This is a genomic window from Streptomyces toxytricini (genome assembly GCF_014649915.1).
Lineage (GTDB): Bacteria > Actinomycetota > Actinomycetes > Streptomycetales > Streptomycetaceae > Streptomyces > Streptomyces toxytricini.
In genome coordinates this window covers 110,565-151,034 of record NZ_BMTY01000022.1, presented here as the reverse complement: position 1 = coordinate 151,034, position 40,470 = coordinate 110,565, and the positions used below count along the sequence as shown (strand labels likewise).

General features: G+C 73.4%; 37 protein-coding genes, 2 pseudogenes and 2 riboswitches (1 of these 41 cut by a window edge). Of the genes and pseudogenes, 27 read left to right on the top strand and 12 right to left on the bottom strand.

What is annotated here, in order from left to right; all coding sequences use genetic code 11:
• Positions 1-152 precede the first annotated feature (152 nt).
• From clsA to IE170_RS25895, 10 genes are all read left to right on the top strand, one after another.
• The gene (gene clsA, locus IE170_RS25940; RefSeq protein ID WP_189811842.1) at positions 153-743 is read left to right on the top strand and encodes a cardiolipin synthase ClsA; all 591 of its coding nucleotides are present in this window, start codon (positions 153-155) and stop codon (positions 741-743) included.
• Positions 744-842: 99 nt separating this feature from the next.
• Positions 843-3,338, top strand: a complete 2,496-nt coding sequence (locus tag IE170_RS25935; RefSeq protein WP_189811841.1) for a mannose-1-phosphate guanyltransferase — start codon at positions 843-845, stop codon at positions 3,336-3,338.
• A gap of 120 nt (positions 3,339-3,458) precedes the next feature.
• Entirely contained in the window at positions 3,459-4,370 is a 912-nt protein-coding gene (locus tag IE170_RS25930) for a DUF881 domain-containing protein (protein WP_189811840.1), read from the top strand.
• Complete coding sequence (locus IE170_RS25925; RefSeq protein WP_114056669.1) at positions 4,367-4,699, top strand: small basic family protein; 333 nt, start codon at positions 4,367-4,369, stop codon at positions 4,697-4,699. Before IE170_RS25930 ends, IE170_RS25925 begins: the two co-directional genes overlap by 4 nt.
• A gap of 5 nt (positions 4,700-4,704) precedes the next feature.
• Positions 4,705-5,592, top strand: coding sequence for a DUF881 domain-containing protein (locus IE170_RS25920; RefSeq protein ID WP_189811839.1), 888 nt, complete (start codon positions 4,705-4,707; stop codon positions 5,590-5,592).
• A gap of 81 nt (positions 5,593-5,673) precedes the next feature.
• Positions 5,674-6,618, top strand: coding sequence for an FHA domain-containing protein (locus IE170_RS32900; protein WP_223856611.1), 945 nt, complete (start codon positions 5,674-5,676; stop codon positions 6,616-6,618).
• Positions 6,619-6,692: 74 nt separating this feature from the next.
• Positions 6,693-7,445: a transcriptional regulator FtsR gene (ftsR, locus tag IE170_RS25910; protein WP_189811838.1), complete on the top strand. Its 753-nt coding sequence runs from the start codon at positions 6,693-6,695 to the stop codon at positions 7,443-7,445.
• Positions 7,446-7,496: 51 nt separating this feature from the next.
• The gene (locus IE170_RS25905; RefSeq protein WP_114056665.1) at positions 7,497-7,970 is read left to right on the top strand and encodes a bifunctional nuclease family protein; all 474 of its coding nucleotides are present in this window, start codon (positions 7,497-7,499) and stop codon (positions 7,968-7,970) included.
• 177 nt (positions 7,971-8,147) lie between these two features.
• Entirely contained in the window at positions 8,148-8,786 is a 639-nt protein-coding gene (locus IE170_RS25900) for a MerR family transcriptional regulator (RefSeq protein ID WP_189811837.1), read from the top strand.
• A gap of 52 nt (positions 8,787-8,838) precedes the next feature.
• A complete protein-coding gene (locus IE170_RS25895) occupies positions 8,839-10,308 on the top strand; it encodes a DNA polymerase IV (protein WP_189811836.1) in 1,470 nt (489 codons plus the stop codon).
• Positions 10,309-10,311: 3 nt separating this feature from the next.
• On the opposite strand, the gene IE170_RS25890 is transcribed toward IE170_RS25895, so the two are convergent.
• Positions 10,312-10,692, bottom strand: a complete 381-nt coding sequence (locus IE170_RS25890) for a PRC-barrel domain-containing protein (protein ID WP_229885156.1) — start codon at positions 10,690-10,692, stop codon at positions 10,312-10,314.
• A gap of 113 nt (positions 10,693-10,805) precedes the next feature.
• Positions 10,806-10,903: riboswitch (glycine riboswitch) on the top strand.
• A riboswitch (glycine riboswitch) is annotated at positions 10,904-11,039 on the top strand.
• 61 nt (positions 11,040-11,100) lie between these two features.
• On the opposite strand from IE170_RS25890, the gene gcvP reads away from it, so the two are divergent.
• A complete protein-coding gene (gcvP, locus tag IE170_RS25885) occupies positions 11,101-13,986 on the top strand; it encodes an aminomethyl-transferring glycine dehydrogenase (RefSeq protein ID WP_189811835.1) in 2,886 nt (961 codons plus the stop codon).
• Positions 13,987-14,107: 121 nt separating this feature from the next.
• Here the strand turns inward: gcvP and IE170_RS25880 are convergent, their stop codons facing one another.
• Both IE170_RS25880 and IE170_RS25875 read right to left on the bottom strand, forming a co-directional pair.
• Positions 14,108-14,308 carry a DUF5999 family protein gene (locus IE170_RS25880; protein ID WP_281277949.1) on the bottom strand — a complete coding sequence of 67 codons (201 nt, stop codon included), beginning with the start codon at positions 14,306-14,308 and terminating at the stop codon, positions 14,108-14,110.
• Positions 14,309-14,579: 271 nt separating this feature from the next.
• Positions 14,580-15,206: a hypothetical protein gene (locus IE170_RS25875; protein ID WP_189811834.1), complete on the bottom strand. Its 627-nt coding sequence runs from the start codon at positions 15,204-15,206 to the stop codon at positions 14,580-14,582.
• A 494-nt stretch (positions 15,207-15,700) separates the two neighbouring features.
• Here IE170_RS25875 and IE170_RS25870 point away from each other — a divergent pair, with 494 nt between their 5' ends.
• Both IE170_RS25870 and IE170_RS25865 read left to right on the top strand, forming a co-directional pair.
• Positions 15,701-17,239 carry a glutamate-cysteine ligase family protein gene (locus IE170_RS25870; RefSeq protein WP_189811833.1) on the top strand — a complete coding sequence of 513 codons (1,539 nt, stop codon included), beginning with the start codon at positions 15,701-15,703 and terminating at the stop codon, positions 17,237-17,239.
• 166 nt (positions 17,240-17,405) lie between these two features.
• On the top strand, positions 17,406-18,152 hold the full coding sequence (locus IE170_RS25865; protein WP_189811860.1) for a CPBP family intramembrane glutamic endopeptidase: 747 nt from the start codon (positions 17,406-17,408) through the stop codon (positions 18,150-18,152).
• Between the two features lie 12 nt (positions 18,153-18,164).
• Here the strand turns inward: IE170_RS25865 and IE170_RS25860 are convergent, their stop codons facing one another.
• Positions 18,165-18,989 carry a PhzF family phenazine biosynthesis protein gene (locus IE170_RS25860; protein WP_189811832.1) on the bottom strand — a complete coding sequence of 275 codons (825 nt, stop codon included), beginning with the start codon at positions 18,987-18,989 and terminating at the stop codon, positions 18,165-18,167.
• Positions 18,990-19,048: 59 nt separating this feature from the next.
• Complete coding sequence (locus IE170_RS25855) at positions 19,049-19,477, bottom strand: type II toxin-antitoxin system Rv0910 family toxin (RefSeq protein WP_189811831.1); 429 nt, start codon at positions 19,475-19,477, stop codon at positions 19,049-19,051.
• Between the two features lie 173 nt (positions 19,478-19,650).
• Between IE170_RS25855 and IE170_RS25850 the strand changes: the two genes are divergently transcribed.
• Positions 19,651-20,667, top strand: coding sequence for an EamA family transporter (locus IE170_RS25850; protein ID WP_189811830.1), 1,017 nt, complete (start codon positions 19,651-19,653; stop codon positions 20,665-20,667).
• A 164-nt stretch (positions 20,668-20,831) separates the two neighbouring features.
• Positions 20,832-21,845: a DMT family transporter gene (locus IE170_RS25845; protein WP_189811829.1), complete on the top strand. Its 1,014-nt coding sequence runs from the start codon at positions 20,832-20,834 to the stop codon at positions 21,843-21,845.
• On the opposite strand, the gene IE170_RS25840 is transcribed toward IE170_RS25845, so the two are convergent.
• Complete coding sequence (locus IE170_RS25840) at positions 21,827-22,522, bottom strand: pyridoxamine 5'-phosphate oxidase family protein (protein WP_189811828.1); 696 nt, start codon at positions 22,520-22,522, stop codon at positions 21,827-21,829. The genes IE170_RS25845 and IE170_RS25840 overlap by 19 nt on opposite strands.
• 35 nt (positions 22,523-22,557) lie before the next feature.
• Here IE170_RS25840 and IE170_RS25835 point away from each other — a divergent pair, with 35 nt between their 5' ends.
• Entirely contained in the window at positions 22,558-23,883 is a 1,326-nt protein-coding gene (locus tag IE170_RS25835; protein ID WP_189811827.1) for an aminotransferase class I/II-fold pyridoxal phosphate-dependent enzyme, read from the top strand.
• 196 nt (positions 23,884-24,079) lie between these two features.
• Positions 24,080-24,340, top strand: coding sequence for a transposase (locus tag IE170_RS32895; RefSeq protein ID WP_229885160.1), 261 nt, complete (start codon positions 24,080-24,082; stop codon positions 24,338-24,340).
• Here IE170_RS32895 and IE170_RS25825 read toward each other — a convergent pair.
• Positions 24,225-24,659 (bottom strand): annotated as a pseudogene (locus IE170_RS25825) (transposase); the annotation flags it as partial. The gene IE170_RS32895 and the pseudogene IE170_RS25825 sit on opposite strands and share 116 nt — an antisense overlap.
• A 35-nt stretch (positions 24,660-24,694) precedes the next feature.
• Between IE170_RS25825 and IE170_RS25820 the strand changes: the two are divergent.
• Positions 24,695-25,171 carry a hypothetical protein gene (locus IE170_RS25820; RefSeq protein ID WP_189811826.1) on the top strand — a complete coding sequence of 159 codons (477 nt, stop codon included), beginning with the start codon at positions 24,695-24,697 and terminating at the stop codon, positions 25,169-25,171.
• A 98-nt stretch (positions 25,172-25,269) separates the two neighbouring features.
• Here IE170_RS25820 and IE170_RS25815 read toward each other — a convergent pair whose 3' ends face one another.
• Both IE170_RS25815 and IE170_RS25810 read right to left on the bottom strand, forming a co-directional pair.
• Positions 25,270-26,169, bottom strand: coding sequence for a transposase family protein (locus IE170_RS25815; RefSeq protein WP_223856585.1), 900 nt, complete (start codon positions 26,167-26,169; stop codon positions 25,270-25,272).
• A gap of 101 nt (positions 26,170-26,270) precedes the next feature.
• On the bottom strand, positions 26,271-26,870 hold the full coding sequence (locus IE170_RS25810; protein WP_189811825.1) for a GNAT family N-acetyltransferase: 600 nt from the start codon (positions 26,868-26,870) through the stop codon (positions 26,271-26,273).
• An 84-nt stretch (positions 26,871-26,954) separates the two neighbouring features.
• On the opposite strand from IE170_RS25810, the pseudogene IE170_RS32890 reads away from it, so the two are divergent.
• Positions 26,955-27,250 (top strand): annotated as a pseudogene (locus IE170_RS32890) (hypothetical protein); the annotation flags it as partial.
• On the opposite strand, the gene IE170_RS25805 reads toward IE170_RS32890, so the two are convergent.
• On the bottom strand, positions 27,219-28,172 hold the full coding sequence (locus IE170_RS25805) for a DMT family transporter (protein ID WP_223856584.1): 954 nt from the start codon (positions 28,170-28,172) through the stop codon (positions 27,219-27,221). The pseudogene IE170_RS32890 and the gene IE170_RS25805 sit on opposite strands and share 32 nt — an antisense overlap.
• Before the next feature lie 74 nt (positions 28,173-28,246).
• Here IE170_RS25805 and IE170_RS25800 point away from each other — a divergent pair, with 74 nt between their 5' ends.
• Positions 28,247-29,167 carry a LysR family transcriptional regulator gene (locus tag IE170_RS25800; protein WP_189811823.1) on the top strand — a complete coding sequence of 307 codons (921 nt, stop codon included), beginning with the start codon at positions 28,247-28,249 and terminating at the stop codon, positions 29,165-29,167.
• An 18-nt stretch (positions 29,168-29,185) separates the two neighbouring features.
• Here the strand turns inward: IE170_RS25800 and IE170_RS25795 are convergent, their stop codons facing one another.
• Complete coding sequence (locus IE170_RS25795) at positions 29,186-29,611, bottom strand: pyridoxamine 5'-phosphate oxidase family protein (RefSeq protein ID WP_189811858.1); 426 nt, start codon at positions 29,609-29,611, stop codon at positions 29,186-29,188.
• A gap of 116 nt (positions 29,612-29,727) precedes the next feature.
• Here IE170_RS25795 and IE170_RS25790 point away from each other — a divergent pair, with 116 nt between their 5' ends.
• Positions 29,728-30,399, top strand: a complete 672-nt coding sequence (locus tag IE170_RS25790; protein WP_189811822.1) for a cysteine hydrolase family protein — start codon at positions 29,728-29,730, stop codon at positions 30,397-30,399.
• A 3-nt stretch (positions 30,400-30,402) separates the two neighbouring features.
• On the opposite strand, the gene IE170_RS25785 is transcribed toward IE170_RS25790, so the two are convergent.
• Positions 30,403-31,506, bottom strand: coding sequence for a PP2C family protein-serine/threonine phosphatase (locus IE170_RS25785; protein WP_308428429.1), 1,104 nt, complete (start codon positions 31,504-31,506; stop codon positions 30,403-30,405).
• Positions 31,507-31,660: 154 nt separating this feature from the next.
• On the opposite strand from IE170_RS25785, the gene IE170_RS25780 reads away from it, so the two are divergent.
• The 6 genes from IE170_RS25780 to IE170_RS25755 form a co-directional block, all read left to right on the top strand.
• On the top strand, positions 31,661-32,653 hold the full coding sequence (locus IE170_RS25780) for a cyclase family protein (protein ID WP_189811820.1): 993 nt from the start codon (positions 31,661-31,663) through the stop codon (positions 32,651-32,653).
• A 97-nt stretch (positions 32,654-32,750) separates the two neighbouring features.
• Positions 32,751-35,585, top strand: a complete 2,835-nt coding sequence (locus IE170_RS25775) for a SpoIIE family protein phosphatase (RefSeq protein ID WP_189811819.1) — start codon at positions 32,751-32,753, stop codon at positions 35,583-35,585.
• A 147-nt stretch (positions 35,586-35,732) separates the two neighbouring features.
• The gene (locus tag IE170_RS25770; protein WP_189811818.1) at positions 35,733-37,298 is read left to right on the top strand and encodes a sugar ABC transporter ATP-binding protein; all 1,566 of its coding nucleotides are present in this window, start codon (positions 35,733-35,735) and stop codon (positions 37,296-37,298) included.
• Entirely contained in the window at positions 37,295-38,353 is a 1,059-nt protein-coding gene (locus IE170_RS25765) for an ABC transporter permease (protein WP_189811817.1), read from the top strand. The genes IE170_RS25770 and IE170_RS25765 overlap by 4 nt, the downstream gene beginning before the upstream one ends.
• Positions 38,354-38,446: 93 nt before the next feature.
• Positions 38,447-39,607 (top strand): substrate-binding domain-containing protein, encoded by a 1,161-nt coding sequence (locus IE170_RS25760; RefSeq protein ID WP_189811816.1) that lies wholly within the window; start codon positions 38,447-38,449, stop codon positions 39,605-39,607.
• A gap of 9 nt (positions 39,608-39,616) precedes the next feature.
• Positions 39,617-40,470, top strand: partial view of a HipA family kinase gene (locus IE170_RS25755; protein WP_189811815.1) — the 5' portion only. 34 nt of this gene lie beyond the right edge of the window; 854 of the gene's 888 nt are visible here — the first part of the coding sequence; it begins with the start codon at positions 39,617-39,619; its stop codon lies beyond the right edge, outside the window.

The following is a 40,470-nucleotide window of genomic DNA, read 5'->3' as shown; positions in this document are numbered from 1 at the left end:
GTGGGAGAGTAGGACGCCGCCGAACAATCATTGTGGGTTAGCCCCGCACCAGCTCTGGTGCGGGGCTTTCCTGCGTTCAGCGGGCAGTGCCGATTCCTGTAGGGTCGGGTGGCATCGTTCGTACGTTCAACGGCAACAGTGGAGGCCCCCGGGTGGAGGTCCAGGAGACTCGGGTTCAGACGGACCGAATTTTCACCATTCCGAACATCCTGAGCATGGCTCGGCTCGCCGGCGTGCCGCTGTTCCTCTGGCTGATCCTGGCAGAGTACGACCTCTGGGCGCTGGTCGTGCTCATGCTGAGCGGCATCACGGACTACCTCGACGGGAAGCTCGCGCGCCGGTGGAATCAGATCAGCAGCCTCGGCCGGCTCCTGGATCCGGCCGCGGACCGCCTGTACATCCTCTCCACGCTCTTCGGACTGACCTATCGGGACATCCTGCCGCTGTGGCTCACCGCAGCCCTGCTGGCCCGCGACCTCGTGCTGCTCGTGATGGTCGGCGTCCTGCGCCGGCACGGCTATCCGCCGCCCCAGGTCAACTTCCTCGGCAAGGCCGCGACGTTCAACCTCATGTACGCCTTCCCGCTCCTCCTCCTCAGTGACGGCACGGGCTGGTTGGCCTGGATGGGGGCAGTTTTCGGATGGGCGTTCGCCGGATGGGGTACAACCCTCTATTGGTGGGCAGGAATCCTTTACGTGGTGCAGGTCCGCCGGATCGTCAAGGCGGACACCACGGCCGATTGAATCCCCCCGCGCAGGCCGCGACGCGGACGGTCGCGACGCAGCCGTACGGGAGGGACGAGACCGGTTGGAACGTCGTCTCCCGAGGAGGACCCTTCCGACATGAAGGCCGTCGTGATGGCCGGCGGCGAAGGCACACGCCTTCGCCCGATGACCTCGAGCATGCCGAAGCCGCTCCTGCCGGTGGCCAACCGGCCGATCATGGAGCATGTGCTCAGGCTGCTCAAGCGGCATGGGCTGAACGAAACCGTGGTCACCGTCCAGTTCCTGGCGTCGCTCGTCAAGAACTACTTCGGTGACGGCGAAGAGCTCGGAATGGAGCTCACCTATGCCAATGAGGAGAAGCCACTCGGCACCGCCGGCAGCGTGAAGAACGCCGAGGAGGCGCTGAAGGACGACGCATTCCTCGTCATTTCCGGGGACGCCCTCACCGACTTCGACCTCACCGACCTCATCCGCTTCCACAAGGAGAAAGGCGCACTCGTCACGGTGTGCCTGACCCGGGTGCCCAACCCCCTCGAATTCGGCATCACCATCGTCGACGAGGAGGGAAAGGTCGAGCGCTTCCTGGAGAAGCCGACCTGGGGGCAGGTGTTCTCCGACACCGTCAACACCGGCATCTACGTCATGGAGCCGGAGGTCTTCGACTACGTCGAAGCCGACGTCCCCGTCGACTGGTCCGGCGACGTCTTCCCGCAGCTGATGAAGGAAGGCCGGCCCATCTACGGCTACGTGGCCGAGGGCTACTGGGAGGACGTCGGCACCCACGAGAGCTACGTCAAGGCCCAGGCCGACGTCCTCGAAGGCAAGGTCCAGATCGACATGGACGGCTTCGAGATCTCGCCCGGCGTGTGGATCGCCGAAGGAGCCGAAGTCAGCCCCGACGCCGTCCTGCGCGGCCCGCTCTACATCGGCGACTACGCCAAGGTCGAAGCCGGGGCCGAGATCCGCGAGCACACGGTCGTCGGATCCAACGTCGTCGTCAAGAGCGGCGCCTTCCTGCACAAGACCGTCGTCCACGACAACGTCTACATCGGCCCCCACAGCAACCTGCGCGGCTGCGTCGTCGGCAAGAACACCGACATCATGCGGGCCGCCCGGATCGAAGACGGCGCCGTCATCGGCGACGAATGCCTCGTCGGCGAGGAATCCATCGTCCAGGGCAACGTCCGCGTCTACCCCTTCAAGACGATCGAGGCCGGCGCCTTCGTCAACACCTCCGTCATCTGGGAGTCGCGCGGGCAGGCCCACCTCTTCGGGGCCCGTGGCGTCAGCGGCATCCTCAACGTCGAGATCACCCCCGAACTCGTCGTCCGACTCGCCGGCGCGTACGCGACGACCCTCAAGAAGGGCGCGATCGTCACCACCGCCCGTGACCACTCGCGCGGCGCCCGCGCGCTCAAACGGGCAGTGATCTCCGCACTCCAGGCCAGCGCCATCGACGTCCGCGACCTGGAGAACGTGCCGCTGCCGGTCGCACGGCAGCAGACCGCCCGCGGCAGCGCCGGCGGGATCATGCTGCGGACCTCGCCCGGTGTCCCCGACTCCGTCGACATCATGTTCCTCGACGAGCGCGGAGCGGACCTCTCCCAGGCCCAGCAGCGCAAACTCGACCGGGTCTTCGCCCGCCAGGAATACCGGCGCGCCTTCCCCGGCGAGATCGGCGACCTCCAGTTCCCGTCCAGCATCTTCGACTCCTACACCGGATCCCTGCTGCGGCGCGTCGACACCACCGGCATCGCCGACTCCGGACTCAAGGTCGTCATCGACGCGTCCAACGGCAGCGCCGGCCTCGTCCTGCCCAGCCTGCTGGGCCGGCTCGAAGTGGACGCCCTCACCATCAACCCCGGCCTCGACGAATCCCGGCCGACGGAAACCCCCGAATCCCGCAGGGCCGGACTCGTCCGGCTCGGCGAGATCGTCGCCTCCGCGCGGGCCGCCTTCGGTGTCCGGTTCGACCCCGTCGGCGAGCGGATCTCCCTCGTCGACGAACGCGGCCGGATCATCGAGGACGACCGGGCCCTGCTCGTCCTCCTCGACCTCGTCGCCGCCGAGAAGCGCAGCGGCAAGGTGGCGCTGCCCGTCACCACCACGCGCATCGCCGAACAGGTCGCCGCCTACCACGGCACCCAGGTGGAATGGACGACGACCTCGCCCGACGACCTGACGCGCGTCGGCCGGGCCGAGAACACGATCTTCGGCGGGGACGGCCGGGGCGGGTACATCGTCCCCGAGTTCAGCAGCGTCTTCGACGGATCGGCCGCGTTCGTGCAGCTCATCGGGTTGGTCGCGCGGACGCAGCTCACCCTGAGCCAGATCGACGCGCGGATACCGCGAGCCCACGTCCTCAAGCGCGACGTGCCCACCCCCTGGGCCGTCAAGGGGCTCGTCATGAGGCGCGTCGTCGAGGCGGCCGGAGACCGCCAGGTGGACACCACGGACGGCGTGCGGGTCGTCGAGGCCGACGGCCGGTGGGCGCTCGTCCTGCCCGACCCGGCCGAAGCCGTCACACACCTGTGGGCGGAAGGGCCCGACGACGCCTCCGCCCAGGCCCTGCTCGACGAATGGGCGGACGTGGTCGACGGCGCCGGACGCTGACCGGACCACCCGGCCCGGACCACCGGCCCGGCCCGCCGCAGCGGCAACGCCGCCGCGGCGGGCCGGGCCGCACGTCCACCCGTCGGGCGCATTCGGTACCGGCGCCGCCGACGTGCGACGATGAGCGGCATGTCGCAGCCGCCACCCCACCGCGGACCGGCGCCGGTACCGCCCGCGCGCCCGGACGCGTCCATGTCGCTGCTGACGCACGTGATGGACCACAGCCTCGACGAGGGCTACGCGGAGGCGGCGGCCCGCCGCCGGGCGGACGGCACCGCCGGCCTGCCCCGCACCGTCAAGGCCAAGCTCGTACTGGCCGCCGGACTCGTGCTCACGGCCGCGGTCGTCACGCTCGGCGCGGCCCGCACCCAGATGTCCGCGCCCGTCCTCGCCAAGGAGCGCCAGGAGCTCATCGACCGCGTCCACCGCGCGGACGACCGGGCCGACGGCCTCGAACGCGACATCGAGCGGCTGCGGGGCGCCGTCGCCGGACGGCAGCGCGAGGCGCTCAAGCAGCACGGCGGCGACCAGGGGCAGCGGACGGCCCTGCTCTCCGGCGCCACCGAAGTCCGCGGACCCGGGCTCAAGCTCACCGTCGACGACGCCAAGGGATCCTCCTCCGCGGCCGGGGGCAAGCCGCGCGAGAACAGCGGGTTCTCCGACACCGGCCGGCTGCGGGACCGCGACATGCAGCGGATCGTAAACGGGCTCTGGCAGGCCGGAGCCGAAGCCGTCTCCATCAACGGGCAGCGGCTGACCGCCCTGTCGGCGATCCGCGCGGCCGGCGACGCGATACTGGTCGACAACCGGCCACTGGTCCCGCCGTACGAGGTGCTCGCGGTGGGCGACAAGAAGCGGCTCCCGGCCGCGTTCCAGGACTCCGTGGACGGCCAGTACCTGCGCGTGCTCCAGGAGAGCTACGGCATCCGGTACACGATGTCCCCCGCGGACGAGGTACGGCTGCCCGCCGCGTCCAGCCTGACCGTACGGACAGCCACAGCAGCAGAAGAGCCGAAGAAGGGTGCATCGTGATCGCGGTACTGGGCCTGCTGGCCGGAGTGGTGGTCGGACTGCTGGTCCGGCCCGAAGTGCCGGCCGTCGTCGAGCCGTATCTGCCGATCGCCGTCGTCGCGGCGCTCGACGCGGTGTTCGGCGGCCTCCGCGCGATGCTGGACGGGATCTTCGACGACAAGGTCTTCGTGGTGTCGTTCCTGTCGAACGTGGTCGTCGCCGCGCTCATCGTCTTCCTCGGCGACAAGCTGGGCGTCGGCTCGCAGCTGTCCACCGGCGTGGTCGTCGTCCTCGGCATCCGCATCTTCTCCAACGCCGCGGCCATCCGCCGCCACGTCTTCCGGGCGTGAGGCCGATGAGCACGAACGACACCCCGCCCGAGGAGCCGAAGGCCCCCCTCCCGCCGAAGCAGGACGAGCCGGCCCCGCAGCCCCGCGACACGGCCCCCGCACCACCGGAGACGCCCGGGCAGCCGGAAACCCCTGCGCAGCCGGCCGGCGCCGGGCGGTCAGGCGGCCCCGACGGGGCGGGCCGACAGCGGCTCGCGGCCGGGCTGTGGCCGCCGCGGTTCAGCCGGGCCCAACTGATCGTGGCCCTGCTGCTGTTCGTCCTCGGCCTCGGACTGGCCATCCAGGTGCGCTCCAACAGCGACTCCGGTGCGCTGCGCGGCGCCCGGCAGGAGGACCTCGTCCGGATCCTCGACGAGCTCGACGGGCGGACGCAGCGCCTGGAGGACGAGAAGCAGCAGCTGGAAGACCAGCGGCGCGAGCTCGAGAACAGCTCCAACCAGGCCGAGGAGGCGCGTCGGCAGACGGTGGAGAAGGAGCGCCAACTGGGCATCCTGGCCGGTACGGTGGCGGCGCAGGGCCCCGGCATCACCCTGCGGATCACCGACCCGAAGGGCCAGGTCCAGTCCGACCAGCTGCTGGACACCCTCCAGGAGCTGCGGGCGGCCGGCGCCGAGGCGATCCAGATCAACGGGGTGAGGGTCGTCGCGGGCTCGTACTTCTCGGACGAGGGCGGGGGGATCGCCATCGACGGTAAGAAGATCGCACAACCCTACGAGTTCAAGGTCATCGGCAAGCCCCAGGACCTCGAACCGGCGCTCAACATCCCGGGCGGGGTCGTGCAGACGCTGGAAAAGGAACAAGCCACCGTGGCCGTCACACGGTCGGCGAAGATCGTTGTGGATGCCTTGCGGGCTGCGAAGCAGCCTGACTACGCTCGGTCGTCATCGTCGTGACGCAGGACGGGGGGCCGACGGCTCACGCGGGCTTCCGCCTGCGGGGGGTCGGCGCACCGAACTCGTGGTGCGTGGTGGAAACTGTCTGGTGGTTGCGGACGTTGTGAGGATGTCCGGGTCGGCAGGTGTGTGCATTCGGAGTTCGTCCTGCCCCACGGGCGGGTCTGTTTCGTTCAAGGGGAATCGCCCGTGAAGTTGTTTGAGAAGTTGTTCGGAAAGAAGAAGCGCGAGGAAGACGGTGCGGCGCAGCACCGCGCGGGCCGGGGGGAGGCGCAGGCGCCGGCGGACCGGCCGCTCTTCCGTGACGAGGTCGCGGGCGCGGGCGAGGTTCCGGGCGCGCCCGGCGCGTCGTCTGTTGACCCTGCCGGTACCGCCCGCATAGGTTTCGGTGACGCATCAACCTCGAGTACGGGTGGAGGGTTTGCTCCCGACCCGTATGCCACCAACGCCTCCGCGGGGCAGCCGCGGCACGAGGAGCCGTCCATGTCGGCCGAGCAGGTCTGCAGCAGGTGCGGGCACCGCAGCGATGCGGCCAGCCGGTTCTGCTCCAACTGCGGGGCGCCGCTGCGGGCGGGTCTGACGCCGGAGCGCGCCTCGGAGACCACGTCCACGATCTCCATCTCGGGCCTCGAGGCCTACGAGGCCGAGGTGTCGGGACAACAGCACGTGTCGTCGTCGCTGTCCCCCGAGGCCCAGGCCGCGGTGGAAGCGCTGCCGCCGGGTTCCGCGCTGCTCATCGTGCGGCGGGGCCCCAACTCCGGGAGCCGCTTCCTGCTGGACGGTGAGCTGACCACGGCGGGCCGGCACCCGCAGAGCGACATCTTCCTGGACGACGTCACGGTCTCCCGGCGGCATGTCGAGTTCCGCAGGAGCCAGGACGGCGGTTTCACCGTCGCCGACGTCGGCAGCCTCAACGGCACGTACGTCAACCGCGAGCCCATCGACTCGGTGCCGCTGCACAACGGCGACGAGGTCCAGATCGGCAAGTACCGGCTGGTCTTCTACGCGAGCCTGCGGGGCGCCTGACACCCCCTGGCGCCGTCCGGGGCCGGCACCCGCCGCCCCCGGACGGCGCTCCGGGGATCCCCAGGGAAGGTTCCATGCTGCGCACTCCGACGGGCGGTGCCGCGAACGGCTCCGCAGGCCAGGCCGACCGGCTCGTGAGCATCGGCTCGGTGATCACGATGCTGCGGGACGAGTTCCCCGAAGTCACCATCTCGAAGATCCGCTTCCTGGAGGCGGAGGGGCTCGTCGAGCCCCGGCGCACCCCCTCCGGATACCGCAAGTTCAGCACGGCCGACGTGGAGCGGCTGGCCCGCGTCCTGCGGCTCCAGCGCGACCACTACCTGCCGCTGAAGGTCATCCGCGAACAGCTGGACGCGATCGACCGCGGCGACCAGATCCGCATCCCCGCACCCACGGCCCACGGGGAGTCTGCGGACGCGGCGCCGCCGCAGGCCGCCGCCGGCGCAGAGCCGGCGGCCCCCGCCCGCGTGGGGCGTGCCGAGCTGATGGCCGCCGTCGAGGCGGACGAGGAGCAGCTGGCCGCCTGGGAGGCGTACGGGCTGCTCGCCGAGGACCCCGGCGGGGGCTTCGACCAGGATGCGCTCACGGTGGCCCGCCTGCTCGCCGACCTGGGGCGGTTCGGGCTGGAGCCGAGGCACCTGCGGGCGCTGAAGGCCGCCGCGGACCGGGAGGCGGGCCTGGTGGAGCAGGTGGTGGCACCGCTGCGCCGCCACCGCAACCCGCAGACCCGGGCGCACGCGGAGGCCACCGTGAAGGAGCTGGCGGGGCTGTCCGTACGGCTCCACGAGGCCCTGGTGCAGAGCGCCCTCGGGGTGCGGCTGCACTGACCGGACGGGCCCGACTACCCAAACCTGCCGGGCAGGTCCTAGGGTTGCTGTGTGAACGAGCTCGACGTTGTGGGTGTCCGGGTGGAAATGCCCTCGAACCAACCGATCGTGCTCCTGCGTGAAGTGGGAGGCGACCGGTACCTCCCCATCTGGATCGGACCGGGGGAGGCGACCGCGATCGCCTTCGCGCAGCAGGGGATGGCTCCCGCCCGTCCGCTGACGCACGACCTGTTCAAGGACGTGCTGGAGGCGCTCGGTGAGGAGCTCACCGAGGTCCGGATCACGGATCTGCGGGAGGGCGTCTTCTACGCGGAGCTGGTCTTCGCCAGCGGGGTCGAGGTCAGTGCCCGCCCGTCCGACGCGATAGCGCTGGCCCTGCGGACCGGTACGCCGATCTTCGGCAGCGACGGCGTGCTGGACGACGCCGGAATCGCCATTCCGGACGAGCAGGAGGACGAGGTGGAGAAGTTCCGCGAGTTCCTCGACCAGATCTCTCCGGAGGACTTCGGCACGGGGCCGCACTGAAAGGGCGGTTCCCTGAATCGGGGAGCCGGCAGCCCATTCGGGCACTCATTCCCGGCCTTGGGGCACGGGAAACCACTCTCAGGGTGATTATCACTCGGCGTGCCGAGTGTGGCGATCGTTGACGCACCCCGGGCGACTGCCTACCTTCGAGGGGGCAGGCAAGGACGGAGGGTCGGCGTGAGGATCACGGGCGACGGTACGACCGGGGGCATCCCCGCACGGAGTGACGCTGGGCCGTACCCGCTCCACGGCAGTGCGGCGGGCTCCGCCCACCGTCAGCCGGAGACCACGCCGGGCACCGCGCCGGCGGCGCCCCCGGCGGCCGAGGTCGTCGGCTACCGCGGCCCGACCGCCTGCGCGGCGGCCGGGATCACCTACCGGCAGCTCGACTACTGGGCCCGCACCGGGCTGGTGGAGCCGACGGTGCGGCCCGCGTACGGATCCGGGACGCAGCGGCTCTACAGCTTCCGCGATGTCGTCGTCCTGAAGATCGTGAAGCGGTTCCTCGACACGGGCGTGGCACTGCAGAACATCCGCAACGCCGTGCAGCACCTGCGGGAGCGCGGCTTCTCCGACCTCGAGCGCGTGACGCTCATGAGCGACGGCGCCACCGTCTACGAGTGCACCTCGCCCGAGCAGGTCGTCAGCCTGCTCCAGGGCGGCCGGGGCGTCTTCGGCATCGCCGTGGGCGTCGTCTGGCACGACGTGGAGAAGGCGCTGTCCCAGCTGCACGGAGAGCGGGTCGACACCGGCGAGACCGTCGTCGGCCACAACCCCGCGGACGAGCTGGCCGCGCGCCGCAACCGGGCGGGCTGACCGCCGCACGCCGGCCGCCGCCTTGTCAGAGGCATAGGGCAGCATCGGGGCCGTGAGATCCGCGCCGACCATCCTGCACCTGGACATGGACGCCTTCTACGCCTCCGTGGAGCAGGCGTCGAAGCCCAGCCTGCGCGGGAAGGCCGTGATCGTCGGCGGGCTCGGCCCCCGAGGGGTCGTCGCCACCGCCTCGTACGAGGCGCGCCGCTTCGGGGTCCACTCGGCCATGCCGACGGCGCAGGCCAGGCGCCTCTGCCCGAACGGCGCCTACCTGGTGCCCCGCTTCAGCCTGTACCGGGCGGTCAGCGACACCGTCATGGGGCTGCTGCGGGAGCTGTCGCCGCTGGTGGAGCCGCTCAGCCTGGACGAGGCCTTCGTCGACCTGGAGGCGGGTGGTACCGCCTGGGACGCCGCCTCCGCGCGGGCGGCGGGGGAGCGGCTGCGCGCGGACATCGCGGCTGCGACCGGCCTCAGCGGGTCGGTGGGGCTGGCCGGCTCCAAGATGCTGGCGAAGGTGGCCTCGGAGGAGGCCAAGCCGGACGGGCTGCTGCTGATCGAGCCGGGCACCGAGCGTGCGCTGCTCGCCCCGATGCCGGTGCGCACGCTGCCGGGGGTCGGCCCGGCCACCGGGGAGCACCTGCGGCGGGCCGGGATCACCACGGTCGGAGAGCTGGCCGAGGCCGGCGAGGACGAGCTCGTACGGCTCGTGGGGCGTGCGCACGGCGTGGGCCTGTACCGGATGGCCCTGGGGCTGGACGACCGTCCGGTGGTCGCCGAGCGCGACGCGAAGTCGGTGTCCGTCGAGGACACCTTCGACGTGGACCTGCACGACCGGGTCCGGATCCGGACGGAGGTGCAGCGGCTCGCCGACCGGTGCGTCGGGCGGCTGCGCGCATCCGGGCACTCGGGGCGGACGATCGTGCTGAAGGTGCGCCGGTACGACTTCTCGACGCTGACGCGCTCCGAGACGCTGCGCGGGCCCACCGACGACCCGGCGGTGGTGCGGGAGGCGGCGGCGCGCCTGCTGGAGGGCGTGGACACCACCGGCGGGGTGCGGCTGCTCGGCGTCGGGGTCAGCGGGCTGGCGGACTACACCCAGGAGGACCTCTTCGCGCAGTCCCTCGCCGGCGCGGCGGCCGGGGCGGAGGGCGCCGGCCCCGGTGTGCAGGGGGCCGTACAGCCGGCCGCCGGTGCCGAGGGGGCGGGAGGGTCGGAAGCGGCTTCCGAGGGCCCTGGGGCCGCCGGTGCGGACCGGGCGGCCGAGCCCGCCCACGAGCGGCACTGGCCCGCCGGGAGCGACGTCTCGCACGCCGTGTACGGGCCGGGCTGGGTGCAGGGCAGCGGCGTCGGCCGCGTGACCGTACGTTTCGAGCAGCCGGGATCCGCGCCGGGCCGGGTCCGCACCTTCCGCGTCGACGACCCGGACCTGGCCCCCGCCGACCCGCTGCCCCTCGTGGGGCACGGCGAAGCCCCCTCCGCGGAGACCGCCGAGGGGGCCGGATCCGGGCCGGGCACCCCGTAAGGGCTACTCCTCGTCCCGGTCGCCGGGGGCCAGGTGGCCGACATCACGCCGGAACGCGATCTCCGACGGCAGGGTCACGTCCAAGCCGTAGTGGTGGTACAGCTGGAGCTCCTGCTCGGGCGAGAGGTGCCGACCCACGCCGAAGTCGGGGGCGTTCCTGATCAGGGAGCGCTCGAAGGGGACCCGGAGGATGTCGTCGACCACCTCGCTCGGCTCCAGGGGGACGAAAGCGTCCCGGCTGAACAAACCGGTCCGGACGGCCGCCCACTCGGGGACGCCCGTCGCGTCGTCGAGGTAGACCTCGTCGACGGTGCCGATCTTCGCGCCGTTGCGGTCGAACGCCTTGCGGCCGATCAGGGAGCGCGGGTCGATGTCGGTCTGCACGGTCACCTCCACGAGGTCGCAAGTCTCCGCTATGACAACAAAAGGGCATTTCCGGGTGGGGGGCCACTCGAAGGAGGCCCGGGAAGCGCGCTGGTAGGCTGGGTATCGGCTGACGACCCTGTGCGGGAGAGTCCTCCACCGAGCTCGACGGAGGCGCCGAAGGAGCAAATCCTCCCCGGAATCTCTCAGGCATACGTACCGCACGGACGAGGCCACTCTGGAAAGCAGGAGCGGGTCCCGGGCGCGTGCCGGTTCCCCCTCCTCACCGACGGTGAAAGCCGGATCCCCGCGGAGCAGTCCGCAGGGGCCCGGTGAAGCTCTCAGGTTGAGATGACAGAGGGGGAGGCCGTCCGGGCGCCCGCGCCGTGGTGCCCCTCGCAGGTCGTACGACCCAGGAGGCCTCCGTACATGACCGCCAACCGCATTCCGCTCTCCCAGCTGGAGCGAGGCATTCCCTTCGAGCAGCGCCACATCGGCCCGGACGCCGAGGCGCAGGCCAAGATGCTCGCCCACGTGGGCTTCGGCTCGCTGGACGAACTGACCGCTGCCGCGGTGCCGGATGTGATCAAGAGCGCGGCCGCGCTGGACCTCCCCGAGGCGCGGACCGAGGCCGAGGTGCTGGCCGAGCTGCGGAGCCTCGCCGCCCGCAACGAGGTCCTCGCCCCGATGATCGGCCTCGGCTACTACGGGACGTTCACCCCGCCGGTGATCCTGCGCAACGTCATGGAGAACCCCGCCTGGTACACGGCGTACACCCCGTACCAGCCCGAGATCTCCCAGGGCCGCCTGGAGGCGCTCCTGAACTTCCAGACCGTCGTCGCCGAGCTGACCGGCCTGCCGACCTCCGGCGCCTCGCTCCTCGACGAGGGCACCGCGGCCGCCGAGGCCATGACCCTCGCCCGCCGCGTCGGCCGCGCCAAGGGCAGCGTCTTCCTCGTAGACGCCGACGCGCTGCCGCAGACCATCGCGGTCATCGAGACCCGTGCGGAGCCGATCGGCATCGACGTCGTCGTCGCCGACCTCTCCGAGGGCATCCCCGCCGAGATCGCCGAGCGCGGTGTCTTCGGCGTGCTGCTCCAGTACCCGGGTGCCTCCGGCGCCGTCCGCGACATCAAGCCGCTCATCGACCGGGCCCACGAGCTCGGCGCGATCGTCGCCGTCGCCGCCGACCTGCTCGCCCTGACCCTGCTGGCCTCGCCCGGCTCGCTGGGCGCCGACATCGCCGTCGGCACCACGCAGCGCTTCGGCGTCCCGATGGGCTTCGGCGGACCCCACGCCGGCTACATGGCCGTCCAGGACAAGCACGCCCGCTCGCTGCCCGGCCGCCTCGTCGGCGTCTCCGTCGACGCCGACGGCAACAAGGCCTACCGCCTGGCGCTGCAGACCCGCGAGCAGCACATCCGCCGCGAGAAGGCCACGAGCAACATCTGCACCGCACAGGTGCTGCTCGCCGTCATGGCCGGCATGTACGCCGTCTACCACGGCCCCGAGGGCCTGCGGACGATCGCCCGCCGCACCCACCGCTACGCGGCGCTGCTCGCCGCCGGCCTCCGGGCCGGCGGGGTCGAGCTCCTCCACGGCTCCTTCTTCGACACGCTCACCGCGCGGGTCCCCGGCAAGGCCGCCGAGGTCGCCGCCGCCGCCCGCCGCCACGGCGTCAACGTCTTCCAGGCCGACGCCGACCACGTCTCCGTGTCCTGCGACGAGACCACCCTGCGCGCCCACGTCGAGGCCGTCTGGGCCGCCTTCGGCGTCACCGCGGACATCGAGGCCCTCGACGCCGCCACCGCCGACGCGCTGCCCGGGGAACTGCTCCGCTCGGACGCGTACCTGACCCACCCGGTCTTCCACCAGCACCGCTCCGAGACCGCGATGCTGCGCTACCTGCGCAAGCTCGCCGACAAGGACTACGCGCTGGACCGCGGCATGATCCCGCTGGGCTCCTGCACCATGAAGCTCAACGCGACCACCGAGATGGAGCCGGTGACCTGGCCCGAGTTCGGCCAGCTGCACCCGTTCGCCCCGGTCGAGCAGGCCGAGGGCTACCTCACGCTCATCCGCGAGCTGGAGGAACGTCTCTCCGAGGTCACCGGCTACGACAAGGTCTCCATCCAGCCGAACGCCGGCTCCCAGGGCGAGCTCGCCGGGCTCCTCGCCGTCCGCGCCTACCACCGCGCCAACGGCGACGAGCAGCGCACGGTCTGCCTCATCCCTTCCTCCGCGCACGGCACCAACGCCGCCAGCGCCGTGATGGCCGGCATGAAGGTCGTCGTCGTCAAGACCGCCGACGACGGCGAGGTCGACACCGAAGACCTGCGCGCCAAGATCGAGCAGTACCGCGACGAGCTCGCCGTGCTGATGATCACCTACCCGTCGACGCACGGCGTCTTCGAGGAGCACGTCGCCGACATCTGCGCCCAGGTCCACGAGGCCGGCGGCCAGGTCTACGTCGACGGCGCCAACCTCAACGCCCTCGTCGGCCTCGCCAAGCCGGGCCACTTCGGCGGCGACGTCTCGCACCTGAACCTGCACAAGACGTTCTGCATCCCGCACGGCGGCGGCGGCCCCGGCGTCGGCCCGGTCGGCGTCCGCGCCCACCTCGCCCCCTACCTGCCGAACCACCCGCTGCAGCCCACCGCCGGCCCCGAGACGGGCGTCGGCCCGATCTCGGCCGCCCCGTGGGGCTCGGCCGGCATCCTGCCGATCTCCTGGTCGTACGTGCGCCTCATGGGCGGCGAGGGCCTCAAGCGGGCCACGCAGGTCGCGGTGCTCGGTGCGAACTACATCGCCAAGCGCCTGGAGCCGCACTTCCCGGTCCTCTACACCGGCCCGGGCAACCTGGTCGCGCACGAGTGCATCATCGACCTGCGGCCGCTGTCGAAGGCGACCGGCGTCAGCGTCGACGACATCGCCAAGCGCCTGATCGACTACGGCTTCCACGCGCCGACCATGTCCTTCCCGGTGGCCGGCACGCTGATGATCGAGCCGACCGAGTCCGAGGACCTCGCCGAGATCGACCGGTTCTGCGACGCCATGATCGCGATCCGCGCCGAGATCGAGAAGGTCGCCTCCGGCGAGTGGCCGGCCGGCGACAACCCGCTCGCCAACGCCCCGCACACCGCGGCGGCGCTGGGCGGCGAGTGGAACCACCCGTACACCCGCGACGAGGCCGTCTTCCCCGGCGGCGTCACCGCCGCGGAGAAGTACTGGCCGCCGGTGCGCCGCATCGACGGCGCCTTCGGCGACCGCAACCTCGTCTGCTCCTGCCCTCCGCTGGACGAGTACGACAACTGAGGCACCCGCCCGCGCGGCCCCGGCCCGGGGTCGCGCGGACCTGACACAAAGGCCGGCCCGGGAGCGACGCTCCCGGGCCGGCCGTCTACCGTCGGTTCCGTGCTGATCCGCGCCGTTCCGGCTAGGCCGCGGCCTGCGCCGCCGCGAGCGGGCGGTGCGGGGCGATGATCTGGCCGTCCGGCAGCAGCTCACCGGTGTCCTCGAAGAGCAGGACGCCGTTGCACAGCAGGCTCCAGCCCTGCTCCGGGTGGTTCGCCACGGGCTTGGCGGCCTCCCGGTCGGCGGAGTCGGCTGACGGGCACGCTGGCTGGTGCTGGCACATGGATGCGTTCTTTCGCTGCGGTGTGGTCTGTGTGCTGCGGCTCGATACCTGGTTCATGGCCGCCCCCCGTTGTCGACGACTAGATGCGGTCAGGGTCCCAGTGTTGCCCCACGGACTCGAGTCCGCAGGGATTTCCGGGAGCTGTCCTCACAGATTGATGACGCATCACTCGTGCGGGCGGTTCAGCCCAACTCCCCTGTCAATCCGGATGGTTCGCAGGTGGCCCGGCTGGGCTAGGCCGAATGGGCCATACGGGCCGGGGCCGGCTCCGTCAGGCGGCCGGAGCGGCCGGAGTGGCCAGTGGGGGGCGTACGGGCGGGGCCGGCGGGGTCAGCCGGTGGATCATCACCGGCAGCAGCTCCGACACCGGGTGCGGCCGGTAGGCGGCGATCCCCGGAGGGGCGGGCGCGAGCGGGACCAGCAGGTCGGAGGCGGCCGGCAGGCCCGAGGATGCGTCGGCGCCGACCGCCCCGTGCAGCCACAGCGTCAGCATGTACAGCTCCGGCACCGACAGCAGCCGGGGCTGGTAGCCCTTGCCCAGCGACTCCGCCTGGCGCAGGGCCCGTTCCGTGGCGGCGACGTACGGGCCCTCGAAGAAGTGCGAGAAGGCCCAGCCGTCCGCGGTGAGCCGGACGTCCGCCGCGGCGATGTGCCGGTCGCCGCCGCGGATCAGGAAGCGCCACCCGACGAGCCGGGTCCGCGGCGGGCGGGCCGGCGTGCCCGGCTGGGAGACGCCGAGCCGGTCCAGCACGTGGACGGGCAGCGGCAGTTCGGCGGTCAGCGGACCCTGCTGGGCGCGCAGGGCGGGGGTTCCCGCCGCGACGGCTGCGGGGGAACCGAGTGCCGCGAGGACGCTGCGCAGGGCGGGCGCGGGAGCCGGGGGGACATGCAGCGGCATGGTGGGTCGCCTCTCGGTTGGGAGACCTGTGGATCGGGGCGGGGTGCGGGGACGGCGCTGTCGCATTCTGGGGTCAGAGGGGGGCTGAGGGGCAATGGCCGCGCGCCAACTCTCTGCCTCGTTTGCGGAGTTTATACGACATGTGTTCACACAGTGTTTCGGCTAGCCGTCCGGGCTATTGCCGGCAAGGCGCTTACCGGTCCCACTGAGATGGCATTCATGCCGCCTGCGCGCGAACACGTCGCGCTGACCTCGGAGGTTACCGGACGGGGGCTCGGCTGGAAAGCGCCGATTAACCGCAACCGGCAAAGACGATGCGGAATTTGCATACAGTGCCTTGCCAGGCGAATGTGCCATGGCGCCCTTCGGCCAATCCGGCGCACGCCTCCCGCCCGGCTGCCGCCGCCGCGTTATCGATCACGCCTCCGGGGCATCATCGACCGTACACGTGCGCCCGGGACCCGGGCGGCGCCCACTCGAGGAGGGACGCTCCGATGGGGGAGAAGGTCGTGGCGGGCGGATTCGACCTGTCCGATCGACGGCGGTACCGGAGGAAGCTCCACGAGTGCCTGGAGGGGCTGGAGCGGCTCTTGGCGGAGAAGAGGTTCGACCGTCCCAGGAACATGATGGGACTGGAGATCGAGCTGAATCTCGCGGGGTCCGACGGGATGCCGCGCATGGTGAATGCGCAGGTTCTCGAGCGCATTGCGAGCCAGGATTTCCAAACGGAACTGGGAATGTTCAACCTGGAGGTGAACGTCCTCCCGCACCGGCTCGGCGGCCGGGTATTCGACCAGCTCGCCGAGGAGCTGAGCGCGGGCCTCGGGTACGCGCACCGGCAGGCGGCGGACATGGACGCCGGGGTCGTGATGATCGGCATCCTGCCCACCCTCGCCCGCTCCGACCTCGTCACCGCCAACCTCTCCGCGGTGGACCGCTACTCGCTGCTGAACGAGCAGATCCTGATGCTGCGCGGGGAGGACTTCCTCCTCGACATCGACGGGGTGGAGCACCTGGTCTGGAGCACTGGGTCGATCGTGCCGGAGGCGGCCTGCACCTCCGTCCAGCTGCACCTGCAGGTGACGCCGGGCCGGTTCGCGGACGTGTGGAACGCCGCGCAGGCCGCGACCGCGGTCCAGATAGCCGTCGGCGCCAACTCGCCGTTCCTCTTCGGCCACGAGCTGTGGCGCGAGTCGCGGCCGCCGCTGTTCACGCAGGCCACCGACACCCGGCCGCCCGAGCTCCAGGCGCAGGGCGTCCGGCCGCGTACCTGGTTCGGGGAGCGGTGGGTGGAGTCCGTCCACGAGCTCTTCGCGGAGAACGTCCGCTACTTCCCGGCGCTGCTGCCCATCTGCGACGCGGAGGAGCCGCTGCGGGTCCTCGCCGAGGGCGGGGTGCCGGGCCTGCAGGAACTCGTCCTGCACAACGGGACCGTGTACCGCTGGAACCGGCCCGTCTACGGGGTCGTGGACGGGGTGCCCCACCTGCGCGTGGAGAACCGCGTCCTGCCGGCCGGCCCGACCGTCGCCGACGTCGTCGCGAACGCCGCCTTCTACTACGGGCTCGTACGGACCCTCGCGGACGAGCAGCGGCCGGTGTGGACGCGGCTGCCGTTCGCCGAGGCGGAGGCCAACTTCGACGCGGCCTGCCGGTACGGGATCGACGCGCGCCTGCGGTGGCCGCGGCGCGGCCGCGGCGCGGGCCTGGCGGCCGTGCCCGCCGTACGGCTCGTCCTGGACGAGCTCCTGCCGATGGCCGCGGCAGGGCTGGACGCCTGGGGCATCGAGCCCGCCGACCGCGACCACTACCTCGGCATCATCGAGGAGCGCTGCCGGCGGCGGGTGAACGGGGCAACCTGGCAGGTGGACACCTACCACCGGGCCCTCGCGGCCGGGATGGACCGCGACGCGGCGCTGGCCGCGATCACCCGCCGCTACAGCGAGCTGATGCACAGGGGCGACCCCGTGCACACCTGGCCCGTCGGGCTCGTGGAGGAGGAGCCGCGGGCCCCGGTCCCGGCGCAGCGGGGCTGAGCCGCCGCCCGCCGGCGCTGCCGTTCCGCCGAGCCTCGGGTGATCCCGCCGCGCCCCCGAGGAGGCACTATGGGGTCGTCGGAAGCACAGGGCGGAACGGGAGACTCACGTGCGGGCGCAGCCGGAGCCGGTGGTCGGAACGCTGCAGGAGGACGGGCTGCGGCGGATGCTGCGGACCGAGACGCTGCTGGTGCTCGCCCTGTCCCTCGGGGCGAGCGCCGTCTCGTCGCTGATCAGCTTCATCGGCGCGCTGACCAGGCCCGGCGCCCTGAAGGACCAGGCCGCCACCCTGAACGGCTCGTACGCGCCGGGCCGGCCCTGGCTGGATCTGGCCTGGCAGCTGTTCGGCATCACCACGGCCCTCGTGCCGGTGCTGCTCGTCGCCCACCTGCTCACCCGCGAAGGGGTGCCGGGGCTCCGCGTCCTCGGCTTCGACCGGACCCGGCCAGGCGGCGACCTGGCCCGCGGGGCGCTGGTCGCCGCCGGGATCGGCAGCGCGGGGCTGGCGTTCTACCTGGCCGCGCAGGCGGGCGGGTTCAACCTCACCGTGCAGCCGGAGGCGCTGCCCGACGTGTGGTGGAAGTTCCCCGTCCTGATCCTCTCCGCGGTGCAGAACGCCGTGGTGGAGGAGGTCATCGTGCTGGCCTACCTGCTGCGCCGGCTGGACCGGCTGGGCTGGTCGCCGTGGGGCGCGCTCGCCGCCAGCTCGGCGCTGCGCGGCTCGTACCACCTCTACCAGGGCATCGGCGGGTTCGTCGGGAACATGGTGATGGGCGCCGTGTTCGTCCTCCTGTACCGGCGGTGGGGGCGGGTCGGGCCGCTGGTCGTCGCGCACTCCCTGCTCGACATCGTGGCGTTCGGCGGGTACGCGCTGCTCGCCGGCAAGGTCGGCTGGCTGCCCACCCCCGCGTAGCGGTCCGGGCCGTCAGGGGCGGGCGAGGAGCTCGCCGTCGACGACGGTGACCGCGTGCCCGGCCAAGAGGGTGCGCCCGCCGGCGAGGGTGACGCGGACGAGGCCCTGGCGGGCGCCGCCCTGGAGGCCGGTCAGCCGGGTGCGGCCCAGGCGGGCGGCCCAGAACGGGGCGAGGGCGGTGTGGGCGCTGCCCGTCACGGGGTCCTCGTCGATGCCGAACGCGGGGAAGAAGCCCCGCGAGACGAAGTCGTACCCGCGGGAGGGGTCCTCGGCGGGCGCGGTGACGACGACCCCGCGGCGGGCGTAGGCGCGCAGCGCGGCGAGGTCGGGGGCGAGTCCGCGGACGGCGGCCTCGTCGGCGAGCTCGACGAGGAGGTCCCCGATGTGCTCCGAGGTGTCGTGGACGGAGCGGATCTCGGCGCCGAGCGCGTCGCGTACGGCGGCGTCCGGCTCGACCGGGGTCAGGGCCGAGGTGGGGAAGTCCAGCGTGATCGTCCCGTCCCCGGAGGTGTCGGCGGTGAGGACGCCGCAGCGTGCGCCGAACCGGATCGGGCCGCCGCCGCCGGCGAGGCCGTCCGAGGCGAGGACGTGCGCGGTGGCCAGGGTGGCGTGGCCGCACATGTCGACCTCCGCGGTCGGGGTGAACCAGCGCAGCGCCCAGTCGGCGTCGCCGCCCGGCGGCAGCGGGTGGGCGAAGGCGGTCTCGGACAGGTTCACCTCGGCGGCGACCTGCCGGAGCCAGACGTCCGGCGGGAAGCCGTCGTCCAGGAGCAGGACGCCGGCGGGGTTGCCGCGGAAGGGGCGGTCGGTGAAGGCGTCGACGATTCGGAGGCGCATGCGGCGACGGTACGGCCGGCCGCCGCCCCACGCCAAAGGCCGGTCCGCTGCGGCTTCCGTCAGGTGACCAGGCCTGCGAGTTTGCGCAGGGACTCGTCCAGGGCCGCGGTCGCGGAGTCCCTCAGCCTTCCCGCCATCAGGGAGACGGCGGCTCCGGTGAACTCGCCGTCGATCCGGACCGTGGTGGCCGGGCCGTCGGGGACGAGGGTGTAGCGGGTCAGGATGTCCACGCCCATCGGGCCCTTTCCGGTGAGGGCGAGGACGCGTTCCTCCTCCAGTTCCGATACCGTCCAGACGACCTCGGCGGGAAAGCCCATCATCTTCATGTGCTCCTCGAAGGTCGCGCCGAGCGCGAGGACCGCGGGCCCGCCCTTCGGGAAGCCGGTGTGCGTCGCGCTCCAGCGGCCGTACGCCGGCCAGTCCGTCAGCTGGGCCCAGAGCCTCGCCGGGGACGCCTCGATCGTTGCGTGCGCGGTCACTTCGGCCATGCAGCCCACCCCCTGTCCTCGGGTACGTGCGGCGGAACGTAGCCCGGGCGGGCCGAAGGCGCAATGCTGACGGCTCGTCAGAATCAATGGTGCCGGTCACGACGGGTCCTGCGTCCGTCTCAACAGGTGTCACCCCCCTGACGCTCCTGACATCGCCCTGTCATGATGTCCGGATGCGCGTGTCTGGAAAGAACGCGGGACTCGGCCTGGCCGTCGTCTCGGCGTTCGCGTTCGGTGGGTCGGGAGTGGCTGCGAAGCCGCTGATCGAGGCGGGTCTGGACCCGCTGCACATGGTCTGGCTGCGGGTGGGCGGGGCAGCGCTGGTGCTCTCCCCCCTGGCCTGGCGCCATCGCGCCCTGCTGCGCCGCAAACCCCTGCTCCTCGCCGGCTTCGGCCTCGTCGCCGTCGCCGGCGTCCAGGCCTTCTACTTCGCCTCCCTCTCGCGGATCCCCGTCGGCGTGGCCCTGCTGCTGGAATACCTGGGCCCGGCGCTGCTGCTCGGCTGGATCCGCTTCGTCCAGCGCAAGCCGGTGACCCGGGCCGCCGCGGCCGGGGCCGCCTTCGCCGTCGTCGGGCTGGCCTGCGTCGTCGAGGTCTGGTCCGGGCTGAGCCTCGACCCGCTCGGGGTGCTGCTCGGCATTGCCGCCGCGTGCTGCCAGGCCTTCTACTTCGTCTTCGCCGACCAGGGCGCGGACGGCGACGACGTTCCCGACCCGCTCGGGGTGATCGCGTACGGGATGCTCATCGGCGCCGTCGTCATGACGGTGATCGCCCGCCCCTGGGAGATCGACTGGTCGGTGCTCGGCGGGCAGGCCCTCATGGGGGGCACCGTGGTGCCCGCCCCGGTCCTGCTCGGCTGGGTGGTGCTGGTCGCGACCGTGTTCGCGTACCTGACCGGTGTCGTCTCCGTGCGCAGTCTCTCCCCGCAGGTGGCCGGCGTCGTGGCCTGCCTGGAGGCGGTCGTCGCCACCGTCTTCGCCTGGATCCTGCTCGGCGAGCACCTCTCGGCCCCGCAGGTGGCGGGCGGTGCGCTGGTGCTTGCGGGGGCCTTCGTCGCCCAGTCGGCGAGGTCGGCCCGGAAGCCCCGGGCCGAGGGACCCGCGGTGGCTGCCCGGTCCGCGGGGGCGGGCGCCATGGTGGCGGAGGATGCGGATCCGGTTCTGCTGGACCGCGGGGCGGGCGCCGCTTAGGGTGGGGCGCGTGTACACCTCTGTGCTTTCGCCGCCGGCCGCCTGAAGCGGGCGGCCGCCGCGCACCCGCGCGCCCCCGCCCGGGGTGGTCCCCGGGCCCGGCCGTGCTGCCCGCGAAGCGATGACCGGAACCCCTCATCCTTCACGACCGCACGGAGTCACACGTGTCGCATTCCACGCCCTCTGCCGGGCGCAGTCTGATCTACCTCGTCGTCGCAGGCGCCGCCTGGGGCACCGCCGGGGCGGCCGCCTCGCTGCTCTTCCTGGCCAGTGACCTCGGCCCCCTCGCCCTGACCTTCTGGCGCTGCGCGGGCGGTCTCGCCGTCCTGCTCGGCGTGCTCGCGGTGCGCCGCCGCCCCCGCCAGGCTCCCGCCGCGCGGCCCTCGACCGGCTCGCTGATCGGGACCGGGCTGCTGTTCACGCTCTTCCAGGCCGCCTACTTCGCCGCCGTCCGCGACACCGGGCTGGCGGTCGCGACCGTCGTCACCCTCGGGGCCGGGCCGGTGCTCATCGCGGTCGGCGCCCGCCACTGGATGGGGGAGCGGCTCGGCACCGGCGGCGTCCTCGCGGTCCTCGGGGCCCTTGCCGGCCTCGGCGTGCTGGTTCTCGGCAGCGGCGGCGGGGAGGTCCGGCCGGCGGGTGTGGCCTGGGCCCTCCTCTCCGCCGCCGGCTACGCCGGAATGACCCTCCGGGCCCGGCTCCTCGGGCGGCGCGGGACGGGCGGCGACCCGCTGGTGACGACCGCCTGGTCGGCGGGAGTGGGCGCGCTGTGCCTGCTGCCCCTCGCGGCCGCCGAGGGGAGCGGGCTGCTGCCGCACGCAGCCGACCTCGGGCGGGTGCTGTGGCTGCTCGCGTACGTGGCCGTCGTGCCGACGGCCCTCGCGTACGCCCTGTACTTCACGGGGGCGGCGGCCGTACGGGCCGCGACCGTGTCGGTGGTCATGCTGATCGAGCCGGTCAGCGCGGCCGTGATCGCCGTGCTGCTCCTGGGGGAGCACCTGACGGGCGCCGTCGTGCTCGGCACGGTGCTGCTGCTCGCCGCCGTCGGAGCGCTGATCGCGGCGGAGGCCCGCCGGCCCGCCGACCGCGTCGTCGCCGGCGGCGGTGCGGGGGGTGACCGAGCGGGCGGGCCGGTGTCCCGGCCCGGCTCCGCACCGGCTCAGAGCTCCGCGAGGTAGGCCGGGGCGGCGATCCCGGGGGCCAGGTCGGCGGCCGGGACGGGGGTCCCGTACGCCGGCGCGACCGGGACCACGCCCGACCAGTACGGCAGGTCCCGGTCCTCGGGGTCGTCGTTCGGGCCGCCGGTCCGCACCTTCGCCGAGACCTCCGCCAGGTCAAGCCGGATCACCGCCGTCGCGGCGAGCTCCTTCGCGGACGCGGGCCGGGAGTCCGCCGACCGGCCCGGCACCACCTGGTCGACCAGCGCGTCGAGGGCCCTGCGCCGCTCGTCCTCGTCGGTCACCTGGCGGGCGGTGCCGTGCACCACCACCGAGCGGTAGTTCAGCGAGTGGTGGAACGCGGAGCGCGCCAGGACCAGGCCGTCGACGTGGGTGACGGTGACGCAGACGGGCAGGCCGGGGTCGGTGCGTCCCGCGGCGAGCAGCGGCCGGGAGCCCGTCGAGCCGTGGACGTAGAGGGTCTCGCCGATGCGCCCGTACAGGGTGGGCAGGACCACCGGGGCGCCGTCCCGGACGAAGCCGAGGTGGCAGACGTACCCCTGGTCGAGGATGGCGTGGACCGTCTCGCGGTCGTAGCGCGCCCGTTCGCGCGAGCGGCTCGGGACGGTCCGGTCGGTGGGCTCGTAGGAGGCCCCGGCCGGCGTCGGCGTCTCGGTCGTCTCGGTTGTGGCGGTCATGGCGCACCCCATTGCACTAGTGCATAATCGACTTTGTGCTAGGAGAATATCGGATCAGTGGGCGGCGCGCCTCGGAGATCGCGGCCGCCGTCGAGGAGGGCGTCGCCTCCGGCGCCCTCGCGCCCGGCACCCCGCTGCCCCCGATGCGTGAACTCGCCGGGGAGCTGGGCGTCAACCCGAACACGGTCGCCGCCGCCTACCGCACCCTGCGCGAGCGCGGGGTCATCGAGACGGACGGCCGCCGCGGCAGCCGCGTCCGCGGGCGACCCGCCACCGCCCCGCGCGACCAGCCACCGCTGCCGCCGGGGGTGCGCGACGCCGCCTCCGGCAATCCGGACGTCCGGCTGCTGCCGCCGCTCGACGCGGCGCTCGCCGCGGCGGCGGCCCGCCACGCACAGCGGCCGACGCTGTACGGGGACGACCCGGTCCTGCCCGAGCTCGCCCGGGCGGCCCGGACCGCGCTCGACGCCGAAGGCGTCGCGGCGGGCCCGGTCGCCGTGACCTCGGGGGCGCTCGACGGGATCGAGCGCGTACTGGCCGCCCACCTGCGGCCCGGCGACGCCGTGGCGGTGGAGGACCCGGGATGGGGCAGCCTCCTCGACCTGGTCGCGGCGCTCGGGCTGCGCGTCCTGCCCGTGGCGGTGGACGACGACGGCCCGCTGACCGCCGCCGTCGCCGAGGCGCTCCGGCTCGGGGCGCGGGCGCTGGTCGTCACGGCCCGGGCGCAGAACCCGACCGGCGCGGTCGTCGCCGCCGGGCGCGCGGCGGAGCTGCGGGCCGTCCTGGCCGCACACCCGGGGGTGCTCGTCATCGAGGACGACCACGGGCACGGCATCACCGACGCGCCCCTGCAGCCGCTCGGCGGGGCAACGGCCCACTGGGCGCTCGTCCGCTCCACGGCGAAGGCGTACGGGCCGGACCTGCGGCTGGCCGTGCTCACCGGGGACGCGGTGACCCTGGACCGGGTCCGCGGCCGGCAGCGGCTCGGACCGGGCTGGGTGAGCCGGCTGCTGCAGTCCGCGGTCGCCGAGCTCTGGGCCGCCGGGGCGGTGGACCCCCTACGGGTCGCCCGTTCGTACGCGGAGCGGCGGGACGCACTGGTCGCGGCACTCGCCGGGCACGGCGTACGGGCCCACGGGCGCAGCGGGCTGAACGTGTGGGTCCCGGTCGTCGACGAGGCGGGCGCGGTCGCCCGGATGCTCGCGGCCGGCTGGGCGGTGGCCCCGGGCAGCCGGTTCCGCGTGCGGTCGGGGCCGGGCGTGCGGGTGACGGTGTCGGCGCTGGAGCCCGCCGACGCGCCCGTACTGGCCGATGCGCTGGCCGCGGCGGTCCGGCCGGGCTCGGGAAGCCGGACCGTCTGACGGGGAGGGCGCCCCGTTCCAGCCGCCCGTCCGCCAGGCTGTGTGTCGAAAGTGGATCTTGTGCTGTGGATGATCACGATTCACTGGGTCGGGGAGATCTCACGGACGAACAGTGGCCGGTGCCGGAGCCGTTGTTGGCACGGGCACGAAGGCGGGTCGGCCACCTGTCCGGCCTCGGCGGCGGTTGATCGATGGCATGCGGTTCCGGGTCCGTACAGGGATTCCGTGGCGGGACATGCCCGTCGAGTACGGGCCGTGGGGCCGGGTCTGCGACTTGTTGCGCCGGTGGCAGCGGAACGGCACCTGGCATCAGGCCTTCACCCGGCTGCGGCTTCCATTTGCTTCAACCGGGCGAAGACGTGCTCGACGCGGGCGCGGACCTTGCGGTGGGAGGTGTTGTGCTCCTCCTTCCATGCAGGCAGTTCGGTCTGGCCGCGTTCACGGCGGTGCGGAATGACCAGGCCGGTGCGCCGGTAGCCGCCGTCCGCGATGACCGTGGCGCGGCCGACGACGGCCTTTGCACCGGACAGCTCCCGCGCCCTGCAGTCGTTGCCGTTGCCGGGCAGCGGTCGGCCGACGGTGACCACGAGTCGGGTATCGGCACCGATGACGACAACATCCGGTCCTCCGGCGGCACGCTCCACGGCCGGCCCCTTCGGACCGGATCCGCTCCCCTCGCGCCGTAGCGCGTTGATCAGCTGGCCGAACTGACGTGGGCTCAGCCCGGCGAACGGGGCTGTCCAGGCCGGCTCGGACGCCGTGATCACACCAGCCACGGTGAGATCGTCTCGAAGATCCGCGCTATGGAAGGATGTTCGTCATGGCAGGTCAGGTTTGGGTGTCGCTCATATCGTTGGGCGGCGTTGTCCTCGGCGGCGTGTTGTCCTACCTCGTCCAGCACAGGACTCAGCAGTCAGCGGAACGTGCCGAACAGCAACGGCAGCGAATCTCCTTGTCGGAGACCCGGCGTGCGGAACGGCTGGCGCTGCTGGAGCGGTTCATCGAGGTCTCGGCAGAGGCGGAACGATGCGCCTATACCCGGCCGTCCGACTGGGAGGACACCGACGACTGGTACCTCACGACCCAGGACGTCATGAACAGGCTGTGGGTCGCAGATCGGCTCCTCCGTATCCAGTTCCCCCAGCACGTGCATGACGCCGCACACGCGCACTTCCTCGACCTCAACAGGACCGTGTGGCAAGGCCTGCCCGACGGTGAGAGCGTGCGGGACTACCTGGAGGGCAACCGGTCGGCGTTTCTCGACGCGGCCCGCGAGGTCATGGGGTAGCCCACCTCGCGCCCGCGATCTTTCACGGGACAACCCTTACGGTCTGGGGGGAAATTGAGCTTCGGGCGTGCTGGCCTGGCGGTTCGGCTGGTGGGTGATCAGCGGACGGTGTCGCGGACGAGGACGAGTTCGGTGCTCGTCCGGCGGCGGGTGGCCCGCTGCGCGGATCGGTCGGAGACGAGTGGGGCGACCGTGAGATGGGTCTCGGCGTAGGTATCGCGGCGTCCGGTGAAACGGCGCAGGGGTGCCCATTGGCGGAGTTCGGCGTTGGTGTGCTCCACACAGATCCTCGCCGAGGACTGCCGTCGCCGTGTCTCGCGCCAGGCATGCTTGTCACCGTCGCACGCCCCGTCCTTGGGCTTCTTCGCTGGGGCGCTGACCTGACCGGGGAACTCTTTGGCCAGCCCGAGGTAGCCGGAATCGACCTTCGCCTTCACGCCGGGACGGGTGCGGAACTGCTCGGCAATGCCCTCGCTCCGCACGGCGGTCTGGTCGGGCATCCGGCCCGGGCGGACCAAGCCGGACAGCAGCAGGCGGCCTTGGCCGTCGCTGAACGTGGTGGTCTTGATGGTGTTCTGCTTGCGTTTGCCCGAGACGAACGCCCGGCGCCCAGGGCGGTCGGCCTGCGGGCGGCGGACCTGGGTCTCGGCCCCGTCGAGCCGCAGCTCAACGCCCTCCGCCTCGGCATAGGCGAAGACGTCCTCCAGCGTCTTCAGCCGCAGGCCGGGCCGGTCGGGCACAGCGAAACCACGGGCTGCCGGCAGCGGGCGGACCTGGCGGATGGCCGCGGAGACGGTGGAGCGATCCACCTCGAAGAGCTCGGCGAGCACCACATGCGGCAACTGATGGCGCAGATGGACCAGGGGGAGCAGCCGATCGAGGAAGACCAGCTTGGGCTTTCTGCCGGCACCCTCCGCCCTCCGACGCTCCCCGCCCCGGGCCTCGCGGAGCGCGGACTGCCGCGCAGCCTCCCATGCCGTGGCGAGTTCGGCGAACAACTCGCCGGAATGTGCGCGTGAGACGCCGGACAGGGCAGGATGGGAACAGGCCGTACGGGCCCAGGTCGGCTTCACAACTCACCCAACCCGTGCGGCACTTCTCATGTCACGGCCCGACCGGGACGATCACCATGTCCGCCGAGACCGTAAAGCCACCCGGCCTGAATGGCGTCTGCCGGGACCTCGAAGATGATCGTGAGTCCGTCGCGCTCGTCCCCCTGCTCGCCGATGCGCGTGAAGCCGAAGCCCTCGATGCACGCCAGGGAGGCGGTGTTGTCGGATCCGATCCTGGCGCGCACGGTCCTGACGTCGGGGTCGGCCGCGGCCCTGACGAGCAACGCCCTCAGCATGGCGCGGGCATAGCCCTGGCGGCGGTACCCGGGCACGACGGTATAGCCGACCTCGACCATGCCGGCCTCATCCGGCGGCCCGTGGAACCCGGCGTCGCCAACGACGACCCCGTCCGGCTCGGACACCGCGGCACGCGTGATCCAGGGCGCGGCAGAGGGGTCCTTGGCGAGCTGGTCGGCGCGGTAGCCGAAGATCCAGCGGGCTCGCTCACCGACGAAGTGTTCGTCAAGGGCGACCCCGGCCTCGGCGCTGCCGCCAGCGAGGTCACCGTCGGCAAGCGCCCGCAGTGCCTTTGCGCTGAGCTCGACGAAACGGACGCGTTTGGGGGCGGGGAGAGGTTCGTTGTTCATCGCGGTGATGCTCACCCAGAGCCGGAGAGCTGTCCACCGGTTTACGGCCTTGGCGGACATGGAGACGGCCGCACGGACACCGCCGCCGCCTTTACCGAACTCGTCATCCCCGGCAACGGCACAGGTGACGGCTGGCGCTACGGCACGGGGTGCTGCCCGAGCACCGAGGTCACGGCCTCGGCCGACGGATGAAGGCCGAGTCGATCCGACAGGCCCACCGGGACTATCCGGACCCCGGTGGCCTCCTGACCGACACCGCCGACAGCACACCGGTATCAGCTCCGCCTTCGGCAGAGAGCGGACGGGCCGGACCGGGACATCACCCCGCCCGGTTCGCCCGTGCTTTCACTACGCGCCCTGGCGGCGGCGGGCCTGGGTGAGCGCCGCACCCACCAGGACGATCGCGGCGCCCACCGGGGTGTTCCAGTGCAGGCTCTCGCCCAGCAGGGCGACGCCCGCCGCGGTCGCGATGACCGGGATGAAGTAGGTGACCATCTGGGCCGTCGTCGGCCCGACCTCCGCGACCAGGCCGTACTGCATCTGCAGCGCCATGCCCGTGCCGAGCGCGCCCAGGGCGATCACCGACAGCGTCGGCCACAGCGGGAACGCGCCGGGGGCTGTGGTGAACACGGCGCTCACCAGCAGCAGCTGCGCCGTGGAGAGCAGCAACTGGCTGCCGGTCAGCGCGACCGGGGAGCCGGGGACCGACGCGAGGGTGCGGCGGACGTAGATCCAGCCGATCGGGTAGCAGAGTGAGGCGAGCAGGGCGAGGGCGGTGCCCTTGGCGTCGATGCCGGCGAAGCCCTGCCACGCCCCGAGGACGGTCAGCACCCCGAGGAAGCCGAGGCCGAGGCCGGCGACGCGGCGGCGGGTCGGCCGGTCCTCCGAGAGCGCGACCAGCGACAGCGCCATGCCCCACAGCGGAGAGGTGGCGTTGCAGATCCCCGCCAGGCTGGAGGGGATGGTCAGCTCGGCGTACGAGAACAGCGAGAACGGGGCGGTGTTGAGCAGCAGGGCCGCCACGGTCAGGTGCATCCAGGTGCGGCGGCCGCGCGGCAGCGGCTCTCGGCGCACGAGCAGCACCGCCATGAGTGCGAGGGCGCCGAAGAAGACCCGGCCGAGCGCGACGTGGAACGGGGCGTACGCCTCGGTGCCCACTTTGATCAGCAGGAAGCTGAACCCCCAGACGACGGAGAGGAGCGCGAAGCGCAGCCGCCAGTCCACGCGGCTCACGGAACGAGGGGCGGGGGAGGTGTCGGTGGTGGGTGAGGCGGCGGTTCGGGGTGTGGCGGGTGCGCTCATGACAGGTACTCTGCTGGGCCCGACTGCGTAGCACAAGCAAGATTCTTTGCCAGGAACGGCGTAGCATCGCTTACATGTTGAACCTGGAGCGCCTGCGCACCCTGGACGCCCTCGCCCGCCACGGCTCCGTCAGCGGCGCGGCCGACGGCCTCCACGTCACCACCTCCGCCGTATCCCAGCAGATGGCCAAGCTGGAGCGCGAGGTCGGCCAGCCGCTGCTGGCCAAGAACGGCCGCGGCGTCCGGCTCACCGACGCCGGGCGGCTGCTCGCCGAGCACGCGGCCCGGATCATCTCCCAGGTCGAGCTAGCCCAGGCCGACATCGAGGCCCGCCGCGGCTGCGCCGTCGGCGAGCTGCGGATCGGCGCCTTCCCCACCGGCATGCGCGGCCTGCTGCCGCGGGCCCTGACCGAGCTGCGCACCCGCCACCCCGAGCTGCGGCCCCGGGTGCGGGAGCAGGAGCCCGCGGAGGGCATGGCCGCCGTCGTCCGCGGCGACCTCGACCTGGCCATGGCCATCGACTGGCCCAACAAGCGGATGCCGGTGCCGGGCGAGCTCACGAGGGAGCACCTCCTCGACGACCTCTGCGACATCGCGGTCCCGGCCGGGCACCCGCTCGCCGACCGCACGCAGGTCTCGCTGGGCGAGTTCGCCGACGAGGAGTGGATCTCCTGGAAGGAGGGCCAGTTCTGCCACGAGTGGCTCGTCCACACCCTGCGCGGCATCGGCGTCGAGCCCCGCATCCGGCACATCGCCGAGGAGCACCACACCCAGCTCGCCTTCGTCGAAGCCGGCCTCGGGGTGTGCGTCACCCCGCGCCTCGGCCGCGGGCCCGTCCCGGCCGGCGTGCGGCTGCTGCCGGTCGGCGAGGCCGTCCGCCGCCACGTGTACGCGGTCTGGCGCGCCGACGCCGACCGGAGACCCTCCGTCCGGGCCGCCCTGGAGGCCCTGCGGACCGCCGCCGGAGCGGGGGAGTGCGACACCGGGGCTCGGTGAACCGGCCGGGGCCGGGCCTCACAGCTTCCGGAAGTCCCAGGAGGCCACCGATTCCGGGGTGAGGCGGATCCAGGCGTGGCGGCCGTCGTGCGGCATCTGCGCCACGCCGAAGTTCTTCACGGGGAAGATCCGCTCCACTTCCTCCAGTTCCGGGCAGGGCGCCCCCGTGCGGGGCGCCTCGCCGACGAACTCCGCCCGGCCGGACAGCTCGATCCCGCGCAGCTCCCCGTACTCCTCGCCCGCGTCCACCACGACCGACAGCCGGGGGTCCGCCCGCAGGTCCGCCCAGCGGCGGCTGCGGGTGAGCGAGTACAGCCACAGCGAGGTGCCGTCCCAGGCGAACCACAGCGCCCCGACGTGCGGCCGCCCGTCCGGGGAGACGGTCGCGACCCGGCAGGTCCGCTGCCGGCGCAGGAAGGCGTCCGCCTCCCCGGCGGTCATCATGATGCGGCGGCCGCGCCGCTGCGTACCGAAGGCTCCGGCCAACTGACCCACCCCTTCACATCTGACTGTGTGTCAGGAATCATGGGGCCCCGCCGTCCGCCGCGCCAGGGGGAGCCATGCCGCAATCCGGTCGCCGCCCAGCCGATCTCCCCGCCCCCGGCGCTCCCGCCGCCACCGCGCTCCTCACCGTCGAATGCCAGCGCGGGGTCGTGGGCGAAGGCAGCGCCCTGCCCGAGTTGGCCCGCGAGGCCCGCGACTCGGGCATGCTGGCTCGGGTGGCCGCGCTCGTCGACGCCGCGCACGGGGCCGGGGTACAGGTGCTGCACGCCGTCGCCGAACGCCGCCCGGACGGGCGCGGTACCGGCGCCAACGCCCGGCTGTTCCGCGCCGCCGCGCGGCTCCCCGTGCGGCAGCTGGCGGGCAGCCCGGCCGTCGAGGTCGCGCCGCCCATCCGGGTCGCCGAGGAGGACCTCGTCGTACGGCGGCTGCACGGGCTGTCGCCGCTCGCCGGCACCGGTGTGGACGCCCTGCTGCGCAACCTCGGCATCCGCACCATCGTCGTCGCCGGCGTCTCGGCGAACATCGCGGTACCGAACACGGTCTTCGACGCCGTCAACCTCGGCTACGAGGTCGTCGTCCCCGCCGACGCCGTCGCCGGCGTGCCCGCCGCCTACACCGCCGAGGTGCTGCGCCACTCCCTCGCCCTCGTCGCCACCCTCACCACCACCGACGCCCTGACCGCCCGCTGGGCCGCCGAAGGGGCCGCGAACGGCCCCGGCCCGCACTGACGCTCAGGGGGGCACCGGCCCGGGGGGACGGGCCGGGCCGCCGGCCGCCGCCACCCTGTCGGCGAGGATCATGGCCACGTCGTCGGCGAGCGGGCCGCCGGTGTGCCGGACCAGCTCCCGCCGCAGCCCCTCCAGGAGCTCCCGGCCGCCGCAGCCGCCCAGCCGCTCCATCGCCTCGGGCAGCGGGAAGAAGGCCCGGTCGCCGTCGCGCGCCTCGATCACGCCGTCGGTGTGCAGCAGAAGCCGGTCGCCGGGCGCGAAGGGGTGGGCCTCCGTCAGGCCCGGCGGGCCGGCGATGAACTCCTCCAGGCCCAGCGGCGGCATGGCCGAGGCGGGCAGCAGCGGCCGCGCCCTGCCCTCGTGCAGCAGCATCGGCGGCGGATGCCCGCGGTTGACGACCTCCACGACGGGCCCGTCCCCGACCTGGGCCACCAGCACCGTGACGAAGCCCTCCAGCAGGCCGTGCTCGTCGGTCGCGCCCACCGCGACGGCGTCCCGCCGCAGCGCCGCCCCGCAGTGCACCACGACCTCCACCAGGTCCTCCTCGTAGTGGGCCGCCTCCCGGAACGCACCCAGGACCACCGCGGCCGCCCGGACGGCCGGCAGCCCCTTGCCGCGCACGTCCCCCACGATCATCCGGACCCCGAAGCGGGTCTGCACCGCCTCGTACAGGTCCCCGCCGATCTGCGCCCCCGTCTCCGCTGCCAGGTACATGCTGGCCGCCCGCACCGGTCCCAGCCGCTCGGGCACCGGCCGCAGCAGCACCTCCTGTGCAGCCTCCGCGATCCGGCGGACCTGGTTCAGCTCGCTCTCCCGGCGCACCCGCACGGTGTTGCTCGTCGTCACGCTGGCGATCGACACGAGGAACAGCGCGAGGAAATTGGCGTACACCTGCCCGCTGCCCCACGCCTGGTTGTACGTGGCCGTCGTGATGCTCACCGCAACCGCCAGCCCGGCCGCCGCCAAGGTGCCCCTCGGCCCCATCGTCACCGCCGCCAGCGCCGGCGTCGCGCACAGCAGGGGGCCGGTGTACAGGAAGTGCAGGGGCGTGAGCTCTATGATGAGCACCACCAGGGAGAGCGCGAACGGAACGCATTCCGCGAGCACGAACAGAACCTGGTGATGACCGCCGGCCCCCGGTCCGGGGGCCTTGTGCACGGGCGCCCGCATGGGTACAGCCTGCGCCTACCGGCCCCGCTGCTGCCACTCGTCGCGGCCCGCCACCCCGCTCCCCGGACGCCCCTCTGGGAGGCTGAGCACCATGAGCACCGGCCCTGCCGACGTACCCCTCCCGCCCCGGCCCCTGCCGGACCCGGCGGGGGACGACCCGCCAGGCCACGGCCCGCTGCTCTCCCGGGCCGCATTCGACGAGCTCTTCGATTCGGTACGCACCTGGGGGCGCTGGACCCCCTCCGGCCGCGGCGCGTGGAACCGCGTCACCCCCGACCACGTGCGGCGGGCCGCCGCCCTGGTCCGCTCCGGGCGGGCCGTCCCCCTCGGCCTGCCCTGGGACACCCGGCCGGGCCCCGACAACGGCCGCCCGGCCCTCCACCACATGACCGACCTCGGCGACGTCGAGCCCGCCGAGCCCGCCACGCACAAGGACTTCCTCGCCGCCGACTACCACGGCAAGGCGGTCACCCACCTCGACGCCCTCTCCCACGTGGCCTACCGCGGAGAGCTGTACGGGGGGACGCCCGCCCGGGACGCCGTCGGCGCGGCCGGCGCCCGCTTCGGCTCGGTCGCCGACCTCGGCGCCCTCTTCACCAGGGGCGTGCTGCTCGACCTCCCCGCCGCCCTCGGCGTGCACTGGCTCGAACCCGGCCACACCCTCCACGCCCGTGATCTCCTCGACGCGGAGCGGGCGCTCGGCGCCACCCTCGACGACGGCTGCGCGCTGCTGCTGCGGACCGGCCGCTTCCGGCGCCGCCGCGAAGCCGGCCCGTGGGACTCCGGCGCGGCGAGCGCCGGCCTCCACCCGGACGCGGTGCCGCTGCTCGCCGAGCGCGGCATCAGCCTGCTGGGCGCCGACGGGGACAGCGACGTCCGCCCCTCGCCGGTCGCGGGCGTCCACTCGCCCGTCCACGCCCTGGCCGTCGCCGCCATGGGCGTCCCGCTGCTCGACAACCTCGACCTGGAGCAGCTCTCCACGGCCTGCGCCGAGGCGCAGCGGTACGAGTTCGCGCTGGTCGTGGCGCCGCTGGTAGTGCCCGGGGGCACAGGGTCGCCCGTCAGTCCGGTGGCCGTCCTCTGACGGCCGCCGACCCGGCACGACCGGACAAAAGGGATATATTCTGGCCAACTAGCGGGGTGTCCGTTCTCGCCGCACCGGTGCGAGGGAAGTGGTGCAGATGGGGGTCACGGGAGAGCCGGTCAGCCCCGTACGCTCCCGTGAGCGGTTCCTTCTGGGCGAGCCGGTCGAGACGGGCGTACGGAGCCCGATCCTGCACTCCTGGGAGCGCTGCCGGCTCCTCGGCCTGTCCCCGGACCAGACGGAGCTCCCGTACCGCGACGACTTCGACCCCGACAGCCGGCTCGTCCGCGCCGCCGGGCCCGTCCTCGACCAGCTCGCCGCCCGCTTCGCCGGGAGCCGGATGAACGTCTCCCTCGCCGACGCGGCCGGGACCGTCCTCCAGCGCCGCTTCGGCGAACCCGAGCTCGCCCGCCGCCTGCCGCCCATCCAGGCCGTGCCCGGCTTCGTCTTCGCCGAGCGCTTCGCCGGGACGAACGGCATCGGCCTCGCCCTCGCCGAACGCCGCCTGGTCCAGGTCTACGGGGCCGAGCACTTCGCCGAGCGCTCCCAGTCGAACGCCTGCTGCGCCGTGCCCGTCCGCAACCAGCTCAACGGGCTCGTCGAAGGCGTCCTCTGCTTCGGCTACCCGCGCAGCGACGAGGACCCGGCGCTGACCGCCCTCATCCGGCGCGCGGCCGAGTCCATCGAGCGCCGGCTGACGGAGCAGAGCTCGCAACGGGAGCGCGCCCTGCTGCGGAGCTACCTCGACGCGCGGGCGCACGCCGGCGCAGACGGGCAGCCGGCCGGAGCCGGAGGGGCGATCCCATACACCATCGCCTATTCCGCGGCCGACCCCTCCGGAGCCCTGTTGGACCCGCGGGACGAGTCCGTCCTCAAGGAGCGGGCCGCCGAACTGATCTCCTCGACCCAGCGGGCGGCCGTCGAGGTCACCCTCCTCCACGGCCGCCGGGCCACCCTCCTCAGCCGCCCCGTCACCAGCGGAACCGGGATCGAGGGCATCGCCGTCGAAGCCGTCCTCACCGACGGCGAACCGGCCGCCCGCCGCTCAACGGCGCTCTCCACGGTGGGGGCGGCACCCGCCGCCACCCCGGCAGCCCCGCCCACGCCTCCCGCCCCGGCTGCACATTCGGCCCCGCAGGCCCCGCCCGGCCCGCACGCCGCACCCGCCGCCGACCGCAACGGCGCCGGGCCCGACCACGACCGCGCCGACCGCGCCGCCCGCCGGCTCGTGCTCGTCGGCGAGCCCGAAGTCGGCCGGTACGCTCTCGCCGCCCGCCGCCGCCTGGAACTCCTGGCCGAGGCCAGCGCCCGGATCGGCACCACCCTCGACGTCCACCGCACCGCCCGCGAACTCGCGGAGGTCGCCGTCCCGGGCCTCGCCGACTACGTCACCGTCGACGTACCCGAAGCCGTCCTGCGCGGCGAAGACCCCCCCGACAACGCCGGCCCCGTCCGGCGCACCGTCGTCCACGGCATCCGCGACGACCACCCCTTCCACCCCGAGGGCAGCCCCGTCGAGCTGCGCCCCGGCACGCCCCACCTGCGCTGCCTGGCCGACGGCAAGGCCGTCGTCGAAGCCGACCTCGCCGCCGGCGGATGGCTCGCCCGAGGCCCGGACCCCGCCGCCGCCCTCGGCGGCCACCCCGTGCACTCCCTCGTCGCCGTCCCGCTGCTCGCCCGCGGAGGCCTCCTCGGCGTGGCCTGTTTCTACCGCTCCGAGGACCCCGCCCCCTTCGCCGACGACGACACCTGGCTGGCCCAGGAGCTGTGCGCCCGCGCGGCGCTGTGCATGGACAACGCCCGCCAGTACACCCGCGAGCACACCCTGGCCCTCGCCCTCCAGCGCAGCCTGCTCCCGCACCGCCTCCCGGAGCAGGGCGCCGTCGAAGTCGCCCACCGCTACCTGCCCGCCGAATCCGGCGTGGGCGGCGACTGGTTCGACGTCATCCCCCTCTCCGGCACCCGCGTCGCCCTCCTCGTCGGCGACGTCGTCGGCCACGGTCTGCACGCCGCCGCCACCATGGGCCGGCTGCGCACCGCCGCCCGCAACTTCGCCGAACTGGAACTCGCCCCCGACGAGCTCCTCACCCACCTCGACAACCTCCTGGTCCGCCTGGACCGGGAAGAAGGCGGCGAGAGCGACACGGGCAGCGCCGGCATCGTCGGAGCCACCTGCCTGTACGTCATCTACGACCCCACCACCCGCGAGTGCACCATGGCCCGGGCCGGCCACCTCCCGCCCGCCGTGGTCCGCCCCGACGGCTCCGTCGACTTCCCCGAACTGCCCGCCGGACCACCGCTCGGCCTGGGCGGACTGCCGTTCGAGACGGCCGCGATCGACCTGCCCGAAGGCAGCACCCTCGTCCTCTACACCGACGGACTCGTCGAGGACCGCCACCGCGACATCGACGCCGCCCTCGAAGACCTGCGCCGCGCCCTCGCCCACCCCGGCCGCACCCCCGAGGACACCTGCCGCTGCGTCATCGACGCCGTCGCACCCGACCACCCCGACGACGACATCGCCCTGCTCGCCGCGCGCATCCACACCCTGCCCGCCGAGCGGATCGCAGCCTGGGACGTCCCGGCGGACCCGGCCCGCGTCGGCGAGATCAGGGCCGCCGCCACCCGCACGCTCACCGAATGGGGCCTGGAAGAGCCGGCGTTCGCCGTAGAGCTGCTGCTCAGCGAACTCGTCACCAACGCCGTCCGCTACGGCGGCGAGCCCATCCAGGTCCGCATGATCCACGACCGCACCCTCATATGCGAGGTCTCCGACGGCAGCAGCACCGCCCCCCACCTGCGCCGCGCCGCCGGCACGGACGAGGGCGGGCGCGGCCTGTTCCTCGTCGCGCAGCTCTCCCAGGCGTGGGGTACCCGCTACACCCCCCGCGGCAAGGTGATCTGGGCCGAGTGCGCCCTGGACGCAGCGTGAGCCGGCCCGCGCGAGTCCGCCTGCGGGGGTGCCCGTCCTGCCCACTGGCCCATTGGGGCCACAGCAGGGGGCGACATGTCGGATAAGGACGGATAATTGCCAGTAGCATCCGGATCACCAACCCGCCAGGCGGCCCCGGAGACGTCCGTGCATGACCCGTCCGACACCCCGAACAGCCCGCCCCGGCCCCCCGCCGACCCGCCGCTCGTCCGGATACGCGGCCTCGGCAAGCGGTTCGGCGGCACCGTCGCCCTGGACGGCGTCGACCTCGACCTCCACAGCGGCAGCATCCTCGCCCTCCTCGGCCCCAACGGAGCGGGCAAGTCCACCCTCATCAAGATCCTCGCCGGGATCCACCACGCCGACGAGGGGGAGACGACGGTCGCCGGACACCCGCTCGGCTCCGCGGCCGCCTCCGCCCGCATGTCCTTCATCCACCAGGACCTCGGCCTCGTGGGGTGGATGACGGTCGCCGAGAACATCGCGCTCGGCACCGGCTACCCGCGCCGGCACGGCCTCATCTCCTGGCGCCGCACCCGGGAGCGCTGCGCCGACGCCCTGAGGTCCGTCTCCGGACACCTCGACCCCGACGCCCCCGTCACCGGCCTCGCCCCCGCCGAGCGCTCCCTCGTCGCCATCGCCCGCGCCCTGGCCCGCCGCAGCGAACTGATCGTCCTCGACGAGCCCACCGCCACCCTCCCCGCCGCCGACTGCAGGCACCTCTTCGAGGTCCTGCACGCCCTGCGGGACCGCGGACACGGCATCCTGTACGTCAGCCACCGCCTCGACGAGGTGTACCGGGTGGCCGACACGTTCGCCGTGCTCCGCGACGGCCGCGTCGTCAGCCGCGGCCCCCTGGCCCCCTACAGCCCCGCCCGCCTCGTCCACGACATCGCGGGCAGCGCACCGGAGGCACTGCGCCGACCCCGCCGCGCCGCCGCCCCGGCCGCCGCCCCGCCGCAGCCCGTCCTCGCCCTGGAGGACGTCACCACCGAACGCACCGGCCCCGTCAGCCTCGAACTGCACGCCGGGGACGTCCTCGGGCTCGTCGGCCTCACCGGCGCCGGGCACATGCACCTCGGCCGGGCCCTCGCCGGAGCCCTCCCGCTCCTCGGCGGGCGGGCCCTCCTCGCCGGCCGCCCCCACCGCCCCCGCTCCGTCGCCGAAGCCGTCGCCGCCGGTGTCGGGTTCGTCGCCGGCAACCGCCAGGAGGAGGGCTGCGCCGCCGACCTGACCGTCCGGGAGAACCTCCTCGCCAACCCGCGCGCCAACGGCGTCCCCGCCTGGCACTGGACCGGCGGCCGGCGCGAACGCGCCGAAGCCGCCGCCCTCATCCGCCGGTTCGCCGTACGCCCGCCCGACGGCGAGGCGCCCATCGCGACCCTCTCCGGCGGCAACCAGCAGAAGGTCGTCGTCGGCCGCTGGCTGCACGGACGGCAGCGCCTGCTGGTCCTGGAGGAGCCCACCGCGAGCGTGGACATCGGCGCCAAGGCCGCCGTCCACCGGCTCCTCGACGACGCCCTCGACGCGGGCCTCGCCGTGCTCCTCGTCTCCAGCGACTTCGAGGAGGTCGCCGACCTCTGCCGACGCGCACTGGTCTTCGTCCGCGGGACGGTAGCCGCCGAACTCGCCGGCGCCTCCCTCACCACCGCCGAACTCACCCGCACCGCCTCCGCCATGCCCGCCATCACCGCAAGCGCGACCGACCGGTGACCGCCGCACCCGCCCGCCGCCCCCCGCGGGGCCACCGCGCCGGGCACCTCCTCGGCAGCTACGGCCTGCCGGCCCTCACCGTCGTCCTCTTCCTGCTCTTCTCCGCCGCCCTGCCGGAGACCTTCCCCACCCGGGACAACGTCTCCTCCATCCTCTCCAACCAGTCCATCCCGGCCCTCCTGGCACTCGGCGCGACCCTGCCCATCGCCGCCGGCCGGTTCGACCTCTCCATCGGCTACGGCCTGGGCCTCGCCCACGTCCTCGTCATGCACCTCATCGTCACCGCCGGCTGGCCCTGGCAGGCCGCCTGCCTCGCCGTCGTCGCCGGCGGAGCGCTGGTCGGGGCCCTCAACGGCGTCGTCGTCGAATACGGCCGCATCAACTCCTTCATCGCCACCCTCGGCACCGGCAGCTGCATGTACGCCCTCACCGGCCTGATCACCGACGGCGGCCGGATCGTCCCCGGCCCCCAAGGCCTCCCGCCCGCCTTCACCGACCTCTACGACGCACGGTTCCTCGGCCTGCCGCTCCCCGCCTACTACGTCCTCGCCGCCACCGCCGCCCTGTGGGTGCTCCTCGAACGGCTGCCGCTCGGCCGCTACCTGTACGTCATCGGCTCCAACCCCCGCGCCGCCGAGGCCATCGGCATCCCCGTCAGACGCCACTCCGTCCACGCCTTCACCGGATCAGGGCTGGTCGTCGGCGTCGCCGGCGTCCTCCTCGCCGCCCAGCAGCAGATCGGCAACCCCAGCGTCGGCCTCGACTACCTGCTGCCCGCCTTCGTCGGCGCCCTGCTCGGCTCCACCACGATCCGGCCGGGCCGCGCCAACGCCCTCGGCACGCTCGTCGCCGTCGCCCTCCTCGCCGTCGGCCTCGCCGGGATCGGCCAGCTCGGCGCCCAGTTCTGGGCCACCCCCCTCTTCAACGGCGGAACGCTCCTGCTGGCCGTCGGCCTCGCCGGATACGCCGCCCGCCGGCGCCTGCGCCCCCGGCCGGACCCCGGGGCCGGGCCCCGTGGCCGGGACGCACCCGCCGCCGACCGCGCCGCCCCCTAGCGCCCACGCCCGCACCCGCCGCCGACCGCGCCGCCCCCTAGCGCCCACGCCCGCACCCGCCCCGCGACCCGACCGACCCGTACCAGGAGCACCGTGCGCCACCACCGCAAGACGACCGCCCTCGCGGCCGCAGCCCTGTGGGCGGCGCTCGCCGCAGCCGCCGCGGGCTGCGCCGGCGGCCCGGCCGACCCAGCCGCAACCGCCGCGACGGGCGCCGGCGGCTGCCCCGGCGTCCAGCGCGGGGCGCAGGAGGCCGTACGGCGTGCCGAGCGCACCGACACCTCATGGAACGGCCCCACCACCGGCCCCCGCGCCGTCCCCGGCAGGACCCTCGTGTACGTCGCGCAGACCATGACCAACCCGGGCGTCGCCGGCGTCGCGGACGGGGTGGAGCAGGCCGCCGCGACCATCGGCTGGCAGGTCCGGGTCATCGACGGCGAGGGCACCCCGGCCGGCATCCAGGCCGCCCTCAGCCAGGCGGTCACCCTGAAGCCGTCGGGCATCGTCATCGGCGGCTTCGACCCGCGCCTGACCTCCCAGCAGCTCGCCCGGGCCGAGGCGGCCGGCATCCCCCTCGTAGGCTGGCACGCGGTTGCCGCGCCCGGCCCGAGCGCCGACCCGAAGCTGTTCACCAACGTCACCACCGAAGTGGAGGACGTCGCCCGGATCAGCGCGGACTGGGTCATCGCCGGCTCCGGCGGCCGCGCCGGCGTCGTCCTCTTCACGGACGACTCGATCCCCTTCGCCAGGAACAAGGCCGGGCTGATCCGGCGGCGGCTCGCCGCCTGCCCCGGCGTGCGGCTGCTGTCGTACGAGAACATCCCCATCCCGGACGCCAGCCGGCGCACCCCGCAGGAGGTCTCCTCCCTCCTGTCCCGCTTCGGCGACGACTGGACCTACTCGGTCGCCATCAACGACCTGTACTTCGCCGACGCCGCCCCGGCGTTCCGCGCCGCGGGCCGCCCGGGCGCCGGGCCGCCGCAGAACATCGGCGCCGGCGACGGAGACCCGTCCGCCTTCCAGCGCATCAACACCCGGCAGTTCCAGGCCGCCACGGTGCCCGAGCCCCTCAACCAGCAGGGCTGGCAGATCGTCGACGAATTCAACCGCGCCTTCGCGGGCAGCCCCGCGAGCGGGTACGTCGCCCCGGTCCACGTGGTGACGGCGGCCAACAGCGGGGCCGGAACCTCCTGGGACCCCCCGGGCTACCGCCCCGCGTACGAGCGGATCTGGCGCGGCCTCCCGCCCGGTTAGCCTGGAGGGATGCTCACAGAAGTGATCGCCACCCGATACGTGACGCCCCTGCGCGAGGGCGGCTCGCTGCCGGGGATCGTCGAGGCCGACGACCTCGGCACGTACGTCATGAAGTTCACCGGGGCCGGACAGGGGCGCAAGACGCTGGTCGCCGAGGTCGTCTGCGGGCGCCTCGCGCAGCGGCTCGGGCTGCGCGTGCCGCAGCTGGTGCAGATGCAGCTCGACCCCGTCATCGGGCTCGGCGAGCCCGACCAGGAGGTGCAGGAGCTGCTGAAGGCCAGCGGCGGGCTCAACCTGGGGATGGACTACCTGCCCGGCTCGATCGGCTTCGACCCGCTCGCGTACCGGGTCGACCCCGTCGAGGCGGGGCGCGTCGTCTGGTTCGACGCCCTCGTCAACAACGTCGACCGGTCCTGGCGCAACCCCAACATGCTGGTGTGGCACGGCGACCTGTGGCTCATCGACCACGGCGCCACCATGATCTGGCACCACAACTGGCCCACGGCCGCCGCGGCCGCGGACAAGCCGTACAACGCCTCCGACCACGCCCTCGCCCCGGTGGGCCCGGACATCGCGGCGGCCGCCGCCGAACTCGCCCCGCTGGTCACCGAGGAGCTGCTGACCGAGGTCGCCGCCGACGTACCCGACGAATGGCTCGCCGGCGAACCGGGCTTCGACTCCGCCGACGCAGTGCGGCGGGCCTACGTTGAGGCGCTGCTGCCGCGCGCGGCCGCCATCCACGAGCGGATCTCGATGGTGCCCGAGGTGAAGGCGCCGCAGAAGCCGCCGGGCTGGCTGACGGACCACCTGCCGGAATGGCCCCACAAGGCCGGCGGGGCCAAGGGCCGGAGCGGCGACGGGCA

Coding starts and splice junctions, on each gene's coding strand:
- IE170_RS25820 (WP_189811826.1), top strand. CDS start 24,695: ATGTTCGTCATGGCAGGTCAGGTTTGGGTGTCGCTCATATCGTTGGGC.
- IE170_RS25855 (WP_189811831.1), bottom strand. CDS start 19,477: ATGGCCGAAGTGACCGCGCACGCAACGATCGAGGCGTCCCCGGCGAGG.
- IE170_RS25775 (WP_189811819.1), top strand. CDS start 32,751: ATGGGGGTCACGGGAGAGCCGGTCAGCCCCGTACGCTCCCGTGAGCGG.
- IE170_RS25875 (WP_189811834.1), bottom strand. CDS start 15,206: ATGCCGCTGCATGTCCCCCCGGCTCCCGCGCCCGCCCTGCGCAGCGTC.
- ftsR (WP_189811838.1), top strand. CDS start 6,693: ATGCTGCGCACTCCGACGGGCGGTGCCGCGAACGGCTCCGCAGGCCAG.
- IE170_RS25870 (WP_189811833.1), top strand. CDS start 15,701: ATGGGGGAGAAGGTCGTGGCGGGCGGATTCGACCTGTCCGATCGACGG.
- IE170_RS25920 (WP_189811839.1), top strand. CDS start 4,705: ATGAGCACGAACGACACCCCGCCCGAGGAGCCGAAGGCCCCCCTCCCG.
- IE170_RS25850 (WP_189811830.1), top strand. CDS start 19,651: ATGCGCGTGTCTGGAAAGAACGCGGGACTCGGCCTGGCCGTCGTCTCG.
- IE170_RS25810 (WP_189811825.1), bottom strand. CDS start 26,870: ATGAACAACGAACCTCTCCCCGCCCCCAAACGCGTCCGTTTCGTCGAG.
- IE170_RS25795 (WP_189811858.1), bottom strand. CDS start 29,611: ATGATGACCGCCGGGGAGGCGGACGCCTTCCTGCGCCGGCAGCGGACC.
- IE170_RS25935 (WP_189811841.1), top strand. CDS start 843: ATGAAGGCCGTCGTGATGGCCGGCGGCGAAGGCACACGCCTTCGCCCG.
- IE170_RS25840 (WP_189811828.1), bottom strand. CDS start 22,522: ATGACCGCCACAACCGAGACGACCGAGACGCCGACGCCGGCCGGGGCC.
- IE170_RS25780 (WP_189811820.1), top strand. CDS start 31,661: ATGAGCACCGGCCCTGCCGACGTACCCCTCCCGCCCCGGCCCCTGCCG.
- IE170_RS25880 (WP_281277949.1), bottom strand. CDS start 14,308: ATGTGCCAGCACCAGCCAGCGTGCCCGTCAGCCGACTCCGCCGACCGG.
- IE170_RS25860 (WP_189811832.1), bottom strand. CDS start 18,989: ATGCGCCTCCGAATCGTCGACGCCTTCACCGACCGCCCCTTCCGCGGC.
- gcvP (WP_189811835.1), top strand. CDS start 11,101: ATGACCGCCAACCGCATTCCGCTCTCCCAGCTGGAGCGAGGCATTCCC.
- IE170_RS32895 (WP_229885160.1), top strand. CDS start 24,080: ATGCGGTTCCGGGTCCGTACAGGGATTCCGTGGCGGGACATGCCCGTC.
- IE170_RS25930 (WP_189811840.1), top strand. CDS start 3,459: ATGAGCGGCATGTCGCAGCCGCCACCCCACCGCGGACCGGCGCCGGTA.
- IE170_RS25790 (WP_189811822.1), top strand. CDS start 29,728: ATGCCGCAATCCGGTCGCCGCCCAGCCGATCTCCCCGCCCCCGGCGCT.
- IE170_RS25805 (WP_223856584.1), bottom strand. CDS start 28,172: ATGAGCGCACCCGCCACACCCCGAACCGCCGCCTCACCCACCACCGAC.
- IE170_RS25865 (WP_189811860.1), top strand. CDS start 17,406: ATGCTGCGGACCGAGACGCTGCTGGTGCTCGCCCTGTCCCTCGGGGCG.
- IE170_RS25800 (WP_189811823.1), top strand. CDS start 28,247: ATGTTGAACCTGGAGCGCCTGCGCACCCTGGACGCCCTCGCCCGCCAC.